Source organism: Mesorhizobium sp. M1307 (assembly GCF_040318155.1).
Lineage (GTDB): Bacteria > Pseudomonadota > Alphaproteobacteria > Rhizobiales > Rhizobiaceae > Mesorhizobium.
Genome location: NZ_JAMYLR010000042.1, coordinates 1 through 50,334 on the forward strand (window position 1 = coordinate 1; position 50,334 = coordinate 50,334).

At 62.9% G+C, this 50,334-nt stretch carries 45 protein-coding genes and 1 pseudogene; 34 read left to right on the forward strand and 12 right to left on the reverse strand.

Annotated elements, in window-relative coordinates; translation table 11 throughout:
- The first annotated feature begins 194 nt into the window (after positions 1-194).
- From NKH16_RS28595 to NKH16_RS28610, 4 genes are read left to right on the forward strand one after another with little or no spacing between them, the layout of a single operon-like run.
- Positions 195-1,202 (forward strand): ABC transporter permease, encoded by a 1,008-nt coding sequence (locus NKH16_RS28595; protein ID WP_031211897.1) that lies wholly within the window; start codon positions 195-197, stop codon positions 1,200-1,202.
- Position 1,203: 1 nt separating this feature from the next.
- A complete protein-coding gene (locus NKH16_RS28600; RefSeq protein WP_352903045.1) occupies positions 1,204-2,337 on the forward strand; it encodes an ABC transporter permease in 1,134 nt (377 codons plus the stop codon).
- A 10-nt stretch (positions 2,338-2,347) separates the two neighbouring features.
- A complete protein-coding gene (locus tag NKH16_RS28605; RefSeq protein WP_352748228.1) occupies positions 2,348-4,015 on the forward strand; it encodes an ABC transporter ATP-binding protein in 1,668 nt (555 codons plus the stop codon).
- Positions 4,016-4,036: 21 nt separating this feature from the next.
- The gene (locus NKH16_RS28610; RefSeq protein ID WP_352748223.1) at positions 4,037-5,407 is read left to right on the forward strand and encodes an alpha-glucosidase/alpha-galactosidase; all 1,371 of its coding nucleotides are present in this window, start codon (positions 4,037-4,039) and stop codon (positions 5,405-5,407) included.
- Positions 5,408-5,433: 26 nt separating this feature from the next.
- On the opposite strand, the gene NKH16_RS28615 is transcribed toward NKH16_RS28610, so the two are convergent.
- On the reverse strand, positions 5,434-6,636 hold the full coding sequence (locus tag NKH16_RS28615; protein ID WP_352748221.1) for an ROK family transcriptional regulator: 1,203 nt from the start codon (positions 6,634-6,636) through the stop codon (positions 5,434-5,436).
- A gap of 243 nt (positions 6,637-6,879) precedes the next feature.
- Between NKH16_RS28615 and NKH16_RS28620 the strand changes: the two genes are divergently transcribed.
- From NKH16_RS28620 to NKH16_RS28650, 7 genes and pseudogenes are all read left to right on the forward strand, one after another.
- A complete protein-coding gene (locus tag NKH16_RS28620; RefSeq protein ID WP_352748218.1) occupies positions 6,880-8,151 on the forward strand; it encodes an ABC transporter substrate-binding protein in 1,272 nt (423 codons plus the stop codon).
- A gap of 71 nt (positions 8,152-8,222) precedes the next feature.
- Positions 8,223-9,107, forward strand: a complete 885-nt coding sequence (locus NKH16_RS28625) for a carbohydrate ABC transporter permease (protein ID WP_352748217.1) — start codon at positions 8,223-8,225, stop codon at positions 9,105-9,107.
- Entirely contained in the window at positions 9,107-9,958 is an 852-nt protein-coding gene (locus NKH16_RS28630) for a carbohydrate ABC transporter permease (RefSeq protein WP_352452362.1), read from the forward strand. The genes NKH16_RS28625 and NKH16_RS28630 overlap by 1 nt, the downstream gene beginning before the upstream one ends.
- Before the next feature lie 61 nt (positions 9,959-10,019).
- Complete coding sequence (locus NKH16_RS28635; RefSeq protein WP_352743577.1) at positions 10,020-11,159, forward strand: ABC transporter ATP-binding protein; 1,140 nt, start codon at positions 10,020-10,022, stop codon at positions 11,157-11,159.
- An 18-nt stretch (positions 11,160-11,177) separates the two neighbouring features.
- On the forward strand, positions 11,178-13,319 hold the full coding sequence (locus NKH16_RS28640; protein WP_352748213.1) for a beta-galactosidase: 2,142 nt from the start codon (positions 11,178-11,180) through the stop codon (positions 13,317-13,319).
- Positions 13,320-13,544: 225 nt separating this feature from the next.
- Positions 13,545-14,786 (forward strand): annotated as a pseudogene (locus NKH16_RS28645) (acyl-CoA dehydrogenase family protein).
- Positions 14,787-14,793: 7 nt separating this feature from the next.
- The gene (locus NKH16_RS28650; protein ID WP_352452367.1) at positions 14,794-15,810 is read left to right on the forward strand and encodes a phosphotransferase family protein; all 1,017 of its coding nucleotides are present in this window, start codon (positions 14,794-14,796) and stop codon (positions 15,808-15,810) included.
- 43 nt (positions 15,811-15,853) lie between these two features.
- Here the strand turns inward: NKH16_RS28650 and ftsZ are convergent, their stop codons facing one another.
- A complete protein-coding gene (ftsZ, locus tag NKH16_RS28655; RefSeq protein WP_023677189.1) occupies positions 15,854-16,861 on the reverse strand; it encodes a cell division protein FtsZ in 1,008 nt (335 codons plus the stop codon).
- Positions 16,862-17,082: 221 nt separating this feature from the next.
- Positions 17,083-18,201, reverse strand: coding sequence for an NAD(P)/FAD-dependent oxidoreductase (locus NKH16_RS28660; protein WP_352748211.1), 1,119 nt, complete (start codon positions 18,199-18,201; stop codon positions 17,083-17,085).
- Between the two features lie 166 nt (positions 18,202-18,367).
- Here NKH16_RS28660 and NKH16_RS28665 point away from each other — a divergent pair, with 166 nt between their 5' ends.
- Positions 18,368-19,744: an aspartate aminotransferase family protein gene (locus tag NKH16_RS28665; RefSeq protein WP_352748209.1), complete on the forward strand. Its 1,377-nt coding sequence runs from the start codon at positions 18,368-18,370 to the stop codon at positions 19,742-19,744.
- A gap of 88 nt (positions 19,745-19,832) precedes the next feature.
- On the opposite strand, the gene NKH16_RS28670 is transcribed toward NKH16_RS28665, so the two are convergent.
- The 5 genes from NKH16_RS28670 to NKH16_RS28690 form a co-directional block, all read right to left on the reverse strand.
- Positions 19,833-20,945, reverse strand: a complete 1,113-nt coding sequence (locus tag NKH16_RS28670) for a nucleotidyltransferase family protein (RefSeq protein ID WP_352748207.1) — start codon at positions 20,943-20,945, stop codon at positions 19,833-19,835.
- Between the two features lie 219 nt (positions 20,946-21,164).
- Complete coding sequence (locus NKH16_RS28675; RefSeq protein WP_352748205.1) at positions 21,165-22,313, reverse strand: alcohol dehydrogenase family protein; 1,149 nt, start codon at positions 22,311-22,313, stop codon at positions 21,165-21,167.
- Positions 22,314-22,322: 9 nt separating this feature from the next.
- Positions 22,323-23,702, reverse strand: a complete 1,380-nt coding sequence (locus NKH16_RS28680) for an aspartate aminotransferase family protein (RefSeq protein ID WP_352748204.1) — start codon at positions 23,700-23,702, stop codon at positions 22,323-22,325.
- A 35-nt stretch (positions 23,703-23,737) separates the two neighbouring features.
- The gene (locus NKH16_RS28685) at positions 23,738-25,231 is read right to left on the reverse strand and encodes an NAD-dependent succinate-semialdehyde dehydrogenase (protein WP_352748203.1); all 1,494 of its coding nucleotides are present in this window, start codon (positions 25,229-25,231) and stop codon (positions 23,738-23,740) included.
- Between the two features lie 127 nt (positions 25,232-25,358).
- A complete protein-coding gene (locus NKH16_RS28690) occupies positions 25,359-25,850 on the reverse strand; it encodes an Lrp/AsnC family transcriptional regulator (RefSeq protein ID WP_031211913.1) in 492 nt (163 codons plus the stop codon).
- An 82-nt stretch (positions 25,851-25,932) separates the two neighbouring features.
- Here NKH16_RS28690 and ehuR point away from each other — a divergent pair, with 82 nt between their 5' ends.
- The 10 genes from ehuR (at position 25,933) to doeB (ending at position 35,651) form a co-directional block, all read left to right on the forward strand.
- The gene (ehuR, locus tag NKH16_RS28695; RefSeq protein ID WP_352748201.1) at positions 25,933-27,318 is read left to right on the forward strand and encodes a MocR-like ectoine utilization transcription factor EhuR; all 1,386 of its coding nucleotides are present in this window, start codon (positions 25,933-25,935) and stop codon (positions 27,316-27,318) included.
- Positions 27,319-27,439: 121 nt separating this feature from the next.
- Complete coding sequence (gene ehuA / locus NKH16_RS28700) at positions 27,440-28,225, forward strand: ectoine/hydroxyectoine ABC transporter ATP-binding protein EhuA (protein ID WP_023677199.1); 786 nt, start codon at positions 27,440-27,442, stop codon at positions 28,223-28,225.
- Positions 28,226-28,290: 65 nt separating this feature from the next.
- Positions 28,291-29,142: an ectoine/hydroxyectoine ABC transporter substrate-binding protein EhuB gene (gene ehuB / locus NKH16_RS28705; protein ID WP_023677200.1), complete on the forward strand. Its 852-nt coding sequence runs from the start codon at positions 28,291-28,293 to the stop codon at positions 29,140-29,142.
- A gap of 187 nt (positions 29,143-29,329) precedes the next feature.
- Positions 29,330-29,989: an ectoine/hydroxyectoine ABC transporter permease subunit EhuC gene (gene ehuC / locus NKH16_RS28710; protein ID WP_023677201.1), complete on the forward strand. Its 660-nt coding sequence runs from the start codon at positions 29,330-29,332 to the stop codon at positions 29,987-29,989.
- Positions 29,990-30,005: 16 nt separating this feature from the next.
- Complete coding sequence (ehuD, locus tag NKH16_RS28715) at positions 30,006-30,665, forward strand: ectoine/hydroxyectoine ABC transporter permease subunit EhuD (protein WP_023677202.1); 660 nt, start codon at positions 30,006-30,008, stop codon at positions 30,663-30,665.
- Positions 30,662-31,435 (forward strand): ectoine utilization protein EutA, encoded by a 774-nt coding sequence (gene eutA, locus NKH16_RS28720; protein ID WP_352679172.1) that lies wholly within the window; start codon positions 30,662-30,664, stop codon positions 31,433-31,435. The genes ehuD and eutA overlap by 4 nt, the downstream gene beginning before the upstream one ends.
- A 10-nt stretch (positions 31,436-31,445) precedes the next feature.
- Complete coding sequence (eutB, locus tag NKH16_RS28725) at positions 31,446-32,438, forward strand: hydroxyectoine utilization dehydratase EutB (protein ID WP_352903055.1); 993 nt, start codon at positions 31,446-31,448, stop codon at positions 32,436-32,438.
- Complete coding sequence (locus NKH16_RS28730) at positions 32,435-33,427, forward strand: cyclodeaminase (protein ID WP_352452347.1); 993 nt, start codon at positions 32,435-32,437, stop codon at positions 33,425-33,427. The genes eutB and NKH16_RS28730 overlap by 4 nt, the downstream gene beginning before the upstream one ends.
- Before the next feature lie 38 nt (positions 33,428-33,465).
- Positions 33,466-34,644, forward strand: a complete 1,179-nt coding sequence (gene doeA / locus NKH16_RS28735) for an ectoine hydrolase DoeA (protein WP_352748199.1) — start codon at positions 33,466-33,468, stop codon at positions 34,642-34,644.
- 5 nt (positions 34,645-34,649) lie between these two features.
- The gene (gene doeB, locus NKH16_RS28740) at positions 34,650-35,651 is read left to right on the forward strand and encodes a N(2)-acetyl-L-2,4-diaminobutanoate deacetylase DoeB (RefSeq protein WP_023677207.1); all 1,002 of its coding nucleotides are present in this window, start codon (positions 34,650-34,652) and stop codon (positions 35,649-35,651) included.
- Positions 35,652-35,654: 3 nt separating this feature from the next.
- Here doeB and NKH16_RS28745 read toward each other — a convergent pair whose 3' ends face one another.
- Positions 35,655-36,344, reverse strand: coding sequence for a GntR family transcriptional regulator (locus NKH16_RS28745; protein ID WP_031211916.1), 690 nt, complete (start codon positions 36,342-36,344; stop codon positions 35,655-35,657).
- Between the two features lie 292 nt (positions 36,345-36,636).
- Here NKH16_RS28745 and NKH16_RS28750 point away from each other — a divergent pair, with 292 nt between their 5' ends.
- Genes NKH16_RS28750 through atzF form a run of 8 tightly spaced genes read left to right on the forward strand, consistent with a single transcriptional unit; the run spans position 36,637 to position 44,907 of the window.
- On the forward strand, positions 36,637-37,764 hold the full coding sequence (locus tag NKH16_RS28750; RefSeq protein ID WP_352704022.1) for a BMP family ABC transporter substrate-binding protein: 1,128 nt from the start codon (positions 36,637-36,639) through the stop codon (positions 37,762-37,764).
- Positions 37,765-37,784: 20 nt separating this feature from the next.
- Positions 37,785-38,909 carry an ABC transporter permease gene (locus NKH16_RS28755; RefSeq protein ID WP_352704020.1) on the forward strand — a complete coding sequence of 375 codons (1,125 nt, stop codon included), beginning with the start codon at positions 37,785-37,787 and terminating at the stop codon, positions 38,907-38,909.
- On the forward strand, positions 38,909-39,835 hold the full coding sequence (locus tag NKH16_RS28760) for an ABC transporter permease (protein WP_352569074.1): 927 nt from the start codon (positions 38,909-38,911) through the stop codon (positions 39,833-39,835). Before NKH16_RS28755 ends, NKH16_RS28760 begins: the two co-directional genes overlap by 1 nt.
- A gap of 14 nt (positions 39,836-39,849) precedes the next feature.
- A complete protein-coding gene (biuH, locus tag NKH16_RS28765; RefSeq protein ID WP_352587282.1) occupies positions 39,850-40,551 on the forward strand; it encodes a biuret amidohydrolase in 702 nt (233 codons plus the stop codon).
- A 10-nt stretch (positions 40,552-40,561) separates the two neighbouring features.
- Positions 40,562-42,094, forward strand: a complete 1,533-nt coding sequence (locus NKH16_RS28770) for an ABC transporter ATP-binding protein (RefSeq protein ID WP_352748194.1) — start codon at positions 40,562-40,564, stop codon at positions 42,092-42,094.
- Positions 42,094-42,762 (forward strand): cysteine hydrolase family protein, encoded by a 669-nt coding sequence (locus NKH16_RS28775; protein WP_352748192.1) that lies wholly within the window; start codon positions 42,094-42,096, stop codon positions 42,760-42,762. The genes NKH16_RS28770 and NKH16_RS28775 overlap by 1 nt, the downstream gene beginning before the upstream one ends.
- The gene (locus tag NKH16_RS28780; RefSeq protein WP_352748189.1) at positions 42,755-43,105 is read left to right on the forward strand and encodes a cupin domain-containing protein; all 351 of its coding nucleotides are present in this window, start codon (positions 42,755-42,757) and stop codon (positions 43,103-43,105) included. Before NKH16_RS28775 ends, NKH16_RS28780 begins: the two co-directional genes overlap by 8 nt.
- The gene (gene atzF / locus NKH16_RS28785; protein WP_352748187.1) at positions 43,102-44,907 is read left to right on the forward strand and encodes an allophanate hydrolase; all 1,806 of its coding nucleotides are present in this window, start codon (positions 43,102-43,104) and stop codon (positions 44,905-44,907) included. Before NKH16_RS28780 ends, atzF begins: the two co-directional genes overlap by 4 nt.
- A gap of 5 nt (positions 44,908-44,912) precedes the next feature.
- On the opposite strand, the gene NKH16_RS28790 is transcribed toward atzF, so the two are convergent.
- Complete coding sequence (locus NKH16_RS28790) at positions 44,913-45,470, reverse strand: cytochrome c (RefSeq protein ID WP_352748184.1); 558 nt, start codon at positions 45,468-45,470, stop codon at positions 44,913-44,915.
- Between the two features lie 17 nt (positions 45,471-45,487).
- Complete coding sequence (locus tag NKH16_RS28795) at positions 45,488-46,030, reverse strand: phosphatase PAP2 family protein (protein WP_352748182.1); 543 nt, start codon at positions 46,028-46,030, stop codon at positions 45,488-45,490.
- Between the two features lie 41 nt (positions 46,031-46,071).
- On the opposite strand from NKH16_RS28795, the gene NKH16_RS28800 reads away from it, so the two are divergent.
- Positions 46,072-46,554 carry a DUF2127 domain-containing protein gene (locus NKH16_RS28800; protein ID WP_352748179.1) on the forward strand — a complete coding sequence of 161 codons (483 nt, stop codon included), beginning with the start codon at positions 46,072-46,074 and terminating at the stop codon, positions 46,552-46,554.
- 42 nt (positions 46,555-46,596) lie between these two features.
- Here the strand turns inward: NKH16_RS28800 and cueR are convergent, their stop codons facing one another.
- On the reverse strand, positions 46,597-46,995 hold the full coding sequence (cueR, locus tag NKH16_RS28805) for a Cu(I)-responsive transcriptional regulator (RefSeq protein ID WP_352452335.1): 399 nt from the start codon (positions 46,993-46,995) through the stop codon (positions 46,597-46,599).
- A gap of 264 nt (positions 46,996-47,259) precedes the next feature.
- On the opposite strand from cueR, the gene NKH16_RS28810 reads away from it, so the two are divergent.
- The 3 genes from NKH16_RS28810 to NKH16_RS28820 are packed head-to-tail and all read left to right on the forward strand — an operon-like array spanning position 47,260 to position 50,254.
- Positions 47,260-48,327 carry a type III polyketide synthase gene (locus tag NKH16_RS28810; protein ID WP_352748174.1) on the forward strand — a complete coding sequence of 356 codons (1,068 nt, stop codon included), beginning with the start codon at positions 47,260-47,262 and terminating at the stop codon, positions 48,325-48,327.
- A complete protein-coding gene (locus NKH16_RS28815; RefSeq protein WP_352748172.1) occupies positions 48,324-49,037 on the forward strand; it encodes a methyltransferase domain-containing protein in 714 nt (237 codons plus the stop codon). Before NKH16_RS28810 ends, NKH16_RS28815 begins: the two co-directional genes overlap by 4 nt.
- Positions 49,034-50,254 carry an NAD(P)/FAD-dependent oxidoreductase gene (locus NKH16_RS28820; RefSeq protein WP_352748170.1) on the forward strand — a complete coding sequence of 407 codons (1,221 nt, stop codon included), beginning with the start codon at positions 49,034-49,036 and terminating at the stop codon, positions 50,252-50,254. The genes NKH16_RS28815 and NKH16_RS28820 overlap by 4 nt, the downstream gene beginning before the upstream one ends.
- The last annotated feature ends 80 nt before the right edge of the window (positions 50,255-50,334 follow it).

The window sequence follows — 50,334 nt, forward strand, 5'->3', positions numbered from 1 at the left end:
TGATTTTTTTATACCTACAACTACCACTTTCGCCCCCCCCTCGGGCCCCGCCACGCCGGTTCAACCGGCCCCTTTTAATTGGTTTTCCCCCCCTTCAGTCTCTCCCCGCCCGCCCCCTGGGGGGGGGCCCGGACAAAGCAAACCTCCGTACGCTCAAAGAGAGCGACCGGCCAGACAAGGAAGCGGACCGACCGATGTTGCGATTCCTGCTCACGCGCATAGCGTCGGCGATCCCGGTCCTCGCCATTCTGAGCCTGGTCACCTTCGCCATCATCCAGGCGCCGCCGGGCGACTATGCCGACTACATTCGCTCGCAGTTGATCAATCAGGGCGGGGCCTCATTCGCCGAAGCCGACGCGCAGGCCAAGGCCTATCGGATAGAACATGGTCTCGATAAGCCGCTGCCCGTCCAGTATCTCAACTGGATCGGCGGCATCATCACCCGCGGCGATTTCGGCTATAGCCTCTATTACAATAAGCCGGTGGCCGATGTGGTGGGCGAGCGGCTGCCGCGCACGCTGCTCCTGGCGCTGGTGTGCCATCTGTTGGCCTCGGTCCTCGGTATCACCTTCGGCATATGGGCGGCGACCAGGCAGTACAGCTGGATCGACAGTACGCTGTCAGCGATTTCCTTCCTCGGCATGACGGTGCCGCGCTTCCTGATGGCGCTGATCATCGTCTATCTGCTGGTCTTCCAGTTCAACGTCTCCGAGATCGGCAGCTTCTTTTCGCCGCAATTTGGCGGGGCGCCGTGGTCTTGGGCGAAGTTCGTCGATCTCGTCCGGCATGTCTGGCCGGTTGTCGCCATCGCCACCTTCGGCGGGCTCGCCTACAACATGCGGGTGATGCGCGGCAATCTGCTCGACACGCTGAACGCGCAATATGTCGAGACCGCTCGCGCCAAGGGCCTCAGCGGCGGTGCGGTCGTGATGCGCCATGCGGTGCCCAATGCGCTGCATCCGCTGGTCATGTATCAGGGCGTGGTGCTGCCCTATATGCTGACCGGCGAGATCGAGACCGCGATCATCTTTGCCCTGCCGACCGTCGGCCCGGCGATCGTTGGCTCGATGGCGGTCGGCGACGTCTATGTCACGGCGACATTCATGATGGTGCTGTCGGCGACGCTGATCGTCGGCAACATCATCGCCGACATGCTGCTCGTCATGCTCGATCCGCGTGTGCGCCAATATGCAGGGTCCTGAGATGCTTGCTTTCGAGCCCTCGCTGCCGCCACTTGCCGAGGAACCGGCCAAGATCAAGCCGCGCGGCAATGAGAGTTACATCGCACTCGTCTGGCGCCGCCTGAAACGGTCCTGGACCGGCATGGCCGGGCTCATCCTGGTCGCGTTTCTGGTGCTGCTGGCGGTGGTTGCCGACTTCTTCGCACCGATGGATCCCAAGGTGACCGATGTCGGCTTCGCCCCGCCGCAGATGATGAGCTTCCATGACATGGACGGCAACTTCGTCTTCCAGCCACGCGTCTATGCCCTGGCGGATTCGGAAGACCTCGACCCGGTTACCTTCCAACCCGTCGTCGGGCCGGACTACGACCATCCGCGGCTGCTCGGCTTCTTCGTCAAGGGAGCGGAGTACAGACTGCTCGGCCTGCTTCCCGCGAACCGGCACTTCTTCGGCTCGACCGACGGCCAGCCGGTGCACTTCCTTGGCACCGACAAATTCGGTCGCGATGTGCTGGCTCGTGCGATCTATGGTTCGCGCATCTCGTTGATGATCGCATTGACCGTGGTCTTCATCGTCACCGTGATCGGCACGACGGTCGGCATGGTGTCGGGCTATTTCGGCGGCACATTCGACGTCTGGGTCCAGCGCTTCGTCGAACTGGTGCTCGCGTTTCCGCAATTGCCGCTTTATCTGGCGCTGACCTCGCTGGTTCCGGTGACGGCGCCGACGAATGTCTTCCTGGCCTTCGTGATCGTCGTCATGTCGGCGCTCGGCTGGGCGCAGATGTCGCGCGAGGTGCGCGGCAAGACCCTGGCACTGGCGCGGATCGATTACGTTCGTGCGGCGATGGCGGTCGGCGCCACAGATGGCCGCATCATCATGCAACACATTTTTCCAAACGTGATGAGCCACGTGATCGTTGCGGTCACGTTGGCAATCCCCAGCGTGGTCCTGCTCGAATCCTTCCTCGGTTTTCTCGGCTTCGCGGTGAAGCCGCCGCTGATCTCCTGGGGCCTGATGCTGCAAGACACCGCGACCTATTCGGTCATCGGCACTTATCCCTGGATCCTTTCGCCGGTCGGCTTCGTGCTTGTCACCGTCTTCGCGTTCAACGCGCTTGGGGATGGACTGCGCGATGCGGTCGATCCTTATTGAGCATGACATGATGCAACACGCGCTCGTCAAATCCTTCGCACCGCCTGTCCGGCTCGACCATGACGGCCGTTCGGAAAACCCGGTCATTGATGCCCGCAACATCGCCGTCGATTTCAAGGTCGAACACGGCATGATCGAAGCCGTCAAGGACATCTCCTTCCAGCTCTATCGCGGCGAGACGATCGCCATTGTCGGCGAGTCGGGATCGGGCAAGTCGGTGACGGCGCGCACCGTCATGGGACTGTTGTCGAAGCGCGCAGTCGTGTCGCCGAAATCGACTGTCGAATACAACGGGGCCAACATCCTGAAATTTTCCGAGCGTGCGCGGCGCAAACTGCGCGGCGACCGCATCTCGATGATCTTTCAGGAGCCGATGAGTTCGCTTAACCCGATCTACACGATCGGCAGCCAGATCGTCGAGGCGATACGGGTGCATCGCAAGATGAGCCGCAGGCAGGCCGAAGCAAGAGCGCTCGAGCTGCTGCAGCAGGTACAGATTCCTGAGCCCCAGGCGCGGCTGAAACAATACCCGCACCAGCTTTCCGGCGGCCAACGCCAGCGTGTGATGATCGCCATGGCGCTGGCCAACGATCCCGATGTGCTGATCGCCGATGAGCCGACGACGGCGCTCGACGTCACGGTTCAGGCGCAGATCCTCAATCTCATCCGAAACCTGCAGAAGAAACTGCGCATGGCGGTGATCCTGATCACGCATGACCTGACCGTGGTGCGGCAGTTCTCCGACTATGTCTACGTCATGCAGCATGGGGAGATGCGCGAGCACAATGTGACGGAGAAGCTGTTCACCAATCCACAGCATCCCTACACCTGTCACCTGCTTGCCTCCGAGCCGCGCGGCCAGGCAAATCCGTTGCCGGAAGGCGCCGACGTTATTCTTGAAGCTAGGAATGTGCGCGTCTCCTTCATGCTGCGGCATGGCACGTTCATGAGGCCGGACCTGCGCGAACTCGTTGCCGTCGACAGCCTCAGCCTGACCCTTCGACGGCACGAGACGCTGGGTCTCGTTGGCGAATCCGGATCGGGCAAGACCACCTTCGGCGAGGCGTTGCTCAGGCTCAACACCACGGACAGCGGTGAGATCTATTTCGATAGCCAGCCGATCCATGGCTGTTCGCGGGCGCAGATGCGGCCGTTGCGGTCGCGCATGCAGGTCGTCTTCCAGGATCCGTTCTCGTCGCTCAACCCGCGCATGACGATCGGCCAGATCATCGAGGAAGGGCTGGTCGTCAACCGCATGGGCGCCACCAGGAACGATCGGATCGAGCGGGTGCGCGAGGCGCTGATCAGCGCCGGCATGCCCGGCGATATCCTGTCGCGCTTCCCGCACGAGTTTTCCGGCGGCCAGCGCCAGCGTATTGCGATTGCCCGCGCCGTCGCGCTCGAACCGGAATTCATCGTACTCGACGAGCCGACATCGGCGCTGGATCTCTCGGTCCAGGCGCAGATCATCGAATTGTTGCGCAAGCTGCAGCGCGAACGGGGCCTGAGCTACATCTTCATCTCGCACGACCTCAAGGTCGTGCGAGCGCTGTGCCACCGCGTCATCGTCATGCAGCACGGCAAGATCGTCGAAGAGGGGCCGGTCGACGAAGTCCTGTCCCATCCCAAGACCGCTTACACCGAACGGCTGGTCAAAGCCGCTTTCGAGGTAGCCTAATTGCTTATGCCGGAGGTTGTTGTGGCAAGAAATCCCAAGGTCGCTTTCATCGGAGCTGGCTCGACGGTGTTCATGAGGAACATCGTCGGCGACATATTGCAGCGTCCGGCTTTATCCGGCTCGACGATCGCGCTGATGGACATCAATCCGCAACGGCTCGAGGAAAGCGCAATCGTCGTCGGCAAGCTGATCTCGACGCTTGGCGTAAAGGCCAAAGCCGAAACCTATTCGGACCAGCGCAAGGCGCTGGCGGGCGCCGATTTCGTCGTCGTCGCCTTCCAGATCGGCGGCTACGAGCCCTGCACCGTAACTGATTTCGAAGTTCCGAAGAAATACGGGCTGCGCCAGACCATCGCCGATACGCTCGGTGTCGGCGGCATCATGCGAGGCTTGAGAACCGTGCCGCATCTCTGGAAGATCTGCGAGGACATGCTCGCGGTCTGCCCGCAGGCGATCATGCTGCAATATGTCAACCCGATGGCGATCAACACCTGGGCGATCGCGGAGAAATACCCTGACATCAAGCAGGTCGGCCTCTGCCATTCGGTGCAAGGCACGGCGATGGAACTGGCGCATGATCTCGACATTCCCTACGAGGAGATTCGCTACCGCTCGGCCGGCATCAATCACATGGCCTTCTACCTGAAGTTCGAGCATCGCCAGCCGGACGGCTCCTACCGCAATCTCTATCCGGATCTGCTGCGCGCCTACAGCGAAGGGCGGGCGCCGAAGCCTGGATGGAATCCGCGCTGCCCGAACAAGGTGCGCTACGAGATGCTGAAGCGCCTCGGTTACTTCGTCACCGAGAGCTCCGAACATTTCGCGGAATACACGCCCTATTTCATCAAGGACGGGCGCGAGGATCTGATCGAGAAATTCAGTATCCCGCTCGACGAATACCCGAAGCGCTGCATCGAGCAGATCGAACGCTGGAAGGGGCAAGCGGAAGCCTATCGCTCGGCTGACAAGATCGAAGTGGAGCAGTCGAAGGAATATGCGTCCTCGATCATGAACTCGGTCTGGACCGGTGAGCCGTCGGTGATCTACGGCAACGTCCGCAACAATGGCTGCATCACGTCATTGCCGTATAATTGCGCAGCCGAGGTGCCATGCCTCGTCGACGCCTCCGGCATTCAACCCACGTTCATTGGCGACCTGCCGGTGCAGCTCACCGCGCTGATCCGCACCAATATCAACGTCCAGGAGCTGACGGTCCAGGCGCTGATGACCGAGAACCGCGAGCACATCTACCACGCGGCGATGATGGACCCGCACACGGCGGCCGAGCTCGACCTCGACCAGATATGGTCGCTGGTCGATGATTTGCTGGTTGCGCATGGCGATTGGCTGCCGGCCTGGGCGCGTGGAGCGCGCAGCGTTCGGGCGGCCTGAGGCGCAGGGCTGTCTGTTTCACTCACCTATGCCGACCATAGGGCCGGCTTTGAAAGCGGAGCGGCGTTGCCGGCAGATGTTTCGAAATCAAAGAGTTTCTGCGTTACGAGAGCAGCCGCTCCCCTTGCCCAGGAATTGTCCTCCCAGTCCAGCAGCATTGGTGGTGCCGCGCGAAAGGTATTTTTCCCAAGCGTCAGCCGCATTGGGCCAAACAGCGCATCGCCAAACGACACGGCTTCACCGCCGACGACAATGACCTCCGGGTCGGTGATGTTGACAAGATTGGCGAGATGCCGGCCGATGCCATGTCCGGCTTCTTCGAGAATGGCGACGGCTCGCGGTTCGCGGTCTGCCAAGGCTGCCATAAGGCTGACTTTGCTATCCGTTTCGTCGTGCCCGGTGGCTTCGCGCCAGGTGCGCAGGATCGCCGGCTCGGCGTAATAGGCCATCAAGCAGCCGCGTTTTCCGCACTCGCAAAGGCGGCCGTTCTCTTCATAAGAGCTGTGGCCGAACTTGCCGGCGGCACCGTTCGCGCCGCGATAGAGTTTGCCATCGAAGACGAGCGCGCAGCCGATTCCGACGCCGATCGCCAGCACAGCCATATTGCGGTGCTGGCGTCCGAGGCCGAAGAGTTGCTGGGCAATGGCATAGGCATTGGTGTCGTCCTCAAGCCACACGGGGACGTCTACCAGTTCGGCCAGCATCGGGCCAAGGGGAACGTTGTCCCAGTTGTAGCGATTGCTGCGGATACACACAGCCTTCTGGTTGTCTATGACGCCAGGCATTGAAACGCCGATCCCGGCAAGCTTGGCAGCGGGCCGATCGACAATGGAAATCAGCTCCGGTACCGCCTTGGCCAAGGTCGCTATGATATGGTCGGGATCGCTGTCCGAGAGCTTGACGCGCAGAGACCCCAGCGGATTGGTCGCAAGATCGGTGACCACGCATTCGACCGATCCGACCATCAGCTTGAAACCTATGGCAAGGCCGTTGGCATAGTTGATATCCACCGGGATAGGGCGGCGCCCAGCCGAGCCCACGACTGTCTTGCCTTCGATCAGCAGGCCATCCTCGATGAGGTCGGCCACGACGAAGGTGACCGCTGCCGGACTAAGGCCGGTAACTGACGCTATGTCGGCCCGGCTGCGCGCTCCTTGCTGCCGCAAGAGATTGAGGATCAGTCTGCGGTTCATCGCCCGAGTCGTGCTCGGGTCACCCTTGAGCTTCACGGATCTGCTTTCTTAATTTTGTAAATTAATTATTGCCTCTCGAGAAAACATATGCGTAAGTTTGCCCGACTGTTCAACACCCGAACCGGGGGTCAGCGAAATTAATCCGGTTAGCAATGTCACCGCGCTCTGAAGCAGCGGGCAAGCATGTTCCCTTGCCCGGGAGGTGAGCCGTGCCGTTGAGAAGAACAACCGCGCCGGCCGGTGTGCCAGTAGAGAATTGACAACACGGGAGGAGTAACAATGACGTTCAAGTGGATTGAAAAGCCGTCGACGCGGCGCAATTTCCTGAAGGGAGCCGGGGGCATTTCTGCTGGAGCTCTCGCGGGCTTCCCGATGCCGGCACTCAGCCAGTCGAGCGAAGTCACCATCATTTCAGACGAAAACAATGCCGATGCCCTGCGGATCTTGCGGCGCATCGCGGCCGATTTCGAGAAGCAGTCCGGCACCAAGGTTGTGATCAACAATATGGATCACGAGGCCCACAAGACCGCGATCCGCAACTACCTTGTCGCCGGCGCGCCGGATGTCTGCTTCTGGTTCTCCGGAAACCGCATGCGCGCCTTCGTCACCCGCGGCCTGTTCGACGACATCTCGGATCTGTTCGAGAAGGAAAAGTACAAGGACGTGCTGGGTGCCACGACCGGTGCCGTCACTGTCGACGGCAAGCAGTATGGCCTGCCGACTGGCGGCACGATGTGGGGCATGTTCTATCGCAAGGACGTCTTTGCCGAGCACGGACTGACGGTGCCGGCGACCTGGGACGAATTCCTTGCTTACGGCCAGAAGTCCAAGGCTGCCGGCCTTATTCCCGTCAGCATCGGCACCAAGGAACTCTGGCCGGCGGCCGGATGGTTCGACCAGATGAACCTGCGGATCAACGGTCTCGACAAGCATTTTGCCTTGATGAACGGCAAGATGGCTTACACCGACCCGGCGCTGACGCCTGTTTTCGACCACTGGGAAGAGCTGATCAAGCAGGGTTTCTTCACCCCGGATCAGACGTCGTTCGGCTGGCAGGAGGCCGGCGCCTTCCTCGCCCAGAAGAAGGCCGGCATGATGAACCTCGGTGCCTTCGTGAAAGCTACTTTCCCTGAGCAGGATCTCGAGCAGCTGACATTCGCCCCTTTCCCGAAGATTGACGGCGCCCTCGACCGCTACGAAGAATTCTCGGTCAATTCGGTCCACATCCCGGCCAACGCCAAGAACAAGGCGGGTGCCCGCGAGTTCCTCGCCTTCTTCTACCAGCCGGAAAATTTCGGCCCCTATCTGGAACCCGGCGGCAACGTTCCGCCGCGCAACGACCTTCCGGCCAGCAAGGACCCGCTGGTCAACGCGGCTGTGGAAAGCCTGAAGACGGTGGCCGGCACGTCGCAATATTACGACCGCGATACTGATCCCGACATGGCCCAGGCCGGCCTGGTCGGCTTCCAGGAATTCATGGCCAAGCCGGATCGCCGGGACGCCATTCTTCAGCGTCTCGAGGGAACCCGTCGCCGGATCTTCAAGATCTAGCGCCTCCCAGCGGAGGGGAGCGGGGTTCGTGCTCTGCTCCCCGATGCATTCCGTGAATGAGGTCTCCCAAAATGACGAAGCTTTGGCGCCGCCATCGCTGGTGGCTGACACCGACACTTCTGATTCTGCCAGCCGCTGTGCTGTTTTCCGTCGTCATTCTGGCCTCTGCGGTCGAGAGCCTATGGATCAGCCTGCACGAATGGGACGGCTTCAGCCCGATGGTCTGGATCGGCCTTGGCAACTACCGCGAATTGTTCGCCGATCCACAGTTCTATGTTTCGCTGAAGAACAATCTGATCTGGTTGGTAATGTTCATGCTGGCGCCGCCGGTCGGCCTCGCCATTGCGCTGCTCGTCAACCAGAAAATCCGCGGCATGCGCCTGCTCAAATCGCTGTTCTTCATTCCGCTGGTGCTGGCTTCGGTTGCCGTCGGCGTGGTCTTCACCTGGGTCTATACGCCGGAATTCGGACTTCTCGCCCTGATCTTCCGCACCTTCGGCGCGACCGCCCCGGCAGTGCTGTCGGATGAAAATTTCGTCACCTTCGCCGTCGTGATCGCAGCGTTGTGGCCGCAGATCGCCTTCTGCATGGTGCTCTATCTCGCCGGCCTCAACAATCTCAGCGAGGACCTGATCGGCGCCGGGCGGGTCGACGGCGCCAGGGGCTGGAACATGCTGCGCCACATCGTGTTGCCGCAGCTGACGCAGGTCACCTTTATCGCCATCGCCGTCACTGTCGTCGGCGCACTGCGTTCCTTCGACATGGTCTCGGTGATGACCAGCGGCGGCCCCTTCGGTTCGTCCGAGGTGCTTGCCTATCAGATGTTCGAGCAGTCCATATTTTCCTACCGCTTCGGCTATGGCGCGGCCATTGCCTCGGTGCTGTTCGTGATCATGGCGGTCTTCATCGCCTGGTACCTGACGCGGATGATCCGCGCCGATGAAAGAGGCGGCTGATGTTTCCCCGCCCGATTCCCGAGACTGCTATTTGGCAGCGTGGCCTCTATGTCGTGCTGGTGGTCGGCATCCTGATTGTCTGGCTGGCGCCGCTCTTTGCCATCATCCTTACCTCGTTCCGCTCTACGCAGGATGTCATGGGCGGCAATCTGTGGGGCTGGCCGACCCAATTCGGCCTGGTCGACAACTACACGGCGGTCTTCACCCAGACGCCGATGGCCCGCTACTTCCTCAACAGCCTGACGATCACCATCCCCTCGGTGATGGGCGTTCTCATCTTGAGCACGCTCGCGGGGTTCGTGCTCGCCCGTTACCGTTTTCGCGGCAACATGCTCGTCTTCGCCCTGTTCGTCGGCGGAAACTTCCTGCCGCACCAGATCATGATGATCCCGGTGCGCGATCTCATGGTGCGGCTCAACCTCTACGACACGATGGCCGCCCTGATCATCTTCCACATCGCCTTCCAGACCGGGTTTGCGACACTGTTCATGCGCAACTTCATCGCCGCGTTGCCGGGAGAACTGTTTCAGGCCGCCAGGGCCGAGGGCGCGACACCGTTTCAGACATTGGTACATGTCGTGGTGCCGCTGGTGCGGCCGGCTCTTGCGGCGCTGGCGATCCTGCTCTTCACCTTCATCTGGAACGATTATTTCTGGGCGGTCGTGCTCACCATCAGCGATACCGTCAAACCGGTAACCGCTGGCCTGGCCAACCTGCGCGGCGAATGGGTTTCGGCCTGGAACCTGATCTCGGCCGGCACCATCGTCGTGGCTTTGCCGCCGGTTGCCATGTTCTTCCTAATGCAGAAGCACTTCATCACCGGCCTCACCATGGGAGCGGTCAAGGGATGAGCGACCATGGCTTCAAGGCGTCGCCCACCCGATCCGAAACTGATTTCGCAAGCAGGGCTCCATGACCAGTCTTGAACTCCGGCAGATACAAAAGAATTATGGCAGCTACCACGCGCTGCGCGGCATCGATCTCAGCGTCGAACAGGGCGAGTTCATTGTCACCGTCGGGCCGTCCGGCTGTGGCAAGTCAACGCTGTTGAAGATCATCGCCGGGCTTGAAACCGTCTCGACCGGTAAGATTCTGATCAACGGCCGTGATGTCACCACCACCGAGCCGGGTGAGCGCGGCATTGCCATGGTCTTCCAGTCCTATGCGCTTTACCCGCATATGACCGTCGCCGAGAACATGGGTTTCGGCCTGCGCATGGCGCATCGCCCCAAGGCCGAGATCGATGCCGCCGTGCTGCGAGCCGCCAAGATCCTTCGCATTACCGACCAGCTCGACAAGCGGCCGAAACAGCTTTCCGGCGGCCAGCGTCAGCGTGTGGCGATCGGCCGTGCGATAACCCGCTCGCCCGACGTGTTCCTGTTCGACGAACCATTGTCCAACCTCGACGCAGCGCTGCGCACGCAGATGCGCGTCGAGCTTTCCGATCTGCACGCCAGGCTCGGCGCCACCATGGTCTATGTCACGCACGACCAGACCGAGGCGATGACAATGGCGAGCCGTATCGTCGTGCTCAATCGCGGCTCGGTCGAGCAGGTGGGCGCTCCGCTCGAACTCTATCGCAATCCGGCCAACCTTTTCGTCGCGGGCTTCCTCGGCGCACCCCGGATGAATTTTTTCGAAGTGACCGTCGCCGCTGTCTCCGGCGGCGCCGCCACGCTGTCGACCGCCGGTCTTTCTCCTTTGACTGTCGAACTGACGGAAGCGGCATCCGTACAGGTCGGCGATAGGGTGACGATGGGGATTCGGCCGGAGAGCATCAGCTTGGCCGCGGAAGGGACAGCGAGTTTTGCCGCACGGGTGCGGCTGGTCGAGCATCTCGGCCGCGAGACCATCCTCTATGCCGACGCCGGCCCGCTGCAATGCGTCAGTTCTGAAAGCGGCAGCGGCAACGTCACCGTCCAGATCGGCCATGCGAGTGCCGTCGCTGCCGATGCGACCGTCGGCTTCAAGGTCGAGCCGCGTGACGTCTATCTCTTTTCCTCTGTCGATGAGCGGACAATCAGTGCCCGCAAATCCACCATCACCGACTGATCTGCAGGAGTATCCTTCGTGAACAAGACTTCAAGAGGCCGCGCCCTGTCGGTCTGGCGCACGATCCAGACCGACCGCTTTCTGGTCGGCGCGCCGCACTACCCCGAACATGTGGACGAGAGTTACTGGGACAACGACGCCCGGCGCATGGCCGAGGCCGGCTTCAACGTCGCCCGCCTCGGCGAATTCGCCTGGCACATTTTCGAACCGCGTGAAGGCACCTTCGATTTCGACCTGTTCGACCGGGCAATCGAGGGCCTCGCGCGTCACGGCGTCAACACGATCCTGTGCACGCCGACCGCCACCCCGCCGCGCTGGCTGACCGCAAAGCATCCGGAAATCCTGCGGCTTGATGGAAATGGCCGGTCGATGGGCCACGGCTCGCGCCAGTATGCCGACACCAGCAGCCCGGTGTTTCGCGACTATAGCCGCAAGATTACCAGGGCGATGGTGGACCACTACCGCGACAACGCAAATGTCATTGGCTGGCAGACCGACAACGAACTCAACACCAGCATGCCGGAATCCTACTCGCCGTCGGCATTGAAGGAATTCCAGGCTTATCTCCAGGAAACCTACCAGACGATAGACAGGCTGAACTTCGCCTGGGGTGGCGACTTCTGGGCGACGGCTTACGGCGATTTCAGCGAAATTGTCTTCCCGCTGGAATTCTCACCGTCCTTTCCCGGTCCCGGTCACCTCCAGGACTACCACCGTTTTCTCGCCTTTTCGACAGCACGGTTCCAGCACGACCAGGTCGAGATCCTGAGAAAAGCGAATGCCGGTTGGTTCATCTTCCACAATCTCGGCGGATTGCGTGACATCGACTTTCGCGGCCAATTCTCCACCGATCTCGACTTCGTCGGCTACGACATCTATCCGTTCCTCTATGACGAGTTCTTTCGCCTCGGCAATCACGCCAAGATCCAGGCGCTGCATCTCGACATCTGCAGGGGATTTTCCGGCAACTACATAGTGCCGGAACAACAGTCGGGCTTTGGCGCCCAGCCGGGCTTCTGCACGCTGACGCCGGAGCCGGGCGAAATGCGACGCATGGCGATGTCGTCGGTTGCGCGTGGCGCCGATGGGATCATGTTCTTCCGCTGGCGTCCCGCACATTTCGGCGCCGAGATATACTGGATGGGCATCATCGATCACGATGATGTCGCTCGCCGCCGCTATGACGAAGCCAGGCAGTTCGCCACCGAGATGACGGCGCTTAAAGACAAGATCCTAGGCACCCATGTGCGGATGGATGTCGGCATCGCCGGCTCGGACTTCGACAATCAGGAAGCCCACAAGACCTTCCCCATCGGCCTGCCAAGTCCGCAGGATGATGCAACCTTGCTGCATCAGTATTGCTATGACCGCGGCATCGCCTGCGGCTTCATCCACCCGGAAGACGATCTGTCGAAGCTCAAGGTGTTCTACGTGCCGCATTGGGTGATCTGGAAGGACAGCTGGACCGAGCGGCTGCAAGTCTTTGCCGAAAATGGCGGTACCGTCATCATCGGCGCGCGCACGGGAACCCGCGACGAAAACAACCACGTCATCCGCGAGACAGCGCCGGGCCAGTCGCTGTCGAAGCTGACCGGCGTTCGCGTCGAGGATTTCGGGCGGCTGGCGGCACCTGGGGCCAACGGCCTGTTCAATACCATGTCGCGCTCCGGCGGGCTCGTCATTCCTCCCGACAGACCGGCCGAATCCAGCCGCCGTATCCGTCGTTTCACCGTCGGAAACCACGAGTTCGATGCCGGTTATTTCTATGAGAACCTTGCAGTCGAACCGGAAGTCGAAATTGTAGGGGTTTGGTCGAACCGCTACGCGGCAGGAACGCCTGCAATTACCTCCCGCGCCGTCGGCAAGGGCCGTGTGCTCTATGTCGGCACTTATCTAACCCCGGAGCTGACAGCTCAACTCGCTACGCGCACTTTCGTGGATGCGAATGTGGAGCCTCTGGTTCCGGATCTGCCGGACGGCGTCGAGGTCACGATGCGCGAGAATGACGAACGCCGGCTGTTGTTCGTGCAAAACATCAAAGACACGCCCGTTACGGTAACCGGCGTTCCCTTCGGCAGCAACTTGCTCGATAGCGAAGGGCCTGTCCCCGGAGTGTTGACGCTGGACGGCTATGGCTGCGCTGTCCTCGAATTGATCTGAGCATTGTAGCGGACGTTAGCCATACGAAACCTGAGTACTCTTTGATCCTGGAATTCGACCGCCATCGGCAGCACGCCGGGCATCGATCCATATCGAACCGGCGCTTTGAACGTGCGCAAGGAACGGCCGGCGAACTGCTGTTGCTCCCATTCAACGACGGCAGTTACACTACCGGCGCGACCATCGGAGCCGATGGCGGCATCTCGTTTCATCCTTGTGAGCGCCATGAATTTCGGCATTTCCGTCCGAACCGAGGCCTTCCGCAGCCGGATCGCCGATTTCGTCGAGCGCGAAATCCTGCCGCTCGAGGCTGACAAGGCTTGCTATGACGGCCATGGCAATATTGCGCTGCCGCTGCTTGAAACGCTGCGGGGCAAGGCGAAAGCAGCCGGCCTGTGATGCCTGCAGCTGAAACCCGAGACCGGCGGGGCCGGCCTTTCCAAGGTGGATATGGCCGTCTGCTATGAAGAGATGAACCGCTCGATCTTCGGTCCGGTCGTGTTCAATTCCGCGGCCCCCGACGATGGCAACATGATGGTGCTGGAGCGACTGGGAACGCCGGAGCAGAAGCAAAGATGGCTGAAGCCGATCGTCGAGGGCAAGGTGCGTTCGGCCTTCGCAATGACGGAACCGCATCCGGGCGGCGGCTCCGACCCGTCGATGATCATGACCAGAGCCGAACGGCGCGGCGACAGATATGTCGTCAAAGGCCGCAAATGGTTCATCACCGGCGCGCAAGAGGCGAGCCACTTCATTCTCATTGCGCGCACTTCGGACGATCCGCGTCACGGCCTTTCGGCCTTGCTGTTCCACAAGGACCAGCCGGGCTGGCGGATCGTGCGGCGCATCGAGATCATGGGACCGGAAGAACATGGCGGCCATTGCGAGCTGGAGTTCGACGGCCTGGAAGTCCCGGTCGAGGACGTGCTTGCCGGCGAAGGCAGCGGCCTCATGGTTACCCAGGTCCGGCTCGGTCCGGCGCGGCTCACCCATTGCATGCGTTGGCTCGGGCTTGCCAAGCGCTGCATCGAGATCGCGCGCGCCTATGCCGCCGAGCGTAGCGGTTTCGGGCAGCTTTTGGCCGACCATGAGAGTATCCAGCTGATGCTCGGCGACCTTGCCATGCGCATCGAGATCGGGCGGCTGCTGGTGATGAAGGCGGCCTGGGAGCTCGATCGCGGCGGCTTTGCCCGCAAGGAGGTCTCCATGGCCAAGATCCAGGTCGCCAATGTGCTGCATGAAGCCGCCGACGTGGCGATCCAGATCAACGGCGCCCGCGGCTATTCGAAAGACACTGTACTCGAATGGATCTACCGCTACGCCCGCCAGGCTCGCCTGGTCGACGGCGCCGACGAGGTCCACAAGATGGTGCTCAACCGCTTTCTCAACGAGGAAGGTGCGGGCTTCTGGCGCTGGCATGTCGAAGCCGGCAGACAAGACGAAACAGGTCGCGGCGGGAACCGCTGAGCCGGCAATGAGGATGGATTTCGATCCAGTACGCCTGGAGGATTTTCTGAGAGCGCATTTTGGCGATGGCCAAATGTCGCTTGAGCGGATCGTCGGCGGCCAATCCAACCCGACCTATTTCGTCGACTATGGCGGCCGCCGCATGGTTCTGCGCAAGAAACCTCCGGGACCGATCCTGCGCGGCGCTCATGCGGTCGATCGCGAGTACCGGGTGATCGAGGCGCTAGCGTCGACAAAGGTGCCGGTGCCGCGGCCGGTGCTCTATCACGACGGCGACGAGCCGCTCGGCACGCCGTTCTATCTGATGCAGCGGCTCGACGGCCGGGTGTTCCACGATGGCTCGTTGCCGGGACTGGCGCCGGACGAGCGGCGCGGCATCTATTTCGGCATGGCCGAGGCGCTGGCAAAGCTGCACGCAGTCCGGCCGGAAGAGGTTGGGCTCGGCGACTATGGCCGTCCCGGGAACTATTTTGAGCGACAGATCGCGCGCTGGACCAGACAGTTGCGGGAATCGCCGAGCGAGCGCATTGCCGCGCTCGAAGCCGTCGCCGAATGGCTGCCGCGACATCTTCCGCCAGATGACGGCCACGTTTCGATCGCGCATGGCGATTTCCGTCTCGGCAATCTCATCTTCCATCCCGAGCGGCCCGAGGTGATCGGCATACTCGACTGGGAGTTATCGACCCTCGGCCATCCGCTTGCTGATCTCGGCTTCTGCTCGATGCCCTGGCATTCCTCATCGGACGAATATGGCGGCATCCTCGGCCTTGATCAGGCAGCGCTCGGGATTCCGACACAGCGCGAATTCCTCGATCATTACTTCGCCCACGCCGTGCCGACGGCGCCGCTGCAGCGGTTCCATCTGGTGTTTGCCATGTTCCGCTTTGCCGTGATCTTCGTCGGCATCGCCGACCGCGTGCTGGCCGGCAGCGCGGTTGCGGCCGATGCGGCGGATGTGGCACCGCTGGCCGGCTGTTTTGCTCTACGCGCCATGGAAGTCATCGACGGCGCGCGGCCCTGGTGACGCGAGGCTGGCGGTCGGCTGAGCGAGTTGCAGCGATACGCGTTCAGTTCATGCGGACTTCCGGTTCGGCAAGCAGTGGAATCTCCAGGCCACGCCGCAAGCCGGTCGCCACGACCGACACCCTGAATTTTCCGGCGAGTGCCTTGTCGAAGATGGCGCCGACGATGATGTCGGCATCGTTGTCGACCTCCTCGCGGATGCGGGTAGCGGCTTCGTCGACCTCGAACAGCGTCATGTCCATGCCGCCCGATATCGAGACAAGGACGCCCTTGGCGCCCATCATCGAAGCTTCGTCGAGCAGCGGGTTGGCGATTGCCGCTTCCGCTGCCTTCTTGGCGCGGCCTTCTCCGGCGGCTTCGCCGGTTCCCATCATGGCGCGGCCCATGTCGCGCATCACCGACTTCACATCGGCGAAGTCGAGATTGATCAGGCCTTCCTTGACGATCAGATCGGTGATGCAGCCGACACCCGCATAGAGGACCCGGTCGGCCATGGCGAAGGCGTCGGCGAACGTGGTTCTGGCGTCGGCGATCCTGAACAGGTTCTGGTTGGGAATGACGATGACGGTATCGGCGCTTTCGCGCAGGCGCTCGATGCCCTCATCGGCAGCGTACATGCGGCGCCTGCCTTCGAAGACGAATGGCTTGGTGACGACGGCAACGGTCAGTATTCCGGCTGCCCGCGCTGCCTGCGCTATAACAGGCGCGGCACCGGTGCCGGTTCCGCCTCCCATGCCGGCGGTCACGAAGCACATGTGCGTTCCAGCAAGGTGATCCATGATCTCGTCGATGGATTCCACGGCCGCGGCACGGCCGACCTCGGGCAGGGACCCGGCGCCGAGACCTTCGGTGATATGAGCGCCCAACTGGATCAGCCTCGTTGCCTTCGACATGGCAAGGGCCTGGGCATCGGTGTTGGCGACGATGAATTCCGCGCCCTGCAGGCCTTCGGCGATCATGTTGTTGACGGCGTTGCCGCCGCCGCCGCCGACCCCGACGACGGTGATCTTGGGCCTCATCTCCGAGATTACCGGCCTCGTCGCGGTGTTCATTGCCGTTCTCCCTGGATACGCCGAGTGGTCGCTGGAAGCTTGTCCCGGGCGCACTGCGAAAACTTTGAACCGGGCAGTGCGAATCAGGACAGCCCAGCACGAAGGGAATCAGAGCGCGGAGCGGGCTGCAAGTGCGCGATGTGCCTCATAGGCGACTTGCGTCTGAAAATTCACGCAATGCGCCTTGATACAGTGCAGATCGCGGCGCGGGGCGCCGCACGCTACAACTTCGGCGCGAGGCACTGCGCGACATGGTCGGCAATTGTCAGGCAGGAGGTCAGGCCCGGGCTTTCGATGCCGAACAGGTTGACCAGGCTATCCACGCCGTGCACCGCCACGTCCTGGACGACGAAGTCGGCGTTGGCCGCACCGGGACCGGACAGTTTTGGCCGGATGCCGCTATAGGCGGGCTGCAGGCTGCCATCGGCCAGGGCCGGCCAGTATTTGCGGATCTCGCTGTAGAAGCGTTCGCCACGAGCCGGATCGACGCGATAGTCGAGTTGATCGGTCCATTCGACGTCCGGCCCGAAGCGGGTGACGCCGTTGAGGTCGAGCGTCAGATGAACACCGAGCCCGCCGGGTTCGGGCACCGGATAGACCAATCGCGAGAACGGCGCACGGCCGGCCACCGAAAAATAATTGCCCTTGGCATAATGGAGCTTTGGCACGAATTGCTGATTGAGCCCTTCAAGCGAACCGGCAAGGGCTGCGGCGCCAAGCCCGGCGGCATTGACGAAACGCGGAGTGGCGATCTCGAAGCGCTCGCCGCCGGCAGCGTCCACCGTCTCGAGCACGACGCGGCCTGCTTCGATGCGGCCGGAGGCGATGCGCGTGTTGAGACTAAGTGCCGCCCCGTGCTCCTCGGCGTCGCCCAACAGGGCGAGCATCAGGGCATGGCTGTCGATGATGCCGGTGGCGGGCGACAGCAGCGCCGCCGTGCACTTAAGGCTGGGCTCCAGCGTATGCGCCTCGGCTTCGCTCAAGCGCAACAGGTCGCCGGCGCCGCAAGTGCGTGCATTGGCCCGGATTGAGGCGAGCACCGGCTCCTGTTCGGCATTTGTGGCAACGATGAGCTTGCCGCAGCGCGCGTGTGGGACCGCCCGCTCCTCGCAATAGCGATAGAGTCTTTCCCGGCCGGCCACGCAGAACCGGGCTTTCAGCGATCCAACCGGATAGTGGAGGCCGGCATGGATGACCTCGGAATTGCGCGAACTTGTCCCGGTGCCGATAGCGTTCTCGGCTTCCAGGACCAGCGTATCGATGCCGCGCTGCGCCATCTCTCGCGCGATCGCCAGGCCAACAACGCCGGCGCCGGCGACAATGCAGTCGACATGGTCCACGGTTAGGTCAAGCCGAAGTTCTGCATGCGTCCATCCATCCGCTGGCCCTGTCGAAAGCGCTTGACACTATACCGTTCGAGAAAGATGCATCAAACGGCATAACGCACGGGGACCTGCTGAGCCGGACCGGCGGCAGGATTGTTCCGCGTCAGCATCAGGAGCCGTCATGGACGCAAGACCGAATTCACCCGAAGCCCGCGACATAAGCTTTCACATGCATGGCTATACGAATGCGCGCAAGCATCAGGAGTCGGGGCCGCTCGTCATCGAGAAGGGCGACGGCATCTATGTCGAGGACCTTGCCGGCAACCGCTATATCGAGGCGATGGCGGGGCTCTGGAGCGTCGCGGTCGGCTTTTCGGAGAAGCGGCTGGTCGATGCGGCAGTACGGCAAATGTCGAAGCTGCCTTACTATCACGATTTCGGCTCCAAATCGCATTCGCCGCTGATCGATCTCGCCGAGAGACTGGTGCAGATGGCGCCGGTGCCGATGAGCAAGGCGTATTTCAGCAATTCCGGCTCCGAGGCCAACGATACGGCCATGAAGATGATCTGGTACCGGTCGAATGCGCTCGGCCAGCCGGCGCGCAAGAAGATCATCAGCCGCAAGAAGGGCTATCACGGCGTCACCATCGCCTCGGCAAGCCTGACCGGACTGCCCAACAACCACACTTCCTTTGACCTGCCGATTGCCAATGTGCTGTATACCTCGACGCCGCACCATTGGCGCGAGGCGCTGCCGGGTGAAAGCGAGGAGCTGTTTTCGACGCGGCTTGCCGACGAACTGGAAAAGCTGATCCTCGCCGAAGGACCGGAAACCATCGCCGCCTTTTTCGGCGAACCGATCATGGGCGCCGGCGGCGTCATCGTACCGCCGGCGGGCTACTGGGAGAAGATACAGGCGGTCCTGTCGAGATACGACATCCTGCTCATCGCCGACGAGGTGATCTGCGGCTTTGGCCGAACTGGTGAGATGTTCGGCTCGCAGACCTTCGGCATCAGGCCCGACATCATGGTGTTATCGAAACAGATCTCTTCGTCCTACCTGCCGATCTCAGCCCTGCTGATCAATGACAAGGTATTCGAGCCGATCGCCGACGAAAGCAACCGTATCGGCACCTTCGGCCACGGTTTCACCGGCGGCGGCCATCCTGTTGCGGCAGCGGTCGCGCTCGAGAACCTGAAGCTGATCGAGGAGCGCGACCTTGTCGGCAATGCGCGTGCGGTCGGCGCGCATATGCTGAAGCGGCTGCGCACGCTCGCTTCGCACCCGCTTGTCGGCGAGGTGCGCGGCATCGGCCTGATTTCGGCGGTCGAACTGGTCGGCGACAAGGCGAACAAGGCGCCGTGGGGGAAGACCAGTGAACTGGGCGGGCTCGTCAACGGCTTCATGCAGCAGAACGGCGTCATCTCGCGCAATATGGGCGATGCGCTGGCTTTCTGCCCGCCGCTGATCATCACCGAGCCGCAGGTCGACCAGGTGATCGACGCGTTTGAACGGTCGCTCGAGGCTGCCGCCAAGCAGATCCGATCGCAGAGCTGAATAGGCAAAGTCGATTTTTGAAACCTGAAAACAAAAACGCCTCGGCGACGGCTGGCAGAAGGTTACCCTCCACACCCGTTGCTGCCGTTTAGTCTCCGTGCTTTGTTTTCGCAGATGAGCCGCTGAATCCTTCCAGTTCCTCGCCGATTCCTGAAAGTGCGTTGACGATCGTCGCCTCGACGTCGCCACGCTGTTTCTGGGGAATCAAGCCAAGTCCTTTTTGTATCGCTTCACGCCAATGTTTCCCCCTGTCCCACGCTTCCGAAAACGCGACGGCGAGATCGTCCTGGCGACGGGTAGCTTCCAGTGCCTCGACCAGAAGTGCTGCCTGGCGGAAATCCTTTTCCCGCTTGCCCACGCCGTTTGCGTTGTTCTGTCGGCGCGAGGCAACGATCAGCTTGTGAACCGCATATCGTCCGGGCGACGGTACCACGACAGGCACTCCCGATCGATGCAGCAGCACAGTTCTGATTGGTTCGTGGATCAGGAAATCGAGAAACCGAAGAGGCTGCGCGGATGCACCGCCCAAAGACGGCATCGAGGTTGCATGATCGGCGTAGTCATCGCTGCCCGTGTTCGGTGTAAGGAACTCGACCTTGTATCGGACTGCGTTCTCGAATTGCGTCGCGTGTCCGGGATCTGATCTGTAAGGGATTTCCCTGAAGGTTGGGTCGATCTCCCTCAAGATTTCGAGGATGGGCGGCAGGCTGTCCTCGACCGCGGCCGACACGGAATGGAATAGGGCGAAGTCTGCATCGCCCGTCTGCAACGCTGCACCGGGCAGCTTCACGCCCAGATAGCCCGCGTAGGACTGAAAGGCGACTGTGCCGACCAGGACGCCGCGTAAGCGGAAGATGCCAGCCTTCCCCAGCGCCTCGACGACATCCCCGGTGAACCTTTCGGGTTCTGTCAGCCCTGCCTCGCGCACGAGCGTGGATACCAACTTCCTGCGGGCGCGAAGGTCGTCCTTGATCTGACGGAAGGATTCGACGCGTTTTGCAATCTCGGGATCGCTGTCAGGCCCGACATACCGTCGCGTTTTCGTCGGTTGCGTTTCCTCGAAATACCAGTATACCTTGCCCTTGACGGGCACCTTGACGAGATTGCCCGTCGTAGGGAAATCGGTTTCGAAGGCTGCGTCCAAGGATCGCTGGACGAGTTCCGCATACATCGTGCGGTAAACGAGGTCGACCGTCTTCATGTCGGGCGGCTCCGGTTATAAGAAAAATGCGGTTCTCTTATAGCGGCATGACCTCAAGGGACGCAAGCGGGTGTTATAAGAAAATCGCGAAAACCTTATAATGCCGCAGGAGAGGGTCAGGAATCCTTGTCGCCGGCGTGCAGCCAAATCAGAATGGGTTTTGCTCATTCAGATAAACAAAGCCATCACGAAAACGCTGCTTGGATGTGGCGCTCGACCTCACCGCGTCTGCGAACGGCCCGAGCCTGTGATAGGCGTTTTTGGTCGACGCGCTATTTTGGCGACCGCATCCGGCACGACCACCAGCTTGCCAACGAAATCCTTGGCGATGAAATCGGCCTGGGCGCGATGGAAATCGGACAGCTTGTAGACGCCGCCGACCAGCGGCCGGATCTTCTTCTCCTCGATGTAGCGCACGATGCGGCGGAAATCCGCCCGTGTGCCCTGGCTCGAGCCATGCAGTTGCAGCTGTTTCAGATACATGGTGCGCAGGTCGAGCTGCACGACCGGGCCGGCGATCGCGCCGGCCGTGGTGTAGCGGCCTTCGGGCCTCAAGATGCGCAAGAGGTCATTGAAGATGGCGCCGCCGACCAGATCGGCGACCACGTCGATTGGCCGCCCGCCGGTCGCCGCGCTGACGGCGGCCGGCAGATCGGCAACGCCACGGGTGATCACCGCCTCGGCGCCGATCTCACGCACGGCCTGTTCCTTGCCCTTGCCGGCAACCGCATAGGGAATGGCGCCGCGCGCCCGCGCCAGCTGCACGATGCCGGAGCCGACGCCGCCAGAGGCGCCGGTGACAAGCACACGCTCGCCGGCTTTCAATGCGGCGCGTTCCAACATCTGCTCGCCGGTGAGATAGGCGCAGCAGAAAGTGGCAAGCTCGACATCGCTCAGATCGGTGTCGACGACATGGGCGTTTTCGGACGGTACTGCCTGGTATTCGGCATAGCCGCCGTCGCGGCCATGGCCCATATAGTCGATGTCGGCGAGTGAATCGTCGTCGCGATTGTAGATGGAGAAATCGACCATCACCCGCTCGCCGATGCGGGCCGGCGACACGCCGTCGCCGACGGCAATGATGTTGCCGACCGTGTCGGTGCCCTGGATGCGCGGGAAGCTCAGCGTATTGCCCTGACGACGCCAGGTCGACACAGCGGCGGCATCCTCCTCCGTGCCATAGGCGCCCTGGCGCACCCAGACATCGGTGTTGTTCATGCCGCAAGCGGTGACCTTGACCAGCACCTCGCCCCGGGCGGGCGAGGGCACTTTCACGTCGGTGCGATAGACGAGCTTTTCCGGCCCGCCGTGCCCGATCAGCTGCACGGCGGCCATGGTGGCGGGGAGGGTTTTGGTCATGGCATTCATGTCGGCTCTTCAGATGTTTGCAAACACGCTCTTCACCGCGTCGGCCGTCTTCGACACGACGATATCAGCCTCTTCCCGCGTCAGGCAGAGCGGCGGCGCGAAACCGAGAATGTCGCCCTGCGGCATGGCGCGGCCGATGACGCCGCTTGCCGCAAGCGCGGTCGCGACCTGCGGTCCGATCTTTTGCGAGGCGTCGAAGAATACGCGGTCGTCCCGGTCGGCGACGAACTCGATCGCCGCCAGCATGCCGTCGCCGCGCACCTCGCCGACGTTTTTGTGGCCGCCGACGGCTTTCGTCAGCTCGGCGCGGAGATAGGCGCCGGTCTCGCCGGCGTTCCGCACCAGGTCCATCTCGTCGATCAGTTCCAGGTTGGCGACGCCGGCGGCGACGCAGATCGGGTGCGCCGAATAGGTCCAGCCATGGCCGAGCGAGCCGAGCTTGTCGGAGCCTTGGACGAGCACCTGCCAGACCTTGTCTGAGACTATGACGCCGGAGAGCGGCGCATAGGCCGAGGTCAGGCCCTTGGCGATGGTGATCAGGTCAGGCTTGATGCCGTAATGGTCGGAGCCGAACATGGTGCCCAGCCGGCCAAAGCCGGTGACGACCTCGTCGGCAACCAGAAGCACGTCGTACTTCTTCAGCACCGCCTGGATCTTCTCCCAGTAGCCGGCCGGCGGCGGCACGATGCCGCCGGTGCCGAGGATAGGCTCACCGATGAACGCGGCGACCGTCTCCGGCCCTTCGGCGAGAATCATCTCCTCGAGCTTGTCGGCACAGTATTGCGAAAACTGCTCCTCGCTCAGCGAGCGGTCGGCGCGGCGGAAATAGTAGGGCGCCTCGGTGTGCAGGACCGGCGCACGCGGCAGATCGAAGGCGTTGTGGAACAGGTCGAGGCCGGTCAGCGATCCGGTCATGATCCCGGAGCCGTGATAACCGCGCCAGCGCGAGATGATCTTCTTCTTCTCGGGCCGGCCGAGCACATTGTTGTAGTACCAGATCAGCTTAATGTTGGTTTCGTTGGCATCGGAACCGGAGAGGCCGAAATAGACCCTCGACATGCCCTCGGGCGCGCGGTCGATGATCATCTTGGAAAGCGTGATCGATGCCTCGGTGCCGTGCCCGACATAGGCGTGGTAATAGGCGAGGTTCTTGGCCTGCGCGGCGATGGCGTCGGCTATCTTCTGGCGGCCATAGCCGACATTGACGCAGTAGAGCCCGGCGAAGGCATCGATGCTCTTGCGCCCATTATTGTCCCAGATGGTGACGCCTTCGCCGCCGGCGATCACGCGGGTCGGTGATTCACCCCGCGCATGCGTTCCCATATGGGTCGAGGGATGGAAGAAATGATCGCGATCCCAGGCGGCGAGTTCGTTTGACTGGTCGAGCATTTTTTTAACTCCTAAGGGAAAGTGTCGGGCGCGGCTTACGCTACGTCGAGGCAGAGATATTTGAGATCGGTAAAGGCTTCGAGCCCGTGACGCGAGCCCTCGCGGCCCATGCCGGACTGTTTGACGCCGCCGAAGGGGATCGGCGCGCCGGTGATCTTCACGCGGTTGATGGCGACCATGCCATAGTCGAGCGCGCGGCCCATGCGCAATTGCCGGCCGCCGTTTTCAGTGACGACATAGGCGACGAGCCCGTATTCTGTCGCATTGGCGCGGGCGACAACTTCCTCTTCGCTGTCGAAAGGCGTCACTGCCGCAACCGGACCGAAGGTCTCCTCGCGCATGATCAGCGCGTCGTCTCCAACGTCGGCGAGCAGGGTCGGCTGGTAGAACAGCGGCCCAGCCACATGGCGGCCACCGCCGGTGAGGCAGCGCGCGCCACCAGCCAGCGCATCGGCGACCTGCTCTTCGATCTTCTTGACGCCGCGCTCGTGCATCAACGGCCCGATGTCGGTGTCGTCAGCCAGGCCATTGCCGGTCCGCAACGTCTCGATGCGCTTGGTGAAGGCGGCGCAAAAACGGTCGTAGATCGGGCGCTGGACATAGATGCGGTTGGCGGCGAGGCAGTCCTGGCCGGAGGTCGCGAATTTAGCGTCGACGGCGATGGTCACAGCCTTGTCGAGATCGGCGTCGGCGAAGACGATCAGAGGCGCATGACCGCCAAGCTCCATCACAAGACGCTTCATCGTCGGCGCACTTTGCGCGGCGATCAGCCTGCCGATCTCGGTCGAGCCGGTGAAGCTCATGGCGCGAACGCGCGGGTCTTCGCACATCCGCCCGACGATGATCGAAGCCCTGCCGGAGAGGACGTTGAACACGCCAGCCGGCAGGCCGGCACGTTCGCCAAGCTCGGCCAACGCCAGTGCAGACAGCGGCGTTTCCGAGGAAGGATGCGCGACGATGGTGCAGCCGGCGGCGAGGGCGGCCGCCGCCTTGCGGGTCAGCATGGCCGCGGGAAAATTCCACGGCGTGACGACGCCGACGACACCAAGCGGTTCGCGTCGCACCACCATCTCGGCATTTGGCAGATGGCTGGTGAAGCCTTCGGCGTTGAGACGTTTGGCCTCCTCGGCATACCATTCGACAAAAGAGGCGGCATAGTCGATCTCGCCGCGCGATTCCTTCAGCGGCTTGCCTTGCTCTAGCGTCATCAGCAGGGCCAGGTCATTTTTGGCGGCGACGATCAGATCGAACCATTTTCGCAAGATTTTCGACCGTTCCTGCGGCAGCAATGCGCGCCAGGCAGGAAGGGCGCGCGATGCCGCATCGATCGCCAATGTGGTCTGCCGGGCATCGAGCGCGGCAACGAAAGCGACGGTGGATCCGGTGGCCGGATCGGTCACCTCGAAACTCTCCGCCGTCTCGCTCGCCGTCCAGTGGCCAGCGACATAGGCGAGTTCGCGCAGCAGCCGCCGATCGGCGAGGCGATCAAGTGCTTCATGGCGGTGCGAGCGGGCAAAATGTGCGGACATCATCGGGCTCCCGGTTCGGGTGATGCCGCAAGACTATCTCTGCCGCGCAAACAGAGAGGCTGTTTGCGTGCCTGCACGTAGAGAGATTGTCTCTATTGCCCTGCCCAGCCAGACGATCTCTCCGGTATCAGGAAGATGCCGGCAACAGGTCCGCCACCGGCAGTACACTCTCCTCCTTCACCGTCTTGGTGACGATATAGGTGAAATAGCGGTCGATGCCGATCTCGCGCTCGAGCAGAGTGTCGACCAGCCGCTGATAGGCGTCGATGTCGCGCGCCATCACCTTCAGCAGGTAATCGACGCCGCCGCCGACAGACCAGCAGGCGACGATCTCGGGGATGTCGCGGATGACGCGCTCGAAACGGTCGAAATCGGCCTGGCGGTGGCTAGCCAGCGTCACCTCCATCAGCACGGTGGCGACCGGTGCGATGGCGCGCATGGCGATCCTGGCATGATAGCCGCAGACGATGCCGGCTTTTTCCAGCTTGCGCAGTCGCATCCAGCAAGGCGTCGGCGACAGGCCGACCTTCTCGGCCAACGCCAGCTTGGTGATGCGCCCGTCGCGCTGGATGGCGTCGAGGATTTTCAGGTCGATCGGATCGAGTTTCGCTGCAGCCATGATCGTCCACTTCTAGTGCCGGACACCATGACGGCGCATTATTTCGATTGTCAATTGCACTGATTTCGATCTCTAATAAGTCATGACATTTTGGCGACCAGATCCCGCTCTTATCCGGCGGCCGGCCTATCAATCGCTCGCCGACCAGTTGGCGCGCGCCATCCATGACGGGCGCCTGGCCAATGGCGCGCGCTTGCCGACGCACCGGCAGTTGGCTGACGATCTGCAACTTTCCGTGCAGACGGTCAGCCGCGCCTATGAGGAGCTGATCCGCCGCGGGCTGGTGTCCGGTGAGGTCGGCCGCGGCAGCTTCGTGCAGACGCAGCGCCGCGAGCCGGAGCCGCCCTATCTGCCGGAGCGGCTGGGCGAGGTCATCGATCTCTCCATCCTGAAGCCGGTCTGCGAACCGATGCATCTGGAGCGGCTGAGACAGGCGCTGGGCTGGCTCGCCGAAAACCTGCCGTCGAGCTCGGCGCTGTCGTTCAGGCCGAACATGGTGTTCCCGCGCCACCGCGCGGTGGGTGTCGAGTGGCTACGCCTCTGTGGCCTCGACGCGTCGCCGCAGAACATCAGCCTGACCAACGGCGCCACCGCAGGGATGACAGTGGCGCTGATGAGCGTGGCGCCGCCGGGTTCGACCGTCGCCACCGAGGCGATCGGCCACCACACGCTGATCCCGCTGGCGCGTTATCTCGGCTTCAACCTTGAGGGTTTGCCGATCGACGACAATGGGCTGATCCCGGAAGCGCTGGACGAGGCCTGCCGGCTGTCGGACATCCGCGCCGTGTTCGTGCAGCCGTCGGTGATCAACCCTACGGCCACCCTGATGGATGCCGGCCGGCGCGAACAGATTGCCGCCGTTGCGCGCAGGCATGACATCGCCATTATCGAAAACGACGTCCTCGGCCCGTTGGTCGAGGACCGGCCGCCGCCGGTAGCCGCCTTCGCGCCCGAGCGCACGCTCTACGTCACCTCCTTCACCAAGATCGTGGTGCCGGGCCTGCGCATCGGCTATCTCGCGGCGCCCGATCGTTATGTCGCCGCGGTCGCCAACCGCCATCTCGTCTCGAACTGGATGGCGACGCCGCTGGTGGCCGAGATCGCCACCAAATGGGTGGCCGACGGCACCGCGATGGAACTCGTGCGATGGCAGCGTATGGCTTTGCGGCGGCGTCTGGACATCGCCGCCGAGGTGCTCGCCGGAGTGGACTATCGGGCTCATCGCGACGGGCTGCATGTCTGGCTGCAACTGCCCGATGATCGCGGCGAGGAAAGCTTTGTTTCCCAGGCCCGCCTGCAGGGCGTGGCGATCGCGCCCGGTACGTCGTTTCGCATTTCGCAGACGCCTTGGCATCCAGCTGTCCGGATTTCGCTTGGCTCGACCACGGAGGGGGAACTGCGTGCCGGTCTCGGCGTTGTCACCAAGCTTCTGCTCGGCGATCCCGAGCATCTCCTGCTTGCGATCTAGACGGCGAATGGCGCGAAATTGTGCGGAATCCGAAATATTGTCATGATATTATTTTCTTGATTGACATGATTTGCCGCGATCCGCATCGTTAAAGGCAAGCTTCTCCAGCACGGGAAATCCATTGTCGGCGCCCATCATCAAGATCGACGGCATTTCAAAAAGCTTCGGCACCTTCAAGGTGCTGGACGGCCTCTCGATGCAAGTCATGCCCGGCGAGAAGCTGGCACTGATCGGCCCGTCGGGTTCGGGCAAGACGACGATCCTGCGCATCCTGATGACGCTGGAGCGTATCGACAGCGGCCACATCCAAGTCGACGGCGAACAGTTGTACCACATGGAGCGTAACGGCCGGCTGCTGACGGCCGATGAACGGCATTTGGCAAAGATGCGCCAGAAGATCGGCATGGTCTTCCAACTGTTCAATCTGTTTCCGCACAAATGCGTCATCGACAATGTGACGCTGGCACCGATGCTGACCAAAGGCGTGCCGCGGGCCGCCGCCGAAAAGCGGGCGATGGAACTGCTCGACATGGTCGGCATGGTCGACAAGGCCAAGGCGATGCCGGCGCAGCTTTCAGGCGGCCAGAAGCAGCGCGTCGCGATTGCGCGGGCGCTGGCGCTGTCGCCGAAGATCATGCTGTTCGACGAGGTCACCTCGGCGCTCGACCCGGAACTCGTCGACGAGGTGCTCAACGTCATGCGCAAGCTCGCGGCCGAGACCGACATGACCATGCTGCTGGTCACCCACGAGATGGGTTTCGCCCATGACTTCGCCGACCGGGTGCTGTTCTTCGATCGCGGCAGAATAGTCGAGGAGGGCAAGCCCGACGAGATTTTCCGCCATCCCAAACAGGAGCGCACGCAAGGTTTCCTGAAGAAGATCATTGCGGCCGGACATCGGGTCTGACTGCCATGCGAGGCGGCGACGCCTCAAGCAAGCCAAGAAGACAGACAAACAAGGAGTTGGGAACAATGAAGAAATTTGCCATTTTGGCCGGCGTCGCCGGTATCGCGCTGACGGCGGTGCTGGCCGCCTCGACGGCCGGCTCGGCCGACGACAGCAAGCTCGAAGAGCTCAAGGCGCAAGGCTTTGCCCGCGTCGCCATCGCCAACGAGCCGCCCTATACGGCGGTCGCTGCCGACGGCAAGGTTTCGGGTGCGGCGCCTGACGTTGCCCGTGAAATCTTCAAGCGCCTTGGCGTCAACGATATCGTCGCCTCGATCTCGGAATATGGCGCGATGATTCCCGGCCTGCAGGCCGGCCGTTTCGACGTCGTCACTGCCGGCCTGTTCATGAAGCCGGAACGTTGTGCTGCGGTCGCCTATTCGGAACCGGTGCTGTGCGACGCCGAGGCGATGCTGGTGAAGAAGGGCAACCCGAAGGGCTTCAAGAGCTACGAGGACGTCGCGAAGGACGCGAGCGCCACGATCGGCGCGCCGGGTGGCGGCACCGAAGAGAAGCTTGCGCTCACCGCAGGTGTGCCGCGCGAGCGCGTCATCGTCGTGCCGGACGGCCAGAGCGGCCTGAAGATGCTGCAGGACGGCCGCATCGATGCTTATTCGCTGCCCGTGCTGTCGATCAACGACCTGGTCAAGAAAGCCAATGATCCGAACCTCGAAGTCATCGCGCCGGTGGTCGGTGCGCCGGTCTATTGCGACGGCGCGGCCTTCAAGAAGGGCGACGAAGCGCTGCGCGACGCCTATGATGTCGAGCTGGCGAAACTGAAGAAGTCCGGCGAGTTCGCCAAGATCATCGAGCCTTACGGCTTCTCGGCGGCGGCGGCAATGTCGACGAGCCGCGACAAGCTCTGCTCGGCGAAGTAGGTGCGTTCTTCCTTCTCCCCGTTCACGGGGAGAAGGTGGCCCGAAGGGCCGGATGAGGGGCGGCGCCATACTCCGGTTGGTTCGCGCTGCCCCTCATCTGCCTGCCGGCATCTTCTCCCCGTGAACGGGGAGAAGGACGCTGGAACCAACGTGTCGCTAGACATTCAACGCGGAAACTTTCGACCCAATGACCCAATGGTCCGGCTATTTCGGCCTGATATTGCAAGGAGCGCTTGTCACCATCGAGCTGACGCTGATGGGGTCGGTGCTGGCCTTGGTCATGGCCTTTCTTGCCGGGCTGGGGCGGCTGTCGCGGTTTTTCGTGCTACGCGCGCTGGCCACCGCCTATATCGAGTTCTTCCGCGGCACCTCGATTTTCGTGCAGCTGTTCTGGGCTTATTTCGTGCTGCCTTTTGCCGGCATTTCGTTGACGCCGCTGCAGGCCGGGGTGCTGGCGCTGGGCCTCAATGTCGGCGCCTATGCGGCGGAAGTGGTGCGTGGCGCCATCAAGTCTATCGGCCGCGAACAATATGAGGCCTGCACCGCCCTCAATCTCGGCCGCTGGCAAGCCATGCACCATATCATCTTGCCGCAGGCGCTTCTGGTGATGCTGCCAACCTTCGGCAACAACGCCATTGAATTGCTCAAGGCCACCGCCGTCGTTTCGCTAATCTCGCTCGCCGACCTGACCTTCCAGGCGCAGGTGGTGCGCTCGCAGACCGGCAATACTCTGGTGCCGTTCAGCACCATCCTCGTCATCTATTTCGTCCTGGCGCTGCTCATCTCATGGGGCGTGCGGTCGCTGGAACGCCGCATGGCTCGTGGCCTCGACGGGGTGCGCGTATGATGGACCGGGCCTGATAATGGAATGGGATTGGGATTTTGTCCGGCAGATCCTGCCGACGCTGATCGAGGGGGTGAAGATCACCATCCTGGCGACGCTGCTTGGCTCGGTGCTGGCGGCCATCGTTGGGTTGGGCATCGCATTGGCGCGCCGGTCGCCGAACAGGGCTCTGTCGCGCACCGTCGGTTTCCTTGCCGAGTTCATCCGTGGCACGCCGCTGTTGGTGCAGCTCTATTTCATCTTCTACGTGCTGCCGGATTTTGGCATCCTGTTGCCGCCGCTTGTCGCGGGCGTCATCGGTCTCGGGCTGCATTACGGCACTTACACGGCCGAGGTCTACCGCGCCGGCATCGATAATGTTCCGCGCGGCCAGTGGGAAGCGGCCAAGGCCTGCAATCTGAACGCCACCCAGACCTGGACGCACATCATCATTCCGCAGGCGATCCCGCCGATGATCCCGGCGCTTGCCAATTATTTCATCGCCATGTTCAAAGAGACGCCGCTGCTGTCGGCGATCACCGTGCTCGAACTGATGAACCAGGCCAAGAGCGTCGCCAATACCTATTATCGGTATATCGAACCGATCACCTTGGTCGGCGCCTTCTTCCTCGCCATCAGCCTGTTCTCGGTGGTGCTGCTGCGCTGGCTGGAACACCGTTATGGGCGGATCGAAAGATGAGCGCTGCACCCGAAATCCGCCTGCGCCCGGCCCGGCCGCCGCTCGATGCGCGTCCGCTGGAAAAGCGGGTCGGCCTGATCATCCTTGCCACCGACCATACGAGCGAACCGGATTTTCACCGCATGGTGGCAAGCGATCGTATCGGCGTCTATGTCGCGCGCATCCCCTACGCCAACCCGACGACGCCGGACAATTTGCGCAAGATGCAGCCGTCACTGACGGCGGCCGCGGCCCTGATCCTGCCCGACGAGCCGCTCGATGCGATCTGCTATTCCTGCACCTCAGCTTCCGTCGTGATCGGCGATGCCGAAATCGAGGCGGCGGTGCAGGCCGCCAAGCCCGGCGTGCCGGTGGTCACGCCGCCGATGGCCGGGGTGCGCGGCCTGAAGGCGCTGGGCGCCAAGACGATCAGCATCCTCACGCCCTATACGGTCGAGACCAGCCGGCCGATGGCGGCCTATTTCACCGAGCATGGTTTCGAGATCGCTAGCTTCACTTGCCTCGGCTTCGAGGATGATCGCGAGATGGCGCGGATTGCGCCGAAATCCTTGGTCGATCTGGCTCGCGAGGCGATGGCCGAACACTCGGACGCGCTGTTTGTCTCCTGCACGGCACTGCGGTCCGCGGCGGCAGTTGTCGGCATGGAAGAAGCCATCGGCCGTCCTGTCGTCACCAGCAACCAGGCGACAGCCTGGAATTGCCTGCGGCTTTGCGACGACGACGAGCCGCGCCCTGAATTCGGCCGTCTGATGACGCTGCCGCTGAACTGATTGATAAGCCATGACCACGTCCAGGATAAGCCTCTCCGATATCCACGCCGCGCGCGAGCGCATCGCAGACAAGGTCGAGCGTACGCCGACCGTCACTTCCCGGAGTCTTTCCCAGCACTTGGACGCTCCTGTTTATCTCAAGCTCGAACACCGGCAGACCACCGGCGCCTTCAAGCTGCGCGGTGCCTCGAACGCTATCGCTTCGCTGACAGAAGAGGAGAAGGCGCGCGGCGTCGTCGCTGCCTCGACCGGCAACCACGGCCGGGCGCTGGCTTATGCCGCTCGACTGCAAGGTATCGACGCGACGATCTGCATGTCGCGGCTGGTGCCGCAGAACAAGCTGGACGAGATCCGTCGGCTCGGCGCCGAGATCCGCATCGTCGGCAACAGCCAGGACGATGCGCAGCGGGAGGTCGAACGGCTGGTCGCGGAAGAGGGGCCGATCATGCTGCCGCCCTTCGACCATCCTGCCATTGTCGCCGGGCAAGGCACGCTCGGGCTGGAGATCATCGAACAGGTTCCGGACGCCGCCTTGGTGCTGGTGCCGCTTTCCGGCGGTGGGCTGGCGGCTGGCGTAGCTGCTGCCGTGAAGGGCGTCAGCCCGGCGACGAAGGTGATGGGCGTTTCAATGGCGCGCGGTGCGGCGATGAAGGCGAGCCTCGACGCCGGACATCCGGTTTTGGTCGAGGAACTGCCGACACTGGCCGATTCCCTCGGCGGCGGCATAGGCCTCGACAACCGGCTGACCTTTTCCATGTGCCGCGACCTGCTCGACGATGTGATCCTGCTCAGCGAGGGCGAGATCGCCACCGGCATCCGCCATGCCTATGAACAGGAGCGCGAGATCGTCGAAGGCGCCGGCGCGGTCGGCATCGCAGCCGTGCTTGCCGGCAAGGTCAGGGCGAGCGGCCCGACGGTGCTCGTGCTGTCCGGCCGCAACATCGATATGACACTGCACCGCAAGATCATCTGCGGCGAAGCAATTGCGGAGAGCGCAGCATGAGCCGGATGACGATCCTCACCGAAGCTGAATTGCGCAAGATCGTGAAGCTCGATCTTGATGCCATCGCCTGCGTCGAGAACGCGTTTCGGGCGCTCGCTACCTTGCCGGTGGCGATGCCGCCGATCCTGCGGCTGGACATTCCAGAGCATCGCGGCGAGGTCGACGTCAAGACCGCCTATGTACCGGGTATCGACGGTTTTGCTATCAAGATCAGCCCTGGCTTTTTCGATAATCCCAAGCTCGGCCTGCCCAGCGTCAACGGCATGATGGTGCTGCTGTCGGCGAAAACCGGATTGGTCGAGGCGCTGCTGCTCGACAATGGCTATCTCACCGACATCCGCACGGCCGCCGCCGGTGCGGTCGCCGCCAAACATCTGTCGCGGCCGGGTTCCTCCGTTGCCGCGATCTTCGGCGCCGGTGTTCAGGCCGGACTGCAGCTCGAAGCGCTGATGCTGGTGCGGCCGATCACCGAGGCTCGCGTCTGGGCAAGGGATGCCGCCAAGGCCGAGGCCGCGGCCGACGCATTGTCCGAAAGACTGGGCATCGCCGTTCACGCCGAGCCCGACGCGGCAAAGGCTGCGGCCGATGCCGACATCATCGTCACCACGACGCCGTCGACCGAGCCGCTGATCAAGGCCGGCTTCGTTTCCGCCGGCCAGCATATCACTGCCATGGGCTCGGATGCCGAGCACAAGAACGAGATCGCGCCGGCGATCCTGCGCATGGCCGATCTCTACGTCGCCGATAGCGCCAAACAGACGCGCCGGCTGGGCGAACTGCACCATGCTATCGCGGCGGGCGTGATGGCGTCCGATGCCGAAATCACCGAGCTTGGCCACATCATCGCCGGCGAAAGGCATGGCCGGCGCTCGGACAGCGACATCACCATTGCCGACCTGACCGGCACCGGCGTGCAGGACACGGCGATCGCCACGCTCGCCCGCGACCGTGCGCGTGCAGCCAAGACCGGTACGATTTTCGAAAGCTGATGCTGGCCGCAAGGCCCAACAAACGAGGACCAAGAACAATGCAGCCCAATTTGAAATTCTCGCGCGGCGAATATGCGAAGCGCCTCGCCAAAACGCGGAAGGTCATGGAGGCCAAGGGCGTCGATCTATTGATCGTCAGCGATCCGTCCAACATGGCCTGGCTGACCGGCTACGACGGCTGGTCGTTCTACGTGCACCAGGCTGTCATCGTGCCGCCGTCGGGCGAGCCGGTGTGGTACGGGCGCGGCCAGGACGCCAACGGCGCCAAGCGCACCGCCTATCTCGCGCACGACAACATCATCGGCTATGCCGACCACTATGTGCAGTCGACCGAGCGCCATCCGATGGATTTTCTGTCCAGCGTGCTCTCCGATCGCGGCTGGGGCAAGCTCAGCATCGGCGTCGAGATGGACAATTACTGGTTCTCGGCCGCTGCCTTCGCAGCGCTGCAGAAGCACTTACCCAATGCCCGCTTCGTCGACGCCACGGCACTCGTCAACTGGCAGCGCGCGGTGAAGAGCCCGACCGAAATCGACTACATGCGCAAGGCCGCCCGCATCGTCGAAGCGATGCACCAGCGCATCGTCGATAAGATCGAGGTCGGCATGCGCAAATGCGACCTGGTCGCCGAGATCTACGATGCCGGCACGCGCGGCGTCGACGGCATCGGCGGCGACTATCCGGCGATCGTGCCGCTGCTGCCGTCAGGCGCCGACGCATCGGCGCCGCATCTGACCTGGGACGACCGGCCGATGAAATCGGGCGAGGGCACCTTCTTCGAGATCGCCGGCTGCTACAACCGCTATCACTGCCCGCTGTCGCGGACCGTGTTCCTTGGTAAACCGACGCCGGAATTCCTCGATGCAGAAAAGGCGACGCTGGAAGGCATGGAGGCGGGACTTGCCGCCGCCAAGCCCGGCAACACATGCGAGGACATCGCCAACGCCTTCTTCGCGGTGCTGAAGCGGTACGGCATCGTCAAGGACAACCGCACCGGGTACCCGATCGGGCTTTCCTATCCGCCTGACTGGGGCGAGCGCACGATGAGCCTGCGTCCAGGCGACCGCACCGAGTTGAAGCCCGGTATGACCTTCCATTTCATGACCGGCTTGTGGCTTGAGACGATGGGGCTGGAAATCACCGAATCCATCCTGATCACCGAGACGGGCGTCGAGTGCCTGGCGAATGTGCCGCGCAAACTGGTGGTGAAGAATTGAGTCCGATGTCCAGCCTTCGCCCGTCACCGATCACGCCGACCGTCGATTTCGAGCGCGACGGCGTGCAGCACGGTTTCCTGCGCCTGCCTTACAGCCGCGACGATTCCGCCTGGGGGTCGGTGATGATCCCGATCTGCGTCATCCGCAACGGCAAGGGGCCGAGCGCATTGCTCACCGGCGGCAATCATGGCGACGAGTACGAGGGGCCGCTGGCGCTCTATGACCTCGCCCGTACGCTCGACCCGAAGCAAGTCAGCGGCACGATCATCATCGTGCCGGCGATGAACTATCCGGCGTTCCGCGCCGGCACGCGCACCTCGCCGATCGACAAGGGCAATCTCAACCGCAGCTTTCCCGGCCGGCCCGACGGCACGGTGACCGAGAAGATCGCTGATTATTTCCAGCGCGAGCTTCTGCCCCGTACAGACATCGCGCTCGACTTCCACTCCGGCGGCAAGACGCTCGACTTCGTGCCGTTCTGCGCCGCCCACATCCGGCCCGACAAGGTGCTGGAAGCGAAGGGTTTCGCTGCGGTTGAAGCCTTCTCCGCACCATGGTCGATGAAAATGCTGGAGATCGACGCGGTCGGCATGTTCGACACTGCCGCCGAAGAGATGGGCAAGCTGTTCATCACCACAGAGCTTGGCGGCGGCGGGACTTCGCGCGCGGAAACGGTACGGATCGCACGTCGCGGCGTGCTCAATGTGCTGCGCCATGCCGGCATCGTCGCCGGCGCGGTCGAGATGCAGCCAACCCGCTGGCTCGACATGCCGTCCGGCGATTGCTTCTCGTTCGCCGAGGACGACGGGATGATCGAAACCATGATCGATCTCGGCGAGCCGGTGGCAGAGAACCAGGTGCTGGCACGTATCCATTCCATAGGCCGCACCGGCGGCGCTCCGCAGGAGATCCGGGCCAAAATGTCCGGTCTGTTGGCGGCGCGGCATTTTCCGGGGCTGGTCAAGGCCGGCGACTGCGCTGCCGTGGTCGCCGTGCTGGTCGATTGACGGTTAGGAAGCCGATGTCGGGAACGGCTCGGTCCTGCCTTTGGGGCGATCGCCGATCGCAAAGACGGCGCTCGCCTCGCTGACGATCGAGACATGATCCTTGGCGGCTGTTCCGGCCGCCGCACTGTCGCCGCGCATGATTGCGGTGACGATGGCGTCATGTTCTTGCCAGGACTGGGCCAGCCGCCCGGGCAGCATGAATTGCGCGCGCCGGAACGGCGCCAGGCGGCCGCGGGTCATGACGGTCAGTTCATAAATGTGCTTGCTGTGGGCGCCGCGATAGAGCCGGGTGTGGAATTCGGTGTTGAAAAGCTCATACTCTTCTTCGGCACCGAGCTGCACGAAGCGCGCCGAGGCCTGGTGCTCGGCCTCCAGCGTGCGGCGCTCGCCAGCGGTCATGCGCTCGGCCGAGAACCGCGCGCAGATCGCTTCAAGCTCGGCCATGCTTTCGAACATCGAGGCGAGGTGCTCCTGCGTCACCACGGCGACGGTGGCGCCGCGGTTCGGCCGCCTTTCGACCAGCCCCATGGCGCTGAGCCGGCTGAGCGCTTCCCTGATCGGCGTGCGTGAGACGTCGAAGCGGGCGGCGAGCGAGGCCTCGTCGAGCTTTTCGCCCGGGCGCAGGAAACCGGTGACGATCCGGTCGCTGATCGCCCTCACCATCTGATCGACGGTCGTGCCCGACCTGATCAAATTGCGCTTTCCCGACACCTCTCCTCCGTCCAGTCTTTTCGCTAGAGCCGTAAGCCACTCACCGGCTTCGATTCCTCCGCATCTCTGTATGCCTATGTTTTAGCCTTCATGTCAAATTGGCGATTTTGGAGGCAAAAAGTGTATGCAATTGCTCCGGCTTTGTGCAGTCCACATCGGAACACTCATTGATATTACTGAATAAATCTCATTTCTGAAACTGGCATGCTGATTGCATACACTTCTTTCATTGAGGTGTTAACCGGCCCCAAAGGCCCCACAGAGGGAGCATTCAATGTCCAAGAGATTCATGCTTAGCCGCCGCGACCTGCTCAAAACCTCCGCCGCCGGAGCGGCGCTCGGCCTTGCGTCCGCATCGTTTCCGATCAGCAGGGCCTTCGCCGCGACGGCCACCGTCGGCTTCATCTATGTCGGGCCAAAGGACGACTACGGCTACAACCAGGCGCATGCCGAAGGGGCCGCCACGCTGAAGGGGATCGAAGGAATTTCCGTCGTCGAGGAGGAGAACGTGCCGGAGACGGTCGACGTTCAGAAGACGATGGAATCGATGATCAATCTCGACGGTGCGTCGCTGATCTTCCCGACCTCGTTCGGCTATTTCGATCCGCACATGCTCGCCATGTGCGCGAAATTCCCCGACGTGCAGTTCCGCCATTGTGGTGGCATGTGGAACAAGGACAAGCATCCGATGAATGCCGGTTCCTATTTCGGCTATATCGGCATGGGCCAGTATCTGAACGGCGTCGTCGCCGGTCACACCAGCAAAACCAAGAAGCTCGGCTTCGTCGCGGCAAAGCCGATCCCGCAGGTGCTGCTCAACATCAATTCCTTCCTGCTCGGCGCGCGCTCGGTCGACCCGACCATCACCTGCCAGGTGATCTTCACCGGCGAGTGGTCGCTAGCGGTCAAGGAGGCCGAGGCCACCAATGCGCTGGTCGACCAGGGTGCCGACGTCATCACCTGCCATGTCGATAGCCCCAAGGTGGTGGTCGAGACGGCGGCCGGGCGTGGCGCCTTCGTCTGCGGCTATCATGCCAACCAGAGCCCGCTGGCGCCGGAAAAATACCTGACCGGCGCGGAATGGAACTGGGCCAAGGTCTACAAGATGTTCGTCGACGATCTGGTGGCCGGCACGCCGCTGCCCAATTTCACGCGCGGTGGCCTGGCCGACGGCTTCGTCAAGATGAGCCCGCTCGGCCCCGCTGTCGGCGAGGCCGCCCGCAAGCAGTTCGACGGCACGCTGGCCGAAATGATGAAAGGCGGCTTTTCCGTCATCAAGGGTCCGCTGAAGAGCAACAAGGGCGTCGTCGTCGCGACCGAAGGCCAGGCCTTCGCCGAGACCGCGCTCGAACTCGAAAGCATGGACTACCTGGTCGAGGGCGTCGTCGGTTCGACCGCCTGAACCGGATCGGAGACGGGGCCATGGCAGACACTGTCAGCACTGCGGGCGCACCGGCGCTGTTTGGCGCCAGGAATTATCCGGCGGCGCTCGAATGGGCGGCGCGGCGGGCGGAAGCCTTCGTCATACCGCTCGCGGCGCTGATCGTCGGCATGGCGCTGTTCAGCGTGTTCATCGCGCTGGTCGGCAAATCGCCGGTGCAACTCTACGAGACGATGTGGCGCGGCGGCTTCGGCTCGTGGTTCTCGATCCAGAACTCGCTGTCGCGGGCAGCACCGCTTTTATTGGCAGCGCTCTGCGTGGCGCTGCCGGCCCGGCTCGGCCTCGTCGTCATCGGCGGCGAAGGCGCGATCGTGCTGGGCGGCGTCGCCGCCGCCGCCATCGGCGTCGCGGCGAATGGCGCGCCGGCTTTTGTGGTCATCCTGCTGATGGGCGTGGCGGGCGCGGTCGCCGGCGGCATCTGGATAGGTGCCGTCGGCGCACTCCGCCACTACCGCGCCGTCAACGAAACCATCTCCAGTCTGCTGATGGCCTATATCGCCATCGCGCTGATGAACCATCTGGTCGAAGGGCCGCTGCGCGATCCGGCTTCGCTCAACAAACCCTCGACCGAGCCGCTGGCGGATGCCTACCGCATCGGCAACATTCCAGGCATGGACGTGCACTGGGGCCTCGTCGTCGGCATTCTCGCTTGCGTCCTGTCCTGGCTGTTGATCGAAAAGACGCGCTGGGGGTTTGCCGCCCGCATCGCCGGCGGCAATGTCAGGGCAGCTCAGGTGCAAGGGCTTGCCGTCGGGCCGCTGATCGTCGGCTTCACCGGGCTCGCTGGCGGCTTCGCCGGGCTGGCCGGCATGCTGGAGGTCGGCGCCGTGCAAGGCAGCGCCAACGCCTCGCTCGCCGCCGGCTATGGGTATACCGGCATCCTCGTCGCCTTCCTCGCCCGCCACAATCCGCTCGCCATCATCCCGGTCGCTTTCCTGCTCGGCGGTATCGGCGCTTCCGGCGGGCTGATCCAGCGCCGCATGGACCTGCCCGACGCCACCGTGCTGGTGCTGCAAGGCATGCTCTTCGTCGTCATCCTGTTCAGCGAAACCTTTTACGGCCGCTTCAAGGTCTTCAATCCCGATCTGTGGAAGAGAGGCTCCTGATGGACGCGACCGAGATCGGCCTGTGGGGCGTGCCGCTCGCCATTCTCGGCGGCGCCATCCGCGTTTCGACGCCCTTCATCTTCGTCTCGCTCGGCGAAGCCATCACCGAACGCTCCGGCCGCATCAATCTTGGCCTCGAAGGCACGCTGGTCTTCGGTGCGATGACTGCCTACGCCGTCGCGGTGATGACCGGCTCGCCATGGCTCGGCCTGCTGGCTGCCGCAGGTGCCGGTCTTTGCTTCGGGCTGTTCCACGGCTGGATCTGCAAATTCCGCGGGGTGAACGACATCGCCATCGGCATCGCGCTGATGCTGTTCGGCTCCGGTCTCGCCTTCTTCTTCGGCAAGCCGTTCATCCAGCCCTCGGCACCAGACCTGCCGGCCATCGCCTTCGGTGGCTGGTCGGATATCCCGCAGGTGCAGGCGGCGCTCAACGTCAATGTGCTGTTCCTGATCGGGGCCGCACTTGCGCTGTTCCTGTGGTGGGCCTTCCGCAACACCCGCGCCGGCCTGATCGTGCGCGTCGTCGGCGACAGCTCCGATGCGGCGCGCGCCATGGGCCTCAATCCCAACACCGTGCGCCTGCTTGCGACAGGTGTCGGCGGTGCGCTCGCTGGCATCGGCGGCGCCTATCTGTCGCTTTATTACCCCGGCAGCTGGACCGAACGCATCTCGTCGGGGCAGGGCCTGATGGCGGTGGCGCTGGTCATCTTCGCGCGCTGGAATCCGCTCGGCTGCTTTGCCGCGGCACTGTTGTTCGGCGGTGCGGGCGCGCTGGGCCCGGCGTTGCAGTCGGTCGGGGTGACGCAGGGCTACTATCTCTTCTACGCCGCACCTTACATCCTCACGCTCATCATCATGATCGCCACCTCGTCGCCGAACCGCTCGCTTGCCGGCGCGCCGGGCGAGTTGTCGATCACCAAATGACTGGAGTTTTTCCGATGAACGCCAGAGCCGAGATCACCCAGCGCTACATCGATGCCGACCCCTATCCATGGCCTTATAATGGCGAGCTGCGGCCGGACAATACGGCACTGATCATCATCGACATGCAGACCGATTTCTGCGGGCCGGGCGGCTATGTCGATCATATGGGCTACGATCTTTCGCTGGTGCGGGCGCCGATCGAGCCGATCAAGTCGGTGCTCGCAGCCATGCGGGCCAAGGGCTACACCATAATCCACACGCGCGAGGGCCACCGGCCCGATCTCGCCGACCTGCCGGCCAACAAGCGCTGGCGTTCGCGCCGCATCAATGCCGGCATCGGCGACCCCGGACCTTGCGGGCGCATCCTGGTGCGCGGCGAACCCGGCTGGGACATCATCCCCGACCTCTATCCGGCGGCGGGCGAACCGATCATCGACAAGCCGGGCAAGGGCTCGTTCTGCGCCACCGACCTCGAGCTGATCCTGCGCCAGCGCGGCATCGACAACATCGTGCTGACCGGCATCACCACCGATGTCTGCGTCCACACGACGATGCGCGAGGCCAACGATCGCGGCTTTGAATGCGTCATGCTGGAGGATTGCTGCGGCGCGACCGATTACGGCAACCATCTCGCCGCGATCAAGATGATCAAGATGCAGGGCGGCGTGTTCGGCGCGGTGTCGAATTCGGCATCCTTCGTCGCGCAGCTGCCGTGAGGACACGATCTTGAGCGGAAGCATCGGCAAGAAAGCCGTCGGCGTCGAGACCATCGGCATGACCATGCGCTTCGGCGCCTTCACCGCGCTGGACGACGTCTCGATCAAGGTGCCGGCGGGATCGTTCCATGCGCTGCTCGGCGAAAACGGCGCCGGCAAGTCGACGCTGGTCAAATGCATGATGGGTTTTTACCATCCGACCGCCGGCGACATGCTGGTTGATAGCCGCGAGGTCGCGATCGCCAGTCCGAAGGATGCCTCGGCATTGGGGCTCGGCATGGTCTACCAGCATTTCACGCTCGTCCCGTCGCTGACCGGCGCGGAGAACCTGGTCATTTCGCGCGAGAAGGTGCCCGGCGTCATCGACTGGCGCAAGGAGCGCGCCACACTTGCGCAATTCATGCAGCGTATGCCGTTCAAGCTGCCGCTCGACGTCAAGGTGGCGGAACTTGCGGCCGGCGAGAAGCAGAAGCTCGAAATCATCAAGCAGCTCTATCTCGGCCGCAGTTTCCTGGTGCTCGACGAGCCGACTTCGGTGCTCACTCCCAGCGAGGCACACGAAGTGCTTGGCCTGGTGCGCGACATGACCAGGACCGGCGACCTCACCGTGCTGATGATCTCGCATAAATTCCACGAGGTGACGGCCTTTGCCGACGATATCACCGTGCTGCGCAAGGGCAGGCTGACCGGAACCGGAAAGGTCTCCGAACTTTCCCACAAGCAGATGGCGGCGATGATGATCGGCGACCAACCGATCGCCGCACTCGACAGCCGCGCCCCGGTGCCGGCCGGCGCCAGACAGGTGCTGACGGTAAAGTCGCTGAAGGCGCCCGACCGCACCGGTTTGAAAACCATCGACATCGGCGAACTCGATGTGAAGTCGGGTGAGATCGTCGGCATTGCCGGCATCTCCGGCAACGGCCAGAAGGAGTTTCTCGAAGTCCTTGCCGGACAACGGGCGCGCAATGGCGGCGACGTTCTGGTGAAAGGCTCGCCCTATGGCGCCAGCCGCAGCGAGGCGCGCACGCTCAATGTCCGCTTCATTCCGGAGGAGCCGTTGCGCAATGCCTGCGCACCGAAGATGACGGTGGCGGAAAACATGGCCTTCCGGACCTTCGACCTCAACGAGGCCGGCAAGCCGGTCAACTGGATCAGGATGAGTGCGATCAGGGACTACGCGGCCCGTCTGGTCCAACAGTTCAAGGTCAAGACGGCATCCCTCGCTTCGCCGATTTCGTCGCTCTCGGGCGGCAATGTGCAGCGCGCGGTGCTGGCGCGGGAACTGACCGGCGAGGTCGATTTGCTCATCGTGTCGAACCCCTGCTTCGGCCTCGACTTCTCCGCCGTCGCCGAAATACGCGCCCGCATCATGAAGGCGCGCAATGCCGGCGCCGCGGTGCTCCTTATGTCGGAGGACCTTGATGAGCTGCTCGAGCTCTCGGACCGCATCTTCGTCATGTCCGACGGCGCGCTGGTCTACGAGACGCCGATCGCACAAGCGAGCGTGCAGACCATCGGCGAGCACATGGCGGGACATCACTGATGGCGGAGATCGAGGCGCTGCCGTTTCCGTTTGTGTTCAAGCCTGAGGCGATGGCGCTGGTCGTCATCGACATGCAGCGCGACTTTGCCGAACCCGGCGGCTTCGGCGCCAGCCTCGGCAATGACGTCAGCCGGGTCACGGCCATCGTGCCGACGGTGAAGAGGCTGATCGAGGGGTTTCGCGCCGCTGGCCTGCCGGTGATCCACACGATGGAGTGCCACAAGGCAGACCTTTCGGATCTGCCACCGGCCAAGCGCAATCGCGGCAATCCGTCGATCAGGATCGGCGATGTCGGGCCAATGGGTCGTGTGCTGATCGTCGGGGAGCCGGGAACGGCGATCCTCGATGAACTTGCCCCACTGCCTGGCGAGATCGTCATCGAAAAACCCGGCAAGGGCGCGTTCTATGCCACCAGCTTCGGCGACGACCTCAAGCGGCTTGGCGCACAGCAACTGGTCTTTGCCGGGGTGACGACGGAGGTCTGCGTGCAGACGACGATGCGCGAGGCCAACGACCGCGGCTATGAATGCCTTCTGGCGGAGGATGCCACTGAGAGCTATTTTCCGGAGTTCAAGGCGGCAGCCCTTGCCATGATCAGGGCGCAGGGCGCCATCGTCGGCTGGACGGCAACGACGGACCAGGTGCTCGAGGGGATTGCCAATGCCTAACCTTGCCTTTGCCGGCCTCCTCAATTGTGGCTGGCGCGGTCTGCCGTTCGAGCCTTTCCGCGATGGCATTACGGCGCATTGGCTGCTCAAGGGCGGACCGACGGAACCGTCGGTCGCCATCCTGAACTACCGGCCCGGCGCCGGCGTGCCGCGCCATCGCCATGCCGGGCTGGAAACGATCCTTGTGCTGGAAGGCACACAGAGCGACGAGAACGGCGATCATGCCGCGGGCAGCGTGATCCTGAACCCGGTCGGAACCGAGCATTCGGTGTGGACGAAGGATGGCTGCGTGGTGCTCATCCAGTGGAACCTGCCGGTAGTCATTCTGGGCGAGGCCAAATGAGCGACATCCGCTTCGACATAGCGAGCCTGCACGCTGCCTATCAGGCCGGCGTCAGCATCGGCGAGATGATCGATGCGGTCGATGCGCGGCTCGCGGCGGCCGATGACCCCGGCATCTTCATCCATCTGGCGAGCAGGGCGGAGTTGCTTGCCGAGGCGGAAAAGCTCGGCCCGTTCGATCCCGTGGCAAAGCCGCTGTGGGGCGTACCGTTCGCGGTCAAGGACAACATCGATGTTGCCGGCATGCCGACCACGGCGGCTTGTGCGGAATATGCCTACTTGCCGGCGAAAGACGCCACCGTCGTCGCGCGGCTCAAGGCCGCCGGCGCACTGGTCGTCGGCAAGACCAACCTCGACCAGTTCGCCACCGGCCTGGTCGGTGTGCGCACGCCCTATCCGATCCCGAGGAATGCGATCGACCCGAAACTGGTGCCGGGCGGCTCCTCATGCGGCTCGGCCGTCGCAACCGCGCGCGGCATCGTCTCGTTCGCGCTCGGCACCGACACCGCCGGTTCTGGGCGCATACCCGCCGGCCTCAACAACATCGTCGGGCTGAAGCCGAGCGTCGGCGCGCTATCAGCCGCCGGCGTCGTGCCGGCCTGCCGGACGCTTGACTGCGTCTCGGTCTTCGCGCTCACCGTCGATGACGCCTACAGCGTGTTCGAGGTCGCGGCGGCAAAGGACGACGCGGATCCCTATTCGCGCGACCTCTGCATTCAGGCTCTTGCCGCGCGCCCGCCGGTGCTGACGGTTGGCGTGCCGGCCAGGGCCGACTGGACCTTTTTCGGAGACCAGGCGATGCAGGCGGGTTTCGAGGCCGCCCTTGCCTCGCTGGAGACGCTGGGCTGCCAGCTGGTGGAAATCCCGTTCGCCGATTTCTACGCCACCGCCAACCTGCTTTACGAAGGCGCCTGGGTAGCCGAGCGTTACGCCGCGATCAGGGACTTCATGGATGCCAACGAGGCCGCCATGCATCCGGTGACGCGGCAGATCATCGGCGGTGCGCGAAAACTTTCCGCCGCGGACGCTTTCAACGGGCTCTATGCCCTGCAAGGCTATAAGGCCAGGCTTGCGCCGGTCATCGCCTCGGTCGACGTTTTCTGCGTGCCGACCGCGCCGACGCACTACACAGTCGAAGCGGTGCTGGCCGATCCGATCGTCACCAACAGCCGGCTCGGCACCTACACCAATTTCGTCAATCTGCTCGACATGTGCGGCATTGCCGTGCCGAGCGGAACCCGCAGCGACGGTCTGCCGATGAGCGTCACCTTGCTTGCCGCGGCGGGCAAGGACCATCTGCCGGCGTCGCTTGCGCGCGATGTCCATGCGGCAAGCGGCCTTGCGCTGGGCGCTACAGGCTGGCCGCTGCCGCGTGGCGACGTTCGCGTCGACGTGGACGAGGGCACGATCGAGCTGGCCGTGGTCGGCGCGCATCTGTCGGGGATGGCGCTGAACGGCCAGTTGCAGCAGCTCGGCGCGATTTTCGCCCGGGCGGCAAGAACGGCGCCGCTGTACCGGCTTTATGCACTCGCCGGCCAGTCGGTGTCGCGACCGGGGCTCGAGCGCAGCTGCAATGGCAAGGGGGCAGCGATCGAGGTCGAAGTCTGGCGGCTCTCGCCACAAGCCTTCGGCCGCTTCGTTGCCGCGATCCCGCCGCCGCTCGGCATCGGGACGCTTCTACTCGATGACGGAACTTCGCCGAAAGGCTTCCTCGTCGAAAGTGCCGGCCTTGCCGATGCAAAGGAAATTTCGCATTTCGGCGGCTGGCGCAATTTCATGGCGGGTCAGCTGCAGCGGAGCTGACGCTATCACTCTACCTTTTGCCTGAACTTCGAATGGCAGCTCGAGCAATCCTGCAAGATGAGATGCAGGAGGTGCTCCGCCGGCAATTTAGTGGGATCGGCTTCCGCGAGTGATGGTCGCTTGCCAAGCAGGCTGCCACCGCCCATTGCCAGGCCGGAACCCATTCTCATGTCGTCGGTGATATGCGGTGGTGCCCGCTCGGCGTCGGAGGCCAGGGCGCTGGCCAGCGTCCCGATGTGGCGAGCCAGCTCTTCGAACTCCGCGCGGGCGGGGTCGATATCCGGCTTGGCGCCTGAAGGCGCGCCCAATGTCGCGCTGGGGAATTCGGCAATCAGGGCAGGGCCGGTGCGGGCGCGGATGGTCTCGGCCGCCGCCTTGAAGGCTGCGGCGTCGTACGCCTGCTTGCCGTCGAACATCCCGGCGATCGCCTTTGCCGCCGCGGCCATTTCCTTCATCGAGGCCTGGCGAGCCTGGATGACCGCATCACGACCCGAATGGGCGGCGGCGAGCACGACAGAGGCGCAGGCAAGCGACAGGACCGCTATGATAGCTGCTCGTCTCATCGTTGGCACATAAGGAGCTAGAGAATTCTTGTGACCAGATTGTCCAGTCGGGAGTTCTCGCGATAGGCCAATCGGACCACAACGGCACCTAAGACGCCAGTGATGGCACCGCCTATCACGTCGGTGAGATAGTGGGTGCCGATATAAATTCTCGACCAGCAGATCAGCAATGCCATGATGGAGAGGGCCAGCGTCCGGCGCGGCAGACCTTGCATTGCAAGAGCCGCAACAACCGCAAAGCTGGCTGTCGCGTGGTCGGAGGGAAACGACCAGTCGGCGCTGGGCGCAATCAGCAGATGCGTCACGCCGGCATCGTAGGGCCGCAGCCGGTGGACGAATAGCAAAATGAACTGATTGATCGCCAGACCGAGCAGGAACGCCAAGCCGGCGGACAAGGCAGCATGGCGCACATGGTAGCGGTCGGCCTTTGCCCACCATTGCAGGGCAACAGCCAGCACCATCAGCGGAACGCCGATTTGTGAGACAGCGATCATTGCCTTATCAAGAAAAGGGCTGATCCCGGCTGCCGCGTTGATCCAGTGGGTTAGGGCTGCATCCATCGTTTCTCGTTTCCGCTGTTGTCGATCGCAAGGTGAATTTTGTGAAAGCAGTAGACGAACGCCGCATCCATCAGATTTTCGAGCTCAGCATCTGGCTTAAAGGGGCGCATGCCCTGATCGAATGCGTGGGCGGGATCCTGCTTTATGTCGTCACCACCGACGCCATTGCCTCCTGGGTCAATACATTCACCCAAGAGGAATTGATCGAAGATCCGAACGATTTCATAGCTGGCTATCTGTCGCAGATGGCAAGCCACTTTTCCGTCGCCAGCAAGGAGTTTTATGCCTTCTACCTGCTTAGCCACGGCCTGATAAAGCTGCTGCTCGTTGTCGGGCTTTTGAGAGGCAAGCTGTGGTCGTATCCGGCATCGCTTGCGGCGCTGGGCGCATTTATGATCTACCAAGTCTACCGCTACTCCTACACCCATTCGTTCGGCCTGCTTGTCCTGACCGTCTTCGATGCTGTCGTCATGGTGCTGATCTGGCATGAATGGAAGATCGTGCGGCAGCACAAGCCGGCATGACAGCGAAGTTTGCACGTCAGCCGCTCCGATTTTCAATCCACCTCACTGGGCGACGCCTTGTCCTGCCAGCTCGTCGATGATCGGGCAATCCGGCCGCTCGTCGCCGTGGCAGTGACTGACCAGATGGTGGAGCAAGCCGCGCAATCCGACCAGTTCGGCGATCTTCCTGTCGATCTCCACCAGCTTGGCTTTCGCGATCGCCTTCACGTCGGCGCTGTCACGTTCCCTGTCTTGATACAGCGAGAGCAACTGGCGGCATTCGTCGACCGAAAACCCCAGGCTTCGCGAGCGCTGCAGGAAGCGCAGCCGGTGAATATCGGCCGTCGAGTAATCGCGATAGCCATTGTCTGTCCGAGCCGGATGCAAGAGCCCGATATCCTCGTAATAACGGATCGTCTTGGACGGCAGGCCGGATTTTTCGGATGCGATACCGATGTTCATGGCGGAAATCTCCTTTGTCGGAGGAAATAGACCTTCCAGTAGATGGAAGGTCAACATGATGTGGCGATTTTGGATGCCTGACGCAACCGCCCGCCCGCTCCAACCGTTTGCCTGCCAACAGCGCACACTGAACCTTCGGGAAGAAATCAGTTTTCGGAAACGTTTATCGAACAGCGCTCAAAACCCGGTGTTCGACACCGGGCAAAGATGAGCAAGGACCCTCCGGCGGCACGTTACACCGTGCACCCGCCGAGGAGACAGAATATGCCCGTCAACGCCTATATCAACCGGATCGCGACGGCGGTGCCGGAGCACGAGGTTCATCAATTCTACCTGCGTTTCGCGGCCTCTATGCTCGCGGCCGATCGCCGGAGGATCTTCGAACGCATGGCCGATCTTGCCGGCATCGAGCACCGCTATTCCTGCTTTGCGCCGGCGTCCGACCCCGAAGGACCAACTGCCGACCTGGCCGGGACCTTCATCCGGGGCGCGTTTCCCGGAACGGCCATGAGAATGGCGATGTTCGACGATGCCGCACCTGTTCTGGCGCAAAAGGGCATCGACGGATTGCAGCTTGGCGACGACGCTTCCCGCATCACCCATCTTATCGTCACCACCTGCACTGGCTTTTCGGCGCCGGGCATCGATCTGGAGCTGATCGCGCGTTGCGGGCTTCCCGATAGTGTCGAACGCACGATGATCGGTTTCATGGGTTGCTACGCGGCGATCAACGGCCTCAAGCTGGCCCGCCACATCGTCCGCTCCGACCAGCAGGCCAAGGTCCTGCTGGTCAATATCGAGCTCTGCACGATGCATCTGCGCGAAACCACCGAACTGGAAAAACTGCTGTCGTTCTGCCTCTGGGGCGACGGCTGCGCGGCTGCGCTCATCACTGCCGAGCCGGCCGGCATCGAGCTCGATAGCTTTCACTGTCTGGTGGCGAGGGAACGGCGGGACCTGATGCGCTGGAACATTCGCGACCACGGCTTCGAAATGGTTCTTTCCGGCCAGGTGCCGGCAGCGATTCATGAAGCGTTGCGGAACAGCCAGGCCGCCATCCTCGGAGGCCGATCGGCGAAAGACATCGACCTTTGGGCCGTGCATCCGGGTGGACGTTCGGTGCTCGACGCCGTCGAAAGGGCCCTGGAACTGGAGCCCACCGCGCTGGAACCATCGCGCGAGGTGTTGCGCCAGTATGGGAACATGTCGTCGGCGACCGTCATGTTCGTGATGAAGGAGATGCTGAAGGCGCCACCCGGCCTGCTCGGTTGCGGCATGTCGTTCGGACCCGGGCTGACGGCCGAAACCATGCTCTTTCGAACGGTGTCATGAGCGGCCTGGAGCACCGGCAGCTTGCGCCGGAAATCCTCGACGGACTTGCGGCCGAAGATCCGCGAGCGCTGGCCGCGCGCCGCGACCTTCGGCGCATCAATATGCTGATGTTTCAGGTGCCGATCATGACGTCGTTGCTCAGGAGGTTTGTGCCAAAGCCGCCACGCCGCATTCTGGAGATCGGCGCGGGCGATGGCTCCTTCATGCTGGCGGTGGCGCGGCGCATGGCCACGCATTGGCCCGGGGTCGAACTGGTAATGCTCGACCGCGTCGGCCTCGTCACCGCGCAATTGCGCGGTGATTTTGACAGGCTGGGATGGAAGGCCGAAGGCGTCACCGCCGATGTCTTCGACTGGGCAGGAAAGATCGAGGGTGCGCCGTTCGACGCCGTCACCGTCAATCTGTTCCTGCATCACCTCGACGATGCGCAGCTCGTGCGTCTGTTTTCGCTGATCAGGCCGAAAGCCCCGTTGCTCATCGCGACAGAGCCGCTGCGGGCGAAACTGCCGCTGGCCGCGACCCGTCTTCTGCCGGCAATCGGCGCCAACGACGTCACACGAAACGACGCGGCGCAAAGCGTGCGTGCCGGCTTTCGCGGCAGCGAGCTTTCCGGTCTCTGGCTTGCGGCCAACGGCAAACCGGTCGAGGAGCGGCGCGCCGGCCTGTTTTCCCACATCTTCGTCGGCGCCAGTGCCGGCAACGACCCATGACGGGATTGTCGACCCATGACGCGATCGTCATTGGTGCCGGCCCGGCGGGCACCTCCGTCGCGCTCACGCTGGCCCGGCGCGGGTGGGTCGTGGCCATTGTGGAAAAGACCGCATTTCCGCGCCGCAAAGTCTGCGGCGAATACATCTCGGCAAGCAATCTTGCGCTTCTCGACCGGCTCGAGATCGGCGATGCCTGGCGTACCAATGCCGGCCCCGAAATCCGCCGCGTCGGTTTGTTTTCCGGGGAGACCTGTGTCGAGGCGGCAATGCCACGTGCAGGAGCTGGGCCTCGTGCGAAAGACAGCTTCGGCCGGGCGCTCGGCCGGGACATTCTCGACTCTCTGCTTTTGCAAGCGGCGCGATCGGCGGGTGTCGAAATCTTTCAACCTTGCCGCGCCGTCGCCATCGAGCCGGACGGTGAGATGCGAAGGGTGCGAATTCAGGCCGGGGATGAAGCGGCGATGTTGCGTGCGCCGGTGATTGTCGCCGCTCACGGCTCTTGGGAACCGGGACCATTGCCCAGCCAGCTCGGAAAGGCCAATCGCCCGTCGGACCTGCTCGGCTTCAAGGCGCATTTCACCGGGTCGTCCCTGGCGCCGGATTTGATGCCTCTGCTGGCCTTCCCCGGCGGCTATGGCGGCATGGTTTCGGCGGATCATGGCCGGTTGTCGGTCTCGTGCTGCATTCGCCGCGATATGCTCGCGCGGCTGCGTAAACAATATGGCCCCAAACAACGGAGCCACGTGTCGGCCGCCGATGCGGTCTCCCGGCATCTCGTGAATTCATGCCGGGGCGTCAGGCACGCCCTGGAACCGGCTCTCCTCGACGGTCCGTGGCTTGCCGCAGGTCCGATCCGGCCGGGAATTCGCTCGTGCTACGAAGGGGACATCTTCCGCGTCGGCAATGCAGCCGGAGAGTCTCATCCTGTCATCGCCGAGGGCATCTCGATGGCGCTTCAGTCCGGCTGGCTGCTGGCTTGCGAACTCGCATGCGCGCCAAGTGGCCGGGCGGGGCGCAAGGCTGCCGCCACACGCTACGAGGCGGCCTGGAAAAGACTGTTTTCGACACGGGTCTACGCCGCCGCGGCCGTTGCCGGAATTGCCCTTCGCCCCGGCAGCGCCACCTTGATGGCGGCGATCGTCCAGAATTTCCCGCAGGCACTGACGCTGGGCGCGCAACTGAGCGGCAAGACCAAGCCGGTTCCAGGCTTCGTCTAGAGCGGCGGACTTTCATGTGAGTCCATACCCTGCGGCTGCGAAGTAATTTCTGCATTCTGTTGGAGAGAAGAGATTGCAGA

What these genes read in the sequence shown, in the direction of transcription:
- NKH16_RS28810 (WP_352748174.1), top strand. Translation starts at nt 47,260, where the DNA reads ATGCCCGTCAACGCCTATATCAACCGGATCGCGACGGCGGTGCCGGAG.
- NKH16_RS28630 (WP_352452362.1), top strand. Translation starts at nt 9,107, where the DNA reads ATGTTTCCCCGCCCGATTCCCGAGACTGCTATTTGGCAGCGTGGCCTC.
- NKH16_RS28625 (WP_352748217.1), top strand. Translation starts at nt 8,223, where the DNA reads ATGACGAAGCTTTGGCGCCGCCATCGCTGGTGGCTGACACCGACACTT.
- ehuB (WP_023677200.1), top strand. Translation starts at nt 28,291, where the DNA reads ATGAAGAAATTTGCCATTTTGGCCGGCGTCGCCGGTATCGCGCTGACG.
- NKH16_RS28600 (WP_352903045.1), top strand. Translation starts at nt 1,204, where the DNA reads ATGCTTGCTTTCGAGCCCTCGCTGCCGCCACTTGCCGAGGAACCGGCC.
- NKH16_RS28820 (WP_352748170.1), top strand. Translation starts at nt 49,034, where the DNA reads ATGACGGGATTGTCGACCCATGACGCGATCGTCATTGGTGCCGGCCCG.
- NKH16_RS28605 (WP_352748228.1), top strand. Translation starts at nt 2,348, where the DNA reads ATGCAACACGCGCTCGTCAAATCCTTCGCACCGCCTGTCCGGCTCGAC.
- NKH16_RS28680 (WP_352748204.1), bottom strand. Translation starts at nt 23,702, where the DNA reads ATGCTCGACCAGTCAAACGAACTCGCCGCCTGGGATCGCGATCATTTC.
- doeA (WP_352748199.1), top strand. Translation starts at nt 33,466, where the DNA reads ATGCAGCCCAATTTGAAATTCTCGCGCGGCGAATATGCGAAGCGCCTC.
- NKH16_RS28595 (WP_031211897.1), top strand. Translation starts at nt 195, where the DNA reads ATGTTGCGATTCCTGCTCACGCGCATAGCGTCGGCGATCCCGGTCCTC.
- atzF (WP_352748187.1), top strand. Translation starts at nt 43,102, where the DNA reads ATGAGCGACATCCGCTTCGACATAGCGAGCCTGCACGCTGCCTATCAG.
- cueR (WP_352452335.1), bottom strand. Translation starts at nt 46,995, where the DNA reads ATGAACATCGGTATCGCATCCGAAAAATCCGGCCTGCCGTCCAAGACG.
- eutB (WP_352903055.1), top strand. Translation starts at nt 31,446, where the DNA reads ATGACCACGTCCAGGATAAGCCTCTCCGATATCCACGCCGCGCGCGAG.
- NKH16_RS28755 (WP_352704020.1), top strand. Translation starts at nt 37,785, where the DNA reads ATGGCAGACACTGTCAGCACTGCGGGCGCACCGGCGCTGTTTGGCGCC.
- NKH16_RS28730 (WP_352452347.1), top strand. Translation starts at nt 32,435, where the DNA reads ATGAGCCGGATGACGATCCTCACCGAAGCTGAATTGCGCAAGATCGTG.
- NKH16_RS28795 (WP_352748182.1), bottom strand. Translation starts at nt 46,030, where the DNA reads ATGGATGCAGCCCTAACCCACTGGATCAACGCGGCAGCCGGGATCAGC.
- NKH16_RS28675 (WP_352748205.1), bottom strand. Translation starts at nt 22,313, where the DNA reads ATGAATGCCATGACCAAAACCCTCCCCGCCACCATGGCCGCCGTGCAG.
- biuH (WP_352587282.1), top strand. Translation starts at nt 39,850, where the DNA reads ATGAACGCCAGAGCCGAGATCACCCAGCGCTACATCGATGCCGACCCC.
- ehuD (WP_023677202.1), top strand. Translation starts at nt 30,006, where the DNA reads ATGGAATGGGATTGGGATTTTGTCCGGCAGATCCTGCCGACGCTGATC.
- NKH16_RS28750 (WP_352704022.1), top strand. Translation starts at nt 36,637, where the DNA reads ATGTCCAAGAGATTCATGCTTAGCCGCCGCGACCTGCTCAAAACCTCC.
- ftsZ (WP_023677189.1), bottom strand. Translation starts at nt 16,861, where the DNA reads ATGAACACCGCGACGAGGCCGGTAATCTCGGAGATGAGGCCCAAGATC.
- NKH16_RS28685 (WP_352748203.1), bottom strand. Translation starts at nt 25,231, where the DNA reads ATGTCCGCACATTTTGCCCGCTCGCACCGCCATGAAGCACTTGATCGC.
- ehuR (WP_352748201.1), top strand. Translation starts at nt 25,933, where the DNA reads ATGACATTTTGGCGACCAGATCCCGCTCTTATCCGGCGGCCGGCCTAT.
- NKH16_RS28775 (WP_352748192.1), top strand. Translation starts at nt 42,094, where the DNA reads ATGGCGGAGATCGAGGCGCTGCCGTTTCCGTTTGTGTTCAAGCCTGAG.
- NKH16_RS28665 (WP_352748209.1), top strand. Translation starts at nt 18,368, where the DNA reads ATGGACGCAAGACCGAATTCACCCGAAGCCCGCGACATAAGCTTTCAC.
- NKH16_RS28650 (WP_352452367.1), top strand. Translation starts at nt 14,794, where the DNA reads ATGAGGATGGATTTCGATCCAGTACGCCTGGAGGATTTTCTGAGAGCG.
- NKH16_RS28815 (WP_352748172.1), top strand. Translation starts at nt 48,324, where the DNA reads ATGAGCGGCCTGGAGCACCGGCAGCTTGCGCCGGAAATCCTCGACGGA.
- eutA (WP_352679172.1), top strand. Translation starts at nt 30,662, where the DNA reads ATGAGCGCTGCACCCGAAATCCGCCTGCGCCCGGCCCGGCCGCCGCTC.
- NKH16_RS28620 (WP_352748218.1), top strand. Translation starts at nt 6,880, where the DNA reads ATGACGTTCAAGTGGATTGAAAAGCCGTCGACGCGGCGCAATTTCCTG.
- NKH16_RS28780 (WP_352748189.1), top strand. Translation starts at nt 42,755, where the DNA reads ATGCCTAACCTTGCCTTTGCCGGCCTCCTCAATTGTGGCTGGCGCGGT.
- ehuC (WP_023677201.1), top strand. Translation starts at nt 29,330, where the DNA reads ATGACCCAATGGTCCGGCTATTTCGGCCTGATATTGCAAGGAGCGCTT.
- NKH16_RS28635 (WP_352743577.1), top strand. Translation starts at nt 10,020, where the DNA reads ATGACCAGTCTTGAACTCCGGCAGATACAAAAGAATTATGGCAGCTAC.
- NKH16_RS28670 (WP_352748207.1), bottom strand. Translation starts at nt 20,945, where the DNA reads ATGAAGACGGTCGACCTCGTTTACCGCACGATGTATGCGGAACTCGTC.
- NKH16_RS28790 (WP_352748184.1), bottom strand. Translation starts at nt 45,470, where the DNA reads ATGAGACGAGCAGCTATCATAGCGGTCCTGTCGCTTGCCTGCGCCTCT.
- NKH16_RS28690 (WP_031211913.1), bottom strand. Translation starts at nt 25,850, where the DNA reads ATGGCTGCAGCGAAACTCGATCCGATCGACCTGAAAATCCTCGACGCC.
- doeB (WP_023677207.1), top strand. Translation starts at nt 34,650, where the DNA reads ATGTCCAGCCTTCGCCCGTCACCGATCACGCCGACCGTCGATTTCGAG.
- NKH16_RS28760 (WP_352569074.1), top strand. Translation starts at nt 38,909, where the DNA reads ATGGACGCGACCGAGATCGGCCTGTGGGGCGTGCCGCTCGCCATTCTC.